Origin of the sequence: Neptunitalea chrysea, from assembly GCF_027924145.1 — a bacterium.
Taxonomy (GTDB): domain Bacteria; phylum Bacteroidota; class Bacteroidia; order Flavobacteriales; family Flavobacteriaceae; genus Neptunitalea; species Neptunitalea chrysea.
Map to the genome: position 1 here is coordinate 57,672 of NZ_BRVP01000001.1, position 57,671 is coordinate 115,342.

The 57,671-nt window shown below is 33.9% G+C and carries 48 protein-coding genes (2 of these 48 cut by a window edge); 33 read left to right on the forward strand and 15 right to left on the reverse strand.

Going from position 1 to position 57,671, the window contains the following annotated elements; translation table 11 throughout:
* The 8 genes from NBRC110019_RS00235 to remB all read left to right on the forward strand — a co-directional run.
* On the forward strand, positions 1-1,878 hold the 3' portion of the coding sequence (locus NBRC110019_RS00235; RefSeq protein WP_281751116.1) for an NADP-dependent malic enzyme. Its footprint begins 414 nt before the window's first position; the window shows 1,878 of its 2,292 coding nt (coding positions 415-2,292); the start codon falls outside the window, past its left edge; it ends in the stop codon at positions 1,876-1,878.
* A gap of 74 nt (positions 1,879-1,952) precedes the next feature.
* The gene (gene ruvA, locus NBRC110019_RS00240; protein WP_281751118.1) at positions 1,953-2,534 is read left to right on the forward strand and encodes a Holliday junction branch migration protein RuvA; all 582 of its coding nucleotides are present in this window, start codon (positions 1,953-1,955) and stop codon (positions 2,532-2,534) included.
* Positions 2,534-9,742, forward strand: coding sequence for a T9SS outer membrane translocon Sov/SprA (gene sov / locus NBRC110019_RS00245; RefSeq protein WP_281751120.1), 7,209 nt, complete (start codon positions 2,534-2,536; stop codon positions 9,740-9,742). Before ruvA ends, sov begins: the two co-directional genes overlap by 1 nt.
* A 72-nt stretch (positions 9,743-9,814) precedes the next feature.
* Entirely contained in the window at positions 9,815-10,195 is a 381-nt protein-coding gene (gene gcvH, locus NBRC110019_RS00250; RefSeq protein WP_281751122.1) for a glycine cleavage system protein GcvH, read from the forward strand.
* On the forward strand, positions 10,188-10,565 hold the full coding sequence (locus NBRC110019_RS00255; protein WP_281751124.1) for a VanZ family protein: 378 nt from the start codon (positions 10,188-10,190) through the stop codon (positions 10,563-10,565). Before gcvH ends, NBRC110019_RS00255 begins: the two co-directional genes overlap by 8 nt.
* A gap of 58 nt (positions 10,566-10,623) precedes the next feature.
* Complete coding sequence (locus NBRC110019_RS00260; protein ID WP_281751126.1) at positions 10,624-11,346, forward strand: energy transducer TonB; 723 nt, start codon at positions 10,624-10,626, stop codon at positions 11,344-11,346.
* Positions 11,347-11,685: 339 nt separating this feature from the next.
* The gene (locus tag NBRC110019_RS00265; protein ID WP_281751128.1) at positions 11,686-12,489 is read left to right on the forward strand and encodes an energy transducer TonB; all 804 of its coding nucleotides are present in this window, start codon (positions 11,686-11,688) and stop codon (positions 12,487-12,489) included.
* A gap of 164 nt (positions 12,490-12,653) precedes the next feature.
* A complete protein-coding gene (gene remB, locus NBRC110019_RS00270) occupies positions 12,654-14,774 on the forward strand; it encodes a gliding motility outer membrane protein RemB (protein WP_281751130.1) in 2,121 nt (706 codons plus the stop codon).
* Here the strand turns inward: remB and NBRC110019_RS00275 are convergent.
* The gene (locus NBRC110019_RS00275) at positions 14,771-15,898 is read right to left on the reverse strand and encodes a DUF2891 domain-containing protein (RefSeq protein ID WP_281751132.1); all 1,128 of its coding nucleotides are present in this window, start codon (positions 15,896-15,898) and stop codon (positions 14,771-14,773) included. The two genes, remB and NBRC110019_RS00275, sit on opposite strands and share 4 nt — an antisense overlap.
* A 198-nt stretch (positions 15,899-16,096) precedes the next feature.
* Here NBRC110019_RS00275 and cyoE point away from each other — a divergent pair, with 198 nt between their 5' ends.
* The 11 genes from cyoE (at position 16,097) to tsaB (ending at position 24,909) form a co-directional block, all read left to right on the forward strand.
* Positions 16,097-17,005: a heme o synthase gene (cyoE, locus tag NBRC110019_RS00280; RefSeq protein ID WP_281751133.1), complete on the forward strand. Its 909-nt coding sequence runs from the start codon at positions 16,097-16,099 to the stop codon at positions 17,003-17,005.
* A 3-nt stretch (positions 17,006-17,008) separates the two neighbouring features.
* On the forward strand, positions 17,009-17,587 hold the full coding sequence (locus NBRC110019_RS00285; protein ID WP_281751136.1) for a cytochrome c oxidase subunit 3: 579 nt from the start codon (positions 17,009-17,011) through the stop codon (positions 17,585-17,587).
* A gap of 54 nt (positions 17,588-17,641) precedes the next feature.
* Positions 17,642-18,625: a cytochrome c oxidase subunit 3 gene (locus NBRC110019_RS00290; RefSeq protein ID WP_281751138.1), complete on the forward strand. Its 984-nt coding sequence runs from the start codon at positions 17,642-17,644 to the stop codon at positions 18,623-18,625.
* 24 nt (positions 18,626-18,649) lie between these two features.
* Positions 18,650-19,033 carry a cytochrome C oxidase subunit IV family protein gene (locus NBRC110019_RS00295; protein WP_281751140.1) on the forward strand — a complete coding sequence of 128 codons (384 nt, stop codon included), beginning with the start codon at positions 18,650-18,652 and terminating at the stop codon, positions 19,031-19,033.
* A 76-nt stretch (positions 19,034-19,109) separates the two neighbouring features.
* Positions 19,110-19,787, forward strand: coding sequence for a hypothetical protein (locus tag NBRC110019_RS00300; protein ID WP_281751142.1), 678 nt, complete (start codon positions 19,110-19,112; stop codon positions 19,785-19,787).
* Positions 19,777-20,451 (forward strand): SCO family protein, encoded by a 675-nt coding sequence (locus NBRC110019_RS00305; RefSeq protein WP_281751144.1) that lies wholly within the window; start codon positions 19,777-19,779, stop codon positions 20,449-20,451. The genes NBRC110019_RS00300 and NBRC110019_RS00305 overlap by 11 nt, the downstream gene beginning before the upstream one ends.
* 3 nt (positions 20,452-20,454) lie before the next feature.
* Positions 20,455-21,000, forward strand: a complete 546-nt coding sequence (locus tag NBRC110019_RS00310) for a DUF420 domain-containing protein (RefSeq protein ID WP_281751146.1) — start codon at positions 20,455-20,457, stop codon at positions 20,998-21,000.
* Between the two features lie 10 nt (positions 21,001-21,010).
* The gene (locus NBRC110019_RS00315) at positions 21,011-21,214 is read left to right on the forward strand and encodes a CAMCR motif-containing small membrane protein (RefSeq protein WP_507763652.1); all 204 of its coding nucleotides are present in this window, start codon (positions 21,011-21,013) and stop codon (positions 21,212-21,214) included.
* A gap of 80 nt (positions 21,215-21,294) precedes the next feature.
* Entirely contained in the window at positions 21,295-22,629 is a 1,335-nt protein-coding gene (locus NBRC110019_RS00320) for a TolC family protein (protein ID WP_281751150.1), read from the forward strand.
* Positions 22,630-22,641: 12 nt separating this feature from the next.
* Positions 22,642-23,922, forward strand: a complete 1,281-nt coding sequence (locus NBRC110019_RS00325; protein WP_281751152.1) for an efflux RND transporter periplasmic adaptor subunit — start codon at positions 22,642-22,644, stop codon at positions 23,920-23,922.
* 312 nt (positions 23,923-24,234) lie between these two features.
* On the forward strand, positions 24,235-24,909 hold the full coding sequence (tsaB, locus tag NBRC110019_RS00330) for a tRNA (adenosine(37)-N6)-threonylcarbamoyltransferase complex dimerization subunit type 1 TsaB (RefSeq protein ID WP_281751154.1): 675 nt from the start codon (positions 24,235-24,237) through the stop codon (positions 24,907-24,909).
* A 3-nt stretch (positions 24,910-24,912) separates the two neighbouring features.
* On the opposite strand, the gene NBRC110019_RS00335 is transcribed toward tsaB, so the two are convergent.
* Entirely contained in the window at positions 24,913-26,943 is a 2,031-nt protein-coding gene (locus NBRC110019_RS00335) for a thioredoxin domain-containing protein (protein WP_281751156.1), read from the reverse strand.
* Between the two features lie 178 nt (positions 26,944-27,121).
* Between NBRC110019_RS00335 and NBRC110019_RS00340 the strand changes: the two genes are divergently transcribed.
* Complete coding sequence (locus NBRC110019_RS00340; RefSeq protein WP_281751159.1) at positions 27,122-29,368, forward strand: inorganic phosphate transporter; 2,247 nt, start codon at positions 27,122-27,124, stop codon at positions 29,366-29,368.
* A gap of 41 nt (positions 29,369-29,409) precedes the next feature.
* Here the strand turns inward: NBRC110019_RS00340 and NBRC110019_RS00345 are convergent, their stop codons facing one another.
* Positions 29,410-30,309 (reverse strand): NifU family protein, encoded by a 900-nt coding sequence (locus NBRC110019_RS00345; RefSeq protein WP_281751161.1) that lies wholly within the window; start codon positions 30,307-30,309, stop codon positions 29,410-29,412.
* 440 nt (positions 30,310-30,749) lie between these two features.
* Between NBRC110019_RS00345 and NBRC110019_RS00350 the strand changes: the two genes are divergently transcribed.
* The gene (locus tag NBRC110019_RS00350) at positions 30,750-31,745 is read left to right on the forward strand and encodes a PorP/SprF family type IX secretion system membrane protein (RefSeq protein ID WP_281751163.1); all 996 of its coding nucleotides are present in this window, start codon (positions 30,750-30,752) and stop codon (positions 31,743-31,745) included.
* A 67-nt stretch (positions 31,746-31,812) separates the two neighbouring features.
* On the opposite strand, the gene NBRC110019_RS00355 is transcribed toward NBRC110019_RS00350, so the two are convergent.
* Positions 31,813-32,817, reverse strand: a complete 1,005-nt coding sequence (locus tag NBRC110019_RS00355; protein WP_281751165.1) for an SIMPL domain-containing protein — start codon at positions 32,815-32,817, stop codon at positions 31,813-31,815.
* Positions 32,818-33,033: 216 nt separating this feature from the next.
* Between NBRC110019_RS00355 and NBRC110019_RS00360 the strand changes: the two genes are divergently transcribed.
* The 3 genes from NBRC110019_RS00360 to NBRC110019_RS00370 are packed head-to-tail and all read left to right on the forward strand — an operon-like array spanning position 33,034 to position 36,485.
* Positions 33,034-35,211: a histidine kinase gene (locus NBRC110019_RS00360; RefSeq protein WP_281751167.1), complete on the forward strand. Its 2,178-nt coding sequence runs from the start codon at positions 33,034-33,036 to the stop codon at positions 35,209-35,211.
* Positions 35,212-35,946 (forward strand): LytR/AlgR family response regulator transcription factor, encoded by a 735-nt coding sequence (locus NBRC110019_RS00365; RefSeq protein ID WP_281751169.1) that lies wholly within the window; start codon positions 35,212-35,214, stop codon positions 35,944-35,946. It abuts the gene before it with no gap.
* Positions 35,947-35,957: 11 nt separating this feature from the next.
* A complete protein-coding gene (locus NBRC110019_RS00370; protein ID WP_281751171.1) occupies positions 35,958-36,485 on the forward strand; it encodes a gamma carbonic anhydrase family protein in 528 nt (175 codons plus the stop codon).
* Here NBRC110019_RS00370 and murI read toward each other — a convergent pair.
* From murI to NBRC110019_RS00410, 8 genes are all read right to left on the reverse strand, one after another.
* Complete coding sequence (gene murI / locus NBRC110019_RS00375) at positions 36,482-37,267, reverse strand: glutamate racemase (RefSeq protein ID WP_281751173.1); 786 nt, start codon at positions 37,265-37,267, stop codon at positions 36,482-36,484. The genes NBRC110019_RS00370 and murI overlap by 4 nt on opposite strands.
* Positions 37,268-37,335: 68 nt before the next feature.
* A complete protein-coding gene (locus NBRC110019_RS00380; RefSeq protein ID WP_281751175.1) occupies positions 37,336-37,866 on the reverse strand; it encodes an OmpH/Skp family outer membrane protein in 531 nt (176 codons plus the stop codon).
* A gap of 29 nt (positions 37,867-37,895) precedes the next feature.
* On the reverse strand, positions 37,896-38,675 hold the full coding sequence (locus tag NBRC110019_RS00385) for an OmpH/Skp family outer membrane protein (RefSeq protein ID WP_281751177.1): 780 nt from the start codon (positions 38,673-38,675) through the stop codon (positions 37,896-37,898).
* Positions 38,676-38,748: 73 nt separating this feature from the next.
* Complete coding sequence (gene bamA, locus NBRC110019_RS00390) at positions 38,749-41,307, reverse strand: outer membrane protein assembly factor BamA (RefSeq protein ID WP_281751179.1); 2,559 nt, start codon at positions 41,305-41,307, stop codon at positions 38,749-38,751.
* Positions 41,297-42,058, reverse strand: a complete 762-nt coding sequence (gene uppS, locus NBRC110019_RS00395) for an undecaprenyl pyrophosphate synthase (protein ID WP_281751182.1) — start codon at positions 42,056-42,058, stop codon at positions 41,297-41,299. Before uppS ends, bamA begins: the two co-directional genes overlap by 11 nt.
* A 37-nt stretch (positions 42,059-42,095) precedes the next feature.
* On the reverse strand, positions 42,096-42,779 hold the full coding sequence (gene porG, locus NBRC110019_RS00400; protein ID WP_281751184.1) for a type IX secretion system protein PorG: 684 nt from the start codon (positions 42,777-42,779) through the stop codon (positions 42,096-42,098).
* 91 nt (positions 42,780-42,870) lie between these two features.
* Complete coding sequence (locus tag NBRC110019_RS00405; protein ID WP_281751186.1) at positions 42,871-43,761, reverse strand: NAD kinase; 891 nt, start codon at positions 43,759-43,761, stop codon at positions 42,871-42,873.
* A gap of 11 nt (positions 43,762-43,772) precedes the next feature.
* The gene (locus NBRC110019_RS00410) at positions 43,773-44,429 is read right to left on the reverse strand and encodes a CBS domain-containing protein (protein WP_281751188.1); all 657 of its coding nucleotides are present in this window, start codon (positions 44,427-44,429) and stop codon (positions 43,773-43,775) included.
* A 95-nt stretch (positions 44,430-44,524) separates the two neighbouring features.
* Here NBRC110019_RS00410 and NBRC110019_RS00415 point away from each other — a divergent pair, with 95 nt between their 5' ends.
* The 7 genes from NBRC110019_RS00415 to clpX all read left to right on the forward strand — a co-directional run bounded on the left by NBRC110019_RS00415 (position 44,525) and on the right by clpX (position 51,461).
* Positions 44,525-45,238, forward strand: coding sequence for a pyridoxine 5'-phosphate synthase (locus tag NBRC110019_RS00415; protein ID WP_281751190.1), 714 nt, complete (start codon positions 44,525-44,527; stop codon positions 45,236-45,238).
* Entirely contained in the window at positions 45,238-46,011 is a 774-nt protein-coding gene (locus tag NBRC110019_RS00420) for an alpha/beta fold hydrolase (protein WP_281751193.1), read from the forward strand. Before NBRC110019_RS00415 ends, NBRC110019_RS00420 begins: the two co-directional genes overlap by 1 nt.
* Before the next feature lie 115 nt (positions 46,012-46,126).
* Positions 46,127-47,611: an SGNH/GDSL hydrolase family protein gene (locus tag NBRC110019_RS00425; protein ID WP_281751195.1), complete on the forward strand. Its 1,485-nt coding sequence runs from the start codon at positions 46,127-46,129 to the stop codon at positions 47,609-47,611.
* Positions 47,612-47,703: 92 nt separating this feature from the next.
* Complete coding sequence (locus tag NBRC110019_RS00430; protein WP_281751197.1) at positions 47,704-48,054, forward strand: phage holin family protein; 351 nt, start codon at positions 47,704-47,706, stop codon at positions 48,052-48,054.
* Positions 48,055-48,142: 88 nt separating this feature from the next.
* Positions 48,143-49,462, forward strand: a complete 1,320-nt coding sequence (gene tig, locus NBRC110019_RS00435; protein WP_281751199.1) for a trigger factor — start codon at positions 48,143-48,145, stop codon at positions 49,460-49,462.
* Positions 49,463-49,541: 79 nt separating this feature from the next.
* A complete protein-coding gene (gene clpP / locus NBRC110019_RS00440) occupies positions 49,542-50,216 on the forward strand; it encodes an ATP-dependent Clp endopeptidase proteolytic subunit ClpP (RefSeq protein WP_281751201.1) in 675 nt (224 codons plus the stop codon).
* A 9-nt stretch (positions 50,217-50,225) separates the two neighbouring features.
* Positions 50,226-51,461 (forward strand): ATP-dependent Clp protease ATP-binding subunit ClpX, encoded by a 1,236-nt coding sequence (gene clpX / locus NBRC110019_RS00445; RefSeq protein ID WP_281751203.1) that lies wholly within the window; start codon positions 50,226-50,228, stop codon positions 51,459-51,461.
* Between the two features lie 259 nt (positions 51,462-51,720).
* On the opposite strand, the gene NBRC110019_RS00450 is transcribed toward clpX, so the two are convergent.
* Both NBRC110019_RS00450 and NBRC110019_RS00455 read right to left on the reverse strand, forming a co-directional pair.
* Positions 51,721-53,337: an OmpA family protein gene (locus tag NBRC110019_RS00450; protein WP_281751206.1), complete on the reverse strand. Its 1,617-nt coding sequence runs from the start codon at positions 53,335-53,337 to the stop codon at positions 51,721-51,723.
* Between the two features lie 175 nt (positions 53,338-53,512).
* Complete coding sequence (locus NBRC110019_RS00455) at positions 53,513-55,039, reverse strand: GH3 auxin-responsive promoter family protein (RefSeq protein WP_281751207.1); 1,527 nt, start codon at positions 55,037-55,039, stop codon at positions 53,513-53,515.
* A 130-nt stretch (positions 55,040-55,169) separates the two neighbouring features.
* On the opposite strand from NBRC110019_RS00455, the gene NBRC110019_RS00460 reads away from it, so the two are divergent.
* A complete protein-coding gene (locus NBRC110019_RS00460; protein ID WP_281751209.1) occupies positions 55,170-55,964 on the forward strand; it encodes a DUF2797 domain-containing protein in 795 nt (264 codons plus the stop codon).
* 58 nt (positions 55,965-56,022) lie between these two features.
* Positions 56,023-56,244 (forward strand): hypothetical protein, encoded by a 222-nt coding sequence (locus NBRC110019_RS00465; RefSeq protein WP_281751211.1) that lies wholly within the window; start codon positions 56,023-56,025, stop codon positions 56,242-56,244.
* 43 nt (positions 56,245-56,287) lie between these two features.
* Here the strand turns inward: NBRC110019_RS00465 and NBRC110019_RS00470 are convergent, their stop codons facing one another.
* Positions 56,288-57,671, reverse strand: partial view of an AsmA-like C-terminal region-containing protein gene (locus NBRC110019_RS00470; RefSeq protein ID WP_281751213.1) — the 3' portion only. 1,268 nt of this gene lie beyond the right edge of the window; only the last 1,384 of its 2,652 coding nucleotides appear in the window; the start codon falls outside the window, past its right edge; it ends in the stop codon at positions 56,288-56,290.

Genomic DNA, 57,671 nt, shown 5'->3' on the forward strand with positions numbered 1-57,671 from the left:
GATATAAAAGCTCCGGAAGCATTTGAAATAGAGCGACGATTAAAAGAGGAATTAGATATACCGGTAATGCACGATGACCAGCACGGAACTGCTATTATTTCTGCGGCTGCTTTATTGAATGCCCTTGAGATTGCCGGTAAGAAAATAGAAGAAGTAACCTTTGTGGTTAGTGGCGCTGGTGCTGCGGCTGTTTCTTGTACCCGCTTATATAAAGCATTTGGTGCTAAGGCAGACAATATTGTAATGTTAGATAGTAAGGGGGTTATACGTAAAGACCGCACGAATCTGACTACCGAGAAAATGGAATTTGCCAGTGATAGAAAAATTGATACACTTGAGGAAGCTATGAAAGGTGCCGATGTGTTTATAGGACTTTCAGTAGCCGATATTGTAACTCCTGAGATGTTGCGATCTATGAATGCAGACCCTATTGTATTTGCAATGGCAAATCCAAATCCAGAGATAAATTATGATTTAGCGGTAAAAACCAGAGACGATATTATTATGGCTACCGGTAGATCAGATCATCCTAATCAGGTAAACAATGTATTAGGATTCCCGTTTATTTTTAGAGGTGCTTTAGATGTAAAAGCAACTAAGATTAATGAAGAAATGAAAATGGCGGCCGTTAAAGCAATTGCTGCATTAGCGAAAGAACCAGTGCCTGAGCAAGTAAATAAGGCATATGGAGAAACTCATATTACGTTTAGTAAAGAGTATATTATACCTAAACCGTTTGACCCTAGGCTTATTGCTAAGATTCCACCAGCAGTAGCAAAAGCTGCTATAGATAGTGGTGTAGCAACAGACGAAATTACCAATTGGGAGAATTACGAAGAAGAGTTATTACAACGTTTAGGGAACGATCATAAGATTATAAGAATGCTGCACAATCGTGCAAAAACAAATCCGAAACGAATTGTATTTGCAGAAGCAGATCATTTAGATGTTCTAAAAGCAGCTCAAATTGTAAAGGAAGAGGGAATAGGAACCCCAATTTTACTTGGGGACAGGGCTCGTATAGAGGAGTTGATGAATACTCTGGAGTTTGAGCCTGGTATGGAGATAATAGATCCTAAGACCGATGAGCAGAAGGAGCTAAAAGAGCGTTATGCTCAAAAGTATTGGGCTTCTAGAAAACGTAAAGGAATTACTTTGTATGAGGCAAGAAGACGAATGAAAGAGCGTATCTACTTTGCTTCTATTATGGTAAATGAAGGAGATGCAGATGCAATGGTAGCCGGGTATTCTAGAAGTTATCCATCGGTAGTTACCCCCGTGTTAGAGTTAATAGGAAAGGCAGAAGGAGATGCTATTGTAGCTGCAGCCAACTTAATGCTTACCGATAGAGGACCTATGTTTTTATCAGATACTGCTATCAATCTTAATCCAACGGCTGAGCAATTAGCGCATATAGCAACTATGACGGCAAGGGTGGCTAAAATGTTTGGTGTAGATCCGGTAATGGCAATGTTATCATATTCTAATTTTGGATCATCTAGCCATGATACAGCTAAGAAAATGAATCATGCGGTGAGTTATTTACACGATAATTACCCTGATTTAATTATAGATGGAGAAGTACAATCAGATTTTGCCATGAACAAAGAAATGATGCAACGTAAATTTCCGTTCTCAAAATTGGCAGGTAAAAATGTGAATACGTTTATATTTCCTAACCTTGATGCGGCGAACATAACCTATAAGGTAATGAAGGAGTTAAATAAGTCGGAGTCTATTGGTCCTATGTTATTAGGGTTAAATAAACCAGTACATATTTTTCAGTTAGGAGCCAGTGTTAGCGAAATGGTAAATATGTCTGCGGTTGCTGTTGTAGATGCTCAAGAAAAGGAAAAAGTAGCCCGTGGGCGTAAATAATGTCCTAATAATGTAAAGTTCAAATGCTTTGTAAATAATTTTATTATTTTTGGGGCTTAGCATTTGAAGAAGGGATGATAACTCATATTAGCGGAAAATTAACAGAGAAAAATCCAACTTATGTGATAATAGATTGTCACGGGGTTGGATATTTTATAAATATTTCATTAAATACCTATTCGAGTATAGGTAGTGCCGAACAACTTAAATTGTATACACATTTACAAATTAAGGAAGATGCACACACTCTATACGGATTTACTACTTTAGCCGAACGAGAAGTATTTAGGTTGTTAATATCTGTTTCAGGAATTGGAACCGGTATTGCCAGAACAATGTTGTCTTCTTTAACAGCTAAAGAGGTAGCTACAGCAATTGCTACTGAAAATGTTACGGCAATACAATCTGTAAAAGGAATTGGAGCTAAAACAGCGCAACGGGTAATACTTGATTTAAAGGATAAAGTATTAAAAATTCACGAAATAGAAGATATTAACATATCTGAGGGCAATACCAATAAAGATGAGGCGTTATCTGCTTTAGAGGTTCTTGGTTTTGTGCGTAAACAAGCGGAAAAAGTTGTCCAAAAAATTGCAGCAGAAGATTCGGAACTAAGTGTTGAAGCTATAATTAAAGAAGCACTGAAACGACTATAATGACTAACAACCACACAGCTAACCACTTAAAACATTTAGTGTCGAACAGTTACTTTAGAATATTTGTTTTAGTAATCTTGTTGAGTGTATCGGTAAACTTACAGGCACAAGATAACGGAGATGGTAATCAATCTGCAGGACATGCAACAGGTGAAATAGAATTGCCTAACCCGGGTAGTATTGTTGGAAAATACACATACAATCCGGAATTAGATTTATATATTTATAATGAAACCGTAGGTGAATTCGATATTTCGTATCCAGTTGTTTTAACTCCTGATCAGTACAATGAATTAGTACTTCAGGAAAGTATGCGCGATTATTTTAAACAAAAAATAAGTGCGGTTTCAGGAAATACTAAAGAAGGAGAAGAAGCTCAAAAGAACTTACTACCTCCATGGTATATACAAAGTAGTTTTTTTGCAAGTATTTTTGGCGGTAATTCCATATCCGTGCAACCATCGGGTAGTGTAGGTATTAACATGGGGATTAGTTACCAAAAAACGGATAACCCTTCTATATCACCAAGAAACAGAAGTTCGTTGAGTTTTGATTTTGATCAGCAGATACAAGTTGGTTTACAGGGTAAAGTAGGTAAAAGCTTAACGGTTAATGCTAATTATAATACAGAAACTACACTTGATTTCCAGAATTTGATTAAGCTGGAGTACACTCCTAACGAAGATGCTATTATTAGAAGTATTGAAGTGGGTAATATAAGCATGCCACTTAGTAATCAATTAATCACAGGGGCGCAAAGTTTATTTGGTCTTAAAACTACGTTGCAATTTGGTGGTACTACCATTACGGGGGTATTCTCAGAACAAAAATCGGAAACCAAAACAGTTACTGCACAAGGTGGTGGTACGGTAAACGATTTTGAAATTATGGCGTTAGACTATGAGGCTAATAAACATTATTTCTTATCGCAATACTTTAGAGATGTGTATGATTACAATGCAGAGCTTTATCCGTTTATAAGAGGAAATATAGAAATTACAAATATTGAAGTTTGGGTAACAAACCGAGGACAATCTACTGATAATGTTAGAAACATTGTAGCAATTCAGGATTTAGGGGAGTACCAATCTGATGATCAAAATACGCGTTTTGAACGTCAGGGATATGCCTATTCAGGATTTTTTAATAACAACAGTGGTTACCCAAATGCATTACCACGTAACAATGCAAATGACTATGATCCTACCAAAATTGGTGGGACTTCTGTTTTAACAAATGCTGTAAGGGAGACCGCTACTGCGCAAAATGGTTTTGGGGCATTACAAGGGTATGTAACACAAGGGTTAGACTATAGTATTTTAGAAAGTGCTCAAAAACTTGTTAAGGGTACAGATTATACCTTCAATGCAGACTTAGGATACATTTCGTTAAACCAAACTTTGAGTAATGATGAGGTATTGGGAGTGGCATTTCAGTATACGTATCAAGGGCAGGTGTATCAGGTAGGTGAATTTGCCACTGATGGTATAGAGGCTACAACTTCTACAGCTAATGCAGACGGAACTACTACAGTGTATAATAATGCTTTGGTAGTTAAATTGTTAAAGAGTAATGTGACTAGAGTGAAAGATCCGATCTGGGATCTGATGATGAAAAACGTATATTATACAGGGGCATATCAAATAGCTCAGGATGATTTTAGAATGAGTATTTTATACACAGACCCTTCACCTGTTAATTATATTATGGCAGCGGATGATACTTCATGGCCAGATGGATTGGAGCAAAAATCGTTATTGAATGTTTTTGGTGTTGATAGGTTGAATGTATATGGTGATGTACAAACAGGGGGTGATGGTTATTTTGATTTTTATAATGGTGTTACAATAGATCAGACCAAAGGAAAAATTATTTTCACCAAAGCAGAACCTTTTGGTGAATACTTATACGAATTACTTGGTGGAGGTGATTATTACGATAATGATGATAATTACGAGGCTACAGTAAACCCTAACCAAGATAAATATGTCTTTAGGTCAATGTATAAGAAAACCAAAGCGAATGCTACCGAAGATGCAGAGAGGAATAAATTTAAATTAAAAGGGAGGTATTCTTCAGAAAGTAGTAGTGGAGACATTCAGTTAGGAGCTTATAATATTCCTATGGGGTCGGTTACTGTTACTGCAGATGGTAGAACACTAACAGAGGGTATTGATTATACTGTTAATTATAAAGCAGGTACCGTACAAATTCTAGACCCTACCTTAGAAGCGTCTAACGCAACTATTAACGCAACCGTAGAGAATAACTCGTTATTCGGACAACAAACAAGAAGATATTCAGGGTTTAATATTGAGCATAAGTTTAATGATGACTTTATTATTGGGGGTACCTTAATTAATATGTCTGAACGACCACTTACACAAAAAACAAATTATGGGCAGGAATCTGTAAATAATACCATTTACGGTTTAAATGCTACCTATTCTACGGAAGTTCCTTTACTTACTCGTTTGGTAAATAAATTACCAAATATTGATACCGATGTGCCATCGAGAGTGTCGGTGCGAGGTGAGTTTGCTTACTTAAAAGCAGGAACAAATAAGAATGCCGATTTTGAAGGGGAAACCACTGCGTATATAGATGATTTTGAGGGGGCACAAACCGCGATAGATATTAGTGGAGCCACTTCATGGACGCTTTCGAGTCCGCCAATTAGCTTAGGAGGAGAATTAAGCAATGACGATATAGGTGCAGGGTACAAAAGAGCAAAGATAAACTGGTATACGATTGACCCTATTTTCTATACAAATCAACGTCCTTCGGGAGTCTCAAATGACGATGTATCTTTAAATAGTACCAGACGTGTATATATAGAAGAAATTTTCCCTGAGCAAGATGTTTCTCAAGGACAGTCTACTGTACAATCTACTTTTGACCTTTCGTATTATCCACAAACCAAAGGACCTTATAACGATAACTCATTCTTTAGTACGGTATCGGCAGATGATAAATTTGGTGGTATTATCCGTTCTATTTCTACAACAAACTTTCAACAGTCAAATGTAGAGTATATTCAATTCTGGGTGTTAGATCCATATTATCAGGATGGTGTTTTGGCAGGAGAAGAAGGAGAATTAGTATTTAACTTAGGTCAGATTTCTGAAGATGTACTGAAAGATGGTAGAAAGCAATATGAAAACGGGTTAAATGACGGATTAGAAACTACGACCACTTGGGGTAAAGTACCGCAAACTTCGGCATTGGTATATGCTTTTGACGATGATGAGTCTTCTAGAACGGCACAAGATATTGGGTTAGATGGTTTGTCGGATTCTGAAGAGGTGTCTTATTATACAAATAATGCATCCTTATATCCTGATGATCCTGCGCAAGATAACTATGAGTATTACTTAACGGCTTCGGGAGGTATTTCTGAACGTTATTACAATTATAATGGTACTCAAGGGAACTCACCTATTAGTACAGGAGATAACCAGGGATCTACTACTTTACCAGATGTAGAAGATGTGAACCGTGACTTTACCATGAATACTGTAAACAGCTATTTTGAGTATAGTGTGCCTATTAAGCCTAATGTAACGGTAGATGATGCCTATGTTACCGATATTAGAGAGGTGGAGGTAGATGTGCCAAATAGTGATTCATACACTGTTAGATGGATACAATATAAAGTGCCTATTGATACTCCAACTAATACGATTGGAGGAATAGAAGATTTTACTTCTATATCTCATATACGTATGTATTTAACCGGATTTAATAATGAGGTGATTCTTCGTTTTGGTACATTAGATTTAATTAGAGGAGATTGGAGATCCTATAGTAATACACTGCAGACAGATGAAGATATTCCGGGTGACGACGGTACTACTGTTGAGGTAAGTACAGTTAATATTCAGGAGAATGAAACCAGAGATCCTATCCCTTATGTATTACCTCCTGGTGTACAAAGAGAACAGCTTAATAATAACAATACGGTAGTAAGACAAAATGAGCAATCATTATCGTTTTTGGTTTGCGATTTAGAGCCGTTAGATTCTCGTGGTGTCTATAAAAATGTAAATGTAGATTTTAGACAGTACAAAAACCTTAAGATGTTTTTACATGCTGAGGAAGCAAACAACAATCCGTTAGAGAATAATGATCTTGTTGCGTTTATTAGAATTGGTACCGACTTTACCGATAATTTCTATCAGATTGATGTGCCGTTACAGGTTACTGAGGCAGGTTCTTCTACAGCAGAATTAATTTGGCCAGATGAGAATAACTTAGAGGTAGTGCTTGAAACGCTTACTGATATGAAAGCTAAGGGAATATCTGACGGATCGTTAAGTGATTTGCTGTTCTATGATGAAGATTTAAATAGTGTAGCGGAAGGTGCTCCTTATGATACCGGAGAGTTTAGGTATGGTATTAAGGGTAACCCGTCATTGGGTAATATTAGAGTATTGATGGTAGGGCTTAAAAACCCTTCGGATACAAATACTGTTTGTGGGGAAGTTTGGTTTAACGAATTGCGTTTGTCTGAAATGGAAACCTCAGGAGGTTGGGCAGCAGTAGGGCAGTTAGATGCAAACGTGGCAGATTTTGCAACAGTTTCTGCAACCGGACAAATTGCAACTATTGGTTTTGGAGGTATTGAAGATACACCAACAGAAAGAAGTATGGAAGATACCAAAAGCTTCTCTTTAGTAACCAATGTTCAATTAGGGCAATTATTGCCAAAAAATTGGGGAATTCAAGTGCCGTTTAATTATAGTCACTCAGAAGAAATAATTACTCCTGAGTACGATGCATATTATCAAGATTTAAAATTACAAGACCGCATAGATGAAGCAGAAACTCAAGAAGAGAAAGATGCTATTCTAGAGCAGTCGCAAGAATTTACGAAGAAGGAGAGTATAAACTTTATTGGTGTAAGAAAAAATAGAGGAGCTGAGCAGAAACCTCATTTTTACGATATAGAAAATTTAACATTTAATCAGTCGTATACAGAGGTAAATCACAGAGATTATGAGATTCAGTTTTACAGAAATCAGATGGTACGTTCAGAAGCTATTTACTCGTATAGCTTTCAGCCATTAAATGTAGAGCCTTTTAAAAATGCAGATTCTTTATTTACAGGTAGTTATTGGCAATGGTTAAAAGATTTAAACATAAACTTATTACCTCAGAGTGTATCGGTTACTTCAAGTATTAACAGAACCTTTAATCAGCAACGATTTAGAGATGTATTGGCTACAGAAGGAAGTTTAGAGCCAACGTTAATACAACAACGTAATTTCTTATTTGATTGGCAGTTTAATGTGAGTCATCAGTTAACCCAGTCGTTGAATCTTAACTTTAGTGCTTCTAACAATAATATTGTGAAGAACTACTATATGAGAGATGAATTTGGGGATTACATGTATGATAGCGAAGGGAATAAAGTGGTAGATGCTTCACAAGATGTGTGGAGTAGTTATTGGGATACCGGTGAAGCTAATCATCATGCGTCTGCTTTAAAACTGAACTATACCGTACCGTTTGCTAAAATTCCTGCGTTGAAGTTTATGACGGGTAGTTATGAGTATACGGGAGATTTTGATTGGCAAAGAGGGTCTGATATTCTAGAGCAGGAATCGGGTGAAAGTATTAATGTGGTTCAGAATGCGAATACACATAAAATTAATGCCGGGTTTAATATGGATAGGTTGTATCGCTATTTAGGTATCGATAATCGAAAAAAGCGTAGAAACGCTAACCGAGGCACTATGAGAAATTCAATTTCAAGACCTGGAGCACCACCAATGCAAAACCCTGATCAGAACCAAGAGGAAGATAAGAGTAGTTTGCTTAAGGATGGATTGATAGATTTTGTAACCATGGTTAAGCGAATGAACTTTAGTTATTCTGAAAGCAATGGTACAGTGCTTCCGGGTTACACAAATAGTATTGGTTTTATAGGAACTACAAGACCTACCTTAGGATTTATTTTTGGTAGTCAGGCAGATGTGAGATACGAAGCTGCTAAGAACGGGTGGTTAACTACTTATAGCGAATATAGCGAGCAGTTTCAGCAGGTAAATAGTACTGTATTAAACTTTACTGCAGAGTTAGAGCCTGTGAATAATTTAAAAATAAACCTTTCGGCAGATCGTACTTATAGCGATAATTATGCTGAAACCTTTACGGTAGAAGATTTAAATTCAGATGGTACACTAGATTATAATATGCAGATAGAAAATCGCTATGGTAATTTTAGTATATCGAATAATATGATTGCAACGGCCTTTGAAAAAGGTGGGCAAGTAACTTCTAAAGCGTTTGATCAGTTTAAAGAAAATAGATTACTAGTAGCGCAGCGTTTAGCAAATGATTTTTACGGGGTGAATAACTATGATGTAGATGAGGATGGTTATCCTGTTGGATTCGGAAAAAGCAGTCAGAAAGTATTATTACCGGCATTCCTTGCGGCGTATAGTGGAGGTGATGCAAAAAAGATATCATTAAGAACCTTTAGAGATATTCCAATTCCGGGATGGACGGTTAAGTACACCGGATTTATGCAGTTTGAATGGTTTAAGAATCGTTTTAAGCGATTTTCAATTTCTCATGGATATAGATCAAGTTATACGTTAAATCAGTTTTCTACAGACTTAGATTACGAAAGACCAATTAGAGGGTTGTCGTATGATGATCAATCGGAAGAAGCGATAAATTCGGGTGGCGACTATAAGAGTAAGTTAACCTATTCTACTATTAACTTAGTAGATCAGTTTAATCCGTTAGTACGTGTAGATTTCGAAATGAAGAACTCTTTTAGTATGGCTGCAGAAGTTAGAAAGAACAGATCGTTATCGTTGAGTTTAGATAATAGTTTGTTAACCGATTTAAGTGGTAACGACTATGTAATAGGACTTGGTTACCGAGTAAAAGACTTAAGGCTAACATCAAAAATTGGAGGTAAGAAGGAGACATTTACCGGTGATTTAAATTTAAAAGCAGATGTAACTATAAGTGATAATATAACCGTTATTAGGTACTTGAATTTAGATACCAATGAGGTAACGGCAGGACAAACAATCTGGTCGCTTAAATTTACAGCAGGTTACGCTTTAACTGAAAATATTCAAGCTCAATTCTATTACGATCACTCGTTTTCTAAATTTGCCATTTCTACAGCCTATCCGCAAACTAGTATTCGTTCAGGGTTTAGTATAACATATAATTTTGGGAACTAAACTAATTAGTTTTTTTAATCGAAATAAAGAACTATTTTTGGCTTTTATTACTAAAAATTTAATTGGTTAAAAATGAATATACCTGGAGAATTAAAGTACACAAAAGATCATGAGTGGGTAAAGATTGAAGGTGATACCGCAACTATTGGAATTACTGATTTTGCTCAGAGTGAACTTGGAGATATCGTTTATGTTGAGGTTGAAACACTAGATGAAGCCTTAGATAAAGAAGGAGTTTTTGGTACTGTAGAAGCGGTTAAAACAGTTTCTGATTTATTCATGCCATTAACAGGTGAAGTGGTAGCATTTAATGAAGTATTGGAAGAGGAGCCTGAATTAGTAAACTCTGATCCTTATGGAAACGGTTGGATGATTAAAGTAACGTTTACAGAAACTTCTGAATTAGATGATTTGTTATCTGCAGAAGAATATAAAGAATTAATTGGTGGTTAAGAATAATAAATACCTGATAGTACTCATAGGTTGGTTAAGTGTAGTGGTATACCTTAGCTTATTTAACCTTAGTGATGCTCCAAAAATACGTATTGCTAATTTTGATAAATATGTGCATTTTGGGTTTCATTTTATAGGTACTGTATTGTGGTATTTGTTTTTGAAATTTGAATTTAAGAATAAGTACATCAAACATGTTCTTTTTTTAGCAATGTTGCTAGATTTTTTGTTTGGTGTTACCATAGAAATTCTACAAAAGTTTTTAACTGAAACCAGGCATGCAGATTTTTTAGATGTTCTAAGTAATCTTGCTGGCACGATTATTGCTGCTATAGTGGTGAAATTAATAATTAAGAAAACTGTGAAATAGGGGTTTTTTTAATTAAAATAAATATTTAAATTAGCGAACGTAAATTTTAACAAACATTATGGAACTTAAGAAAAATCCAAAAGCCGATCTTAACAGAAATATAGGTCTGTACTTTGCCATCGGGCTGGCGTTTGTTTCTGGGCTTATGTGGGCTGCTATTGAGTATAAAACCTATGACAAGGTAGATGATTTTAATTACTCAATGGACCTAAGTGATGAGCTTGTAGAGGAAGTGCCAATGACTATGCAATTAGCGCCACCACCACCGCCACCACCGCCACCACCAGTACAACCTGAAATCATTGATATTGTTGATGATGATGAAGAAATTGAAGAAGTTGAAATTCAATCTACAGAGGTAAGTAAAGATACTGAAGTAAGAGAGGTGGAAGAATTTGTTGAGGTAGAAGAAGAAGAAGGGCCAATGGTAGACGTTCCTTTTACAGTTATCGAAGATAAACCTATGTTCCCTGCTTGTAAGAAAAAGCCAAAAAGCAAGCAAGCACAGTGTTTTAAAGAAAAATTAGATGAGCACGTAAGAAAAACTTTTAATTATCCTGAAATAGCTCAGGAGATGGGAATTCAAGGTAGGGTTTATGTGAACTTTAGAATTAATAAAGATGGTACAATTACTGTTTTAGGTACACGTGGACCAGATAAAAACTTAGAAAAAGAAGCAAAAAGAATTATTGATGCTTTACCTAAGTTAATTCCTGGAAAGCAGAGAGGGCAACCAACTCCTGTAACGTTTGCTTATCCTATTGTATTTAGATTAAACTAATATAGTTTTATATAATATAGTAAAAGTCCGGTGTTAACCGGACTTTTTTTGTTTAGTACATTTCTTGTTTGCATGTGATAAGTAACATTAAAATAGTATCGTTATGAAAATCAAGATGTTTTGTTCTTGCTACGGCAATAGCAATAAACGTGTACCAAACATGTATTTTGCTAAGGTAGAGAAAATCATTTTTTTTCTTTAAAATTTCGCTTCGATTTAAGTCTTTTAACAGCTACTTCTATAAAATTTTTCAGGTTTTTTAATGGTGTACTATTGGTTAGATTTTTTTGGTACGCTTCTTGTTTTAAGTGATGTAAGTAACATTAAAATAGTATCATTATGAAAAACAAGATTACAAAAAGTTCTAGCCACGGCAATGGTAAGGAACATGTGCCTAGCAAGTATGATGTTAATGTAAGGCGAAATGGGGCGTTATATTTTCAAATAGGGTTAATTCTAAGTTTGGGTTTGGTGTACGGTATGTTCCAGATTTCTTTTCCTAAGAATAATGACCTAGCTCATATAGACCTTACTGATCCTTACATAATAAATGAACCTATAGTAGAAGAATTTACCATTGAGAAGGAACAACAAAAACAGGTAAAACAAGAGAAGCCTATGGAGCAAGTGGAGCAACCTAATTTTTTAGATGATTTTGATTTGAAAGATGATACGGATGAAATAGATGAAAAGGCAGGGGAAGTTCCGGCGGTAGATTTATCTAAAGATGCATTAACATTTGTGCCTGAGGTTGTAGGTAAGGAAGATAAAGGGGAGTTGAAAGAATTGTATGATATTGGTGTTGTACAACAGGTTCCAACTTTTCCTGGGTGTGAAGGGTTAGGTTCTAATGAAGAGAAAACAGCATGTCTTTCCGAAAAGATACGAGAACTAATTGCAAAGAATTTTGATTCGCAAGAAGCTGTTGATTTTGGGTTACAAGGAGTTCAAAAAATATATGTACAGTTTAATATTGGTAAAGATGGGTATGTTAGTGATATTAAAACAAGAGCCCCTTATGATTTTTTAGGAGATGAGGCTGAAAGGGTAGTGAAAAAAATACCGCAAATGGAGCCTGGTAAGGTGCAAGGTGAAAATGTAGTAGTTCGTTATATGGTTCCAATAATATTTAAAGTACAGTAAGCTAATTAGGTGTAAGTCTATCTACTGTCTAATCTCGATTATAGAGTAAACAGTTGGTGTAGTTGTACTAGAAAAGAATCCGCTTTGGCGGATTTTTTAATTTTGTGAGGTAGCACTTTTTTAAAAAACCTTATCTTTCACCCGTAAAAATAGAAGTGCCTCATATGAATAAGTTCAGAGTTTTATTTTTTCTGTTAATAGTTAGTTTAACGGGTTTCGCGCAGCAAAAGTATGTTACCACAGAAGATGGGTATCCGCTGTTTGAAGGATGTGATACTGTTGTAGGGAAAGAGGAGTGTTTTAAGTCTACCTTGCTTTCTAAAATAGAAGGATTATTTAAAGTGCCTGATGATGTAATAGTGCAAGATAGCTTAGAATTTGATATGCTTTTTGAGGTAACTGAATCTGGAGAGTTTAAGGTGTTGTTTGTAGATGTAGAACAACCTTCTGTTAAGACCGAAATGGAACGCGTTTTTAAAGAGCTTCCTAAGGTGCAGCCTGTGATGTATTCGGGTAGGCCTACGTTTTCGCAATATACGGTAACTATTAAGTATCCGTTTGCGAAAGCTGTAACCCCACCTTCGGCTAATAATGACTCTATTGCTACTTCTAAATCGGGTAAAGATCTTACCGATGCTTTTGCGAATCCGTTCGGGAAGAGTCAGTATGATAGTATTTCTGTAAAAAGACCGTATGAGAATAAAGAGTTTGATAGCAAACTAAATATACCGTTTCATCATCAGTACTACGCAATTTTCGATCCGTCAATGAATGCGGTTGGTACCAATGCGCATACAGCATCTAAACCGTTTGTGTATAATGAGGTAGCTTCGTATTATGATTTAGAAAAGTATACCAATTCATTGCTTCAGGAAAGAAATACGTGGTTTGGTAGAAAGTTTTGGAACGAGCATTTTACTACTATTGTAGGAGAAGATTATTGGTTTTCTTTTGATATTGTGGCCGATTTAAGAGTGGGTAGAGATACGTATAGTAGCACTAATACGTATAACAACACAAGAGCGGTTAGGTTTCAGGGTGGTTTGGGTAAAAACTTAAATTTTAACACGGTGTTTTATGAGAGTCAGGGGAGGTTTGCTTCTTATTTTAACGAGTATGCCGAGAGTATGGCACCTGATGGTGGAAATCCTGCTATTATACCAGGTAGAGGTATTGCTAAAGAATTTGGAGAAGATAGTTATGATTATCCGGTGGCGGAAGCTTACTTATCGTACTCACCAACTAAATTTTTAAATATTCAGTTCGGGCAAGGTAAAAACTTTATTGGTGATGGTTACAGGTCGTTGTTAACTAGTGATGCTGCTAGTCCGTACCCTTTTTTAAAATTAAATACTACGTTTTGGAAGTTTAAATATACCAATACCTGGATGTGGTTAAAAGATGTAAGACCTGAGGCTACAGAAGATGGTGCATACCTTACCAAATACATGGCAACACACTATTTAAGCTGGAATGTAAGTAAGCGTTTAAATTTAGGGTTCTTTGAGTCGGTAATTTGGAAAGATGATAATCATAGAGGTTTTGATGTGAGTTATTTAAACCCATTGATATTTTACAGAGCGATGGAGTTTTATGCAGGGTCTCGTTCTGGGAATGCTTTGATAGGGCTTACAGGGAAGTATAAAATAAATGACCGTATAAACGTATATAGTCAGTTTATACTAGATGAGTTGTCTGTGGGGAATATTACTGGGGGAGAAAAAAGTTGGGCTAACAAATTTGGCTATCAAATAGGAGCTAAGTATTACAATGCTTTTGGGGCAAAAGATTTAACACTTCAATTAGAGTATAACCAAGTAAGGCCTTACACATATTCGCATGATGAAGTATATTATAACTATGGACACAATAATCAGTCTATGGCACATTTGTGGGGAGCAAACTTTAAAGAGTTAATTGCTATTGCAAACTATAGATATGATAGATGGTTTGGGTACGCAAAAGTGACTTATGGTGAAAAAGGATTAGATTTTAATTCGGATACCGATAATTATAGTTATGGGGGTAATATTTACCGTACTTATAATGACAGAGTGGGTGATATTGGTATAAATATGTTACAGGGTAATAAGACGAGTATATTTATTACCGAATTACAAGCTGGTTATGTTATTAATCCGGTAACCAATCTACGTTTGTATGGAAATGTATTGGTACGAAACTTTGATCCGAGTGCAACAACCGAAACTGCATTTAAGCAAAATACAGTTTGGTTTTCACTAGGATTTAGAACTGATTTATTTAACTGGTATAACGATTTTTAATGATCCTTAGTTAGCAAAGCGTATAAAGCGAAGGTACCTAACCAGTGGCTACCTTCGTAACTATCACCGCTTAAGTTTTCCAAAGCTTTTTGAATATGTTTATCGGCAATGGTGTTTAGGTGGGTGTAGTCGTTGCCAAGGGTGTTGGCTATTCCGAATAAGCACCAAGCTCTACTATAGTTTAGTCCGTCTAAGTGAATAAGGTGTCCGTCGGTTCTGTCGCTTACAATCCCAGTTGGTAGGGTAAAATTTTTATCCTTTAGTTGAGGAAGAAATGCGTCTAGCCATACTCTAAATGCGTCTTTATCTAGAATTTTTCTCATCAGGTTTGCTTCTTCTAAACATGGGCTAAGGAAATCGCTTCCGCCCGGTTCCCATGAAATAGGACAATCTACATCATTTTTAAAAAAACGTATAGCAGTTTCTTCTATAACCTTTAAGAGGGTGTCGTTATCAGCTATTTTGGCGTAGTCGTATGCTAAGCTAAGCCCAAATGCGGTGTTGGTATGCGTGCCTACTCTTGTTGGGTATTGTTGTTTAGGAAGAAAATTAATATACCGGTCTGCAATGCATTTAGTTAATGGTTTAAGTGTGTTCTGTAAAATGGCAACCTCATTAATTTTAGAACGTTTAAGTGCTCCGGAAAGTTCTAACAACCATGCCCAGCCGTAGGTTCGTTCATAAGCATATTCACCTTCTCTATTAAAATATTCTAGTTCACCTTGAATTTTTTCAGGCGTAATATGATCTTTTAGAATACGAATTAACGTATCTCTGTTTTTAATGTTAGGATATTTGTTAAGAACACTTACAATGGACCAGTGCCCATGAACAGAAGAATGCCAGTCGAAACAACCATAAAAAGCTGGGTGTAATTGTGAAGGAGTGCCCAGTTGATTTTCAGACTGTAATAGTTGTCCGGTTTTGTTAGGGTATTCCGTGTTAATGCACGCTATAGGAAGTTGTGATATAGTGTACGCAAGGTTTTCGGTAAGGTGAACTTCAGGAGTTAAGGTTTTTGTGGTTATGTCTGATTTTACTTCTTTAGTAATCTCTTTACTATGTGGAGTGTTATTGCAGGAAATAAGTAATAATAGAGAAATAGTAATTAAAATGTATTTCATGTTTGGAATAATTATGACTGTATTCAAATGTAAATATTTTTAGTAGAAGCCGCTGTTTTTTCTTCCAATCTTCCTCTTGTATGATATTTATCATTGTTTAGAATTGTTAAACATTAGGTTTGTATAGAAAAAAAGCACTATTTAGATTGCGGAATAGGAGTTTGGCGGTTATCTTTGCCCGCAATTACAAATTTATTGATGAAGTCTGTATTGAGTACAATATCTAAAACCAGTTCTTTTTCTGTCGCAATTGATGATTTTAAACAATTAACCAAAGTTGGCTTAGCTGCTAGTGTGGTTTTTTCATCTGTTGCTGGATATTTGCTAGGAGCCGAAGAAATTTCATATTACACTTTATTACTTCTTGCGTTAGGAGGGTACTTTATGGTAGGAGCTTCTAATGCGTATAACCAAATTATAGAAAAAGATTTAGATGCTTTAATGAAGCGAACACAGAACCGTCCGTTGCCATCGGGTAGAATGTCGGTTCGTGTAGCATTGCTTATTGCTATATCTTTTACGGTTATGGGTATTCTTACCTTATATTATGTAAACCCAAAGACAGCCATGTTTGGTGCGTTGTCTATATTTTTATATACCAGTATCTATACACCTTTAAAAACAAAAACACCGTTAGCTGTTTTTGTAGGAGCTTTTCCGGGAGCAATTCCATTTATGTTAGGTTGGGTAGCTGCTACCAATGATTTTGGTATAGAGCCAGGGACGTTGTTTATGATTCAGTTCTTTTGGCAGTTTCCACATTTTTGGGCTATTGGTTGGGTGTTGCATGATGATTATAAAAAAGGTGGGTTCAACTTATTGCCTACCGGAGAAAGAGATAAAGGTACTGCGCTACAAATTATAATGTATATATTTTGGATGATGTTGGTTGCTGTATTGCCTGTTACAGGTATTACTGGTAAGTTACATTTGTCTGTAGTATCGGCTGTATTGGTGACTTTAGCAGGAGTAGGAATGCTTATTTTTGCTATAAAATTATACCATAACAGAGATAATAAGTCGGCTAGAAATTTAATGTTGGCAAGTGTTATGTATATTACACTTATTCAGATTATTTTTGTGGCAGATAAATTTATTACCACTTAATTGATGGATTTAACACAAGGAACCGGACAGGAAAAGTTAGTAAGAGCCAAAAAGATGATTCTTTTATTTGCAATCATTAGTTTGTCTATGATGTTTGCAGGGCTTTTAAGTGCTTATATCGTAAGTAGTAAAAGAAAAGATTGGTTGCACGATTTTGATTTTCCTACCTCGTTTTTAATTAGCACTGCTATTATTTTAATTAGTAGTATAACCATGCATGTAGCATGGGTAGGCTTAAAGAAAAGCCAAAGTGCTATTACAAGTGCTATGCTATTGGTTACATTTGCCTTAGGAATAGCCTTTATATATTTTCAATTTTTAGGTTTTAAAGAGCTTATAGGACAAAATTTGTACTTAACGGGGCCTGCTAGTAATGTAAGAACATCGTATATATATGTGATAGCAGTGTTGCATATTTTACACATTGTAGCAGGGTTAGTTGTACTGTTGGTGCTTATTTATAATCATTTTAAACAGAAATATAATCACGGGCAAACCCTTGGATTTGAACAGGGTGTTACATTTTGGCACTTTTTAGATATTTTATGGATTGTTTTAGTTTCATTTTTATATTTCTTTTAAAAGGAAAAAAATGTAAATTTGAGAAATTTTTAACACAGATATACTTTAATTAATATGGAAGCTACTGTTACACATGCAGATACAGAGGGCACAGTATGGGGCGGTGGAAATAAACCACTAAATGCTACCTACGGGAAAATGATGATTTGGTTTTTCATCGTTTCTGATGCATTAACTTTCTCGGGCTTTTTAGTTGCCTACGGTTTCTCGAGATTTAAATTTATGGATACATGGCCTATAGCCGATGAGGTGTTTACGCACGTACCATTTATGCACGGGAATCCGCAACCTATGATTTATGTTGCTTTTATGACGTTTGTATTAATTATATCGTCAGTAACTATGGTGTTGGCAGTAGATGCAGGGCATAAATTAAAACAAAACCGTGTTGCATGGTATATGTTTGCTACTATTATTGGTGGTCTTGTCTTTGTTGGTTCTCAGGCATGGGAATGGGGTACTTTTATTAAAGGTGAGTACGGAGCTATTGAAACTAAAGGAGGTAGCATTTTACAGTTTGTAAATGTATCTGAAGCTAACAAACAAGTAGCTTTAGGTGATTTTGCTTTGCATACAGAAACTGAAAGAGTACAAGATAAAGCTAATGAAGGTATTTGGTTTGAGAGCGAAGGCGCTTTACCAACTTATACCGTTTCTGGTGTTGTAGAAGGATTTAAAGAACATGAGAATTTAAGAGTTAGAACACAACTTTTAGATGAGCATGGACACAAAACAATATTAAGTAGAGAAGAATCTCTTAAAAAATTAGAAAACGCTACTTATGTTGTAGAAGGTGCTAATCTTCACAGAAATGAGTATGGAAGCAAGTTATTTGCAGATTTCTTTTTCTTTATTACTGGTTTCCACGGTTTCCACGTATTTTCTGGAGTAGTATTAAACATTATTATATTTACAAATGTGATTGTTGGTACTTATGAAAAAAGAAAGAGTTATGAGATGGTTGAGAAGGTTGGTTTATACTGGCACTTTGTAGACTTAGTATGGGTATTTGTATTTACTTTCTTTTACCTTGTTTAATCACCAAATTAAGAAAAGCGTATTATGGCACACGATTCACATAAATTAGCAATATTTAGAGGAACACTTAAGTTTAAGTCGAACCAACAAAAGATTTTTGGAGTACTTATTTTTCTTTCTTTTATAACTGTAATAGAGGTTGTATTAGGGATTTTAAAACCAGAATCTTTACTAAAAGTAGTTGCAGGTATGAAGTTGCTTAACTGGATATTTATAATCCTTACTTTGGTTAAGGCGTATTATATTGCTTGGGACTTTATGCACCTTAGAGATGAAAAAACAAGTTTTAAAATGTCATTGGTTTTACCATTATTAATTTTAATACCGTATTTAGCGTTTATTTTACTTCATGAAGGTAGCTACATTTTCGATGTGTATCACACTGGATATATAAAATGGGATTTTTAAAAAAAGTTAAGATATAATTTAAAGGCGGTTTTTTAACCGCCTTTTTCTATTTTTGTACCGCTCTATAATAAGAAGAATGAAAAAGAAGGTAATCTTAGGGATTTTGTTTTTTTTGCCGGTAATGTTTTTGCTAATAATGCTCTCTTCTAAACATTACTATACACCACTAGATGTTGTAAAAACCGATATTCAGGAATTAGGTGATTTTAAACCTGCCACAGATACCATGCAAGTGGTTTTAAAGGGACATATTTCATTGGTAATGTTATTTGATGAAGATCCGATACAACATGTTACGGAGATTTCAAATGTAAATGAGAAGGCTTATAAGTGGGCTAAGGGTTATAAAGGATTTCAGTTGATATTTGTGGTTCCGGAAGAGTATAAGGAATCGGAGCCAATCATTAGGGAAAAGATAGGAGAGTACGTAGATTTAAAATACTGGACTTTTGTATTCGGATCTAATGATGATATACATAAATACTATCAGAATTTAAAACAAGGTTTTGATAACGATACTACTTTTGGGTTAAATACTCATTTTTATATTATAGATAAGGAATTGGGGCTGCGTGGGCGCAAAGATGATGAAAAGGGTATGCCGTTGTATGGTTATGATGCGACTAATATTTCTGAATTACATAAGAAAGTAGTATCCGATCTTAGAATCTTATTTCAGGAGTATAGAGATAAACGAAGTGGTAAGTTTAATTCTGATCAGCGAAGATTAAAAGAATTAAGTGATGAAGAATAAAAATTATGTAATTGGTTTAACTGCGGTAATTGTCATTTTTGGGATATTTACAATTCGTATGGTCTCTAAGAAAATAGGTAACAACTCGGTTGTTGATGATGATAGGCATAGGGTGGCGGCAGAAGAATATGTAGAGATGAAACGTATGGGTAAGGTACCCAATTTTTCGTTTACAGATCAAAACGGAAAAACCATAACCAATGAAGATTATAAGGGGAAGGTATATGTGATAGAATTCTTTTTTACTACTTGTCCATCTATTTGTCCTATTATGAATAGAAATATGGTTAGGGTGCAAGATGAGTTTGTGACAAAAGATAATTTTGGTATTGCATCTTTTACAATAGATCCGGAGCATGATACTCCCGAAGTGTTACTGGAGTATGCTAAGAAGCATAAGGTAACAAATCCTGATTGGCATTTTCTAACGGGTGATAGAAATGAGATTTATACCTTGGCGAATAAGGGGTTAATGATATATGCGGGAGAAGGGAGTGCTGCTAATGGAGGTTTTGAACATTCAGGACAATTTTTAATTGTAGATAAAGAAGGGTATGTAATATGCAGAGTAGTTAACGGAAACCCTGTTTATGGCTACGATGGTACCAACAATAAAGAGGTAGAGAATTTAATAACAGATATAGGTATAGAATTAAGAAAGTAATACATGGAAGCGCAAACTACAATAGAAAAAAAATATAACAAATTGATTATAGCTTTATCTATAATCATTCCGGTAGCAGTAGCTATTTTGTTTACTATTAAGTTATCAGATTTTGGGTTAGATGTTCAGCCTTTTTATTTTTTACCTCCAATTTACGCTTGTATTAATGGGGTAACTGCTATTTTATTAGTAGCAGCTTTATGGGCTGTAAAGAATAAAAAAATTAAGCTTCATGAAAATATAATGAAGGTGTGTATTGGACTATCACTGTTGTTTTTAGTAATGTATGTAGCCTATCATATGAGTTCTGATAGCACTAGTTACGGTGGAGAAGGTGTAGGTAAAGTAGTTTATTTTGTTATTTTAATAACACACATTTTATTATCTATTGCTATTATACCTTTGGTGTTAATAACGTATGTAAGAGCATTAGCAGAACGTTTTGATAAACATCGTAAAATTGCTAAAATTACGTTTCCTATTTGGTTATATGTTGCTGTAACAGGAGTTGTGGTTTATGTAATGATTGCTCCGTATTATGGGTCGTAATAAAGGTAAAATGGCATGGGGTGTTGCAGGGGTATTATTATTGTTGCCAATAGTAACCCAGGCACAATGTGCTATGTGTAGAGCTGTTTTAGAAAACAGTGATGATACTTCGGCAGCAGAAGGTGTTAATAATGGGATTGTGTTTTTAATGGCGATGCCTTATTTATTAGTCGGTTTTATTGGCTTTATGATCTACAAAAAATTTAGAAAATAACTTTTTATTGTAACAAATAGTATAGGAGGTAGTCTAATGCTAATGAATTTAGTTTTAAACAAACTTTAGTATTACTATTTATGTATTATTCTATTCCAATAAAAAAGATTCTTGTTCTATCGGCTTTTTTTATAGCGTCGGTGAGTTGGAGTCAAGAAAAGAAATGGACACTTATGGAGTGTGTGAATTATGCTTTAGAAAATAATATCTCTGTAAAGCAATCTACACTCGATCTTAGGTTAACCGATAGCGACTTGCTAGCGGCAAAAGGTAATTTTATTCCTAATTTAAGTTTTAGCGGAACGTATACGTATAACCCTAGTGTGGGACTTAACCAGACTACCAATACGTATGATACAGGATTTTCTACTTTTAACGGAGGAGGAACATCTTCTATAAATTTATCTTCGGGTCTTACGAACTGGAGAACACTGCAACGTGCCAAATTAAACAAAATAGCTACTCAATATTCGCTCGATGGAATGAAAGATGATATTGTTTTAATGGTGGCCAATGCCTATGTTGAAATACTATCTAACAAAGAGCAGTTAAAAGTTCTAGAAGTACAAAGTGCACTAACCAAAGAGAACTTAGAACGTACGCAAGAATTGATTAATGCAGGATCGTTACCTGCGGGAGATATTTACGATCTTCAGGCAACGCAAGCCTCGCAAGAGCAACAAATTATTGTAGCCCAAAATACCTTACTAATCTCTAAAATAGGTTTGGCGCAAACCTTACTTATTAAAGATTATGCAGACTTTGATATTGTAGATGAAGAGTTTGAAGTACCGTTAGATATAGCCATTTTAGATAAGTCTCCTAAAGAGATATCAGATAAGGCTAAAGAAGTGCTTAATACTATTAAAGTGGCACAATCTAATTTAGAATTGGCAAAGATTGACCAAAAGTTGGCTAAAGGTGCTTACTATCCTACATTATCTGGTTTTTTTAGTTATAATACACGTTGGTCTAGTTTAAGCAATATCGACTTTATGAATCAGTTAGCTTCATACGATGGTATTGGTCTTGGTATGCAACTTAGTATACCTGTATTAAACGGATTTAGTACCAGAGCTAATGTGCAGCGCAGCAAAATAAATACATTGCGAGCAGAAAATGCTTTAGAGCAATCAAAACTAGATCTTGAAAAAAATGTGTATCAGGCCTATATGGATGCATCTAATGCTAAGAAGCTTTATGAAGCTTCACTAAAAACATTAGAGGCTCGTAGACAAGCTTTTAATTTTACTGAAGAGCGCTATAATGTTGGGCTGTTAAACTCTTATGATTACAACCAGTCTAAAACTGATTACGAAAGCGCACAGTCAGATGTGGTACGAAACAAATACGATTATATTTTTAAACTAAAAGTCTTAGAATTTTATTTTGGCATTCCCGTAACGGCCAATTAAACCTTTTTAATTATGAGTAAGAAAACATTTTTTATAATACTGGTAGTTGTATTGTTATTATTAGCCGGATTAATTGGAGCTAAGAAAGCTGGGATGCTAGGATCCAATGAAAATTTTACAGACGTTACCATTCAGAAACTAGAAAAACTTGATATTGTTGAAAAGGTTTCTGCAACAGGAAAAATACAACCGGAAGTTGAAGTTAAGATATCTTCAGAGGTATCGGGTGAGATTATTGATTTGCCTATAGTAGAAGGACAACAAGTGAAGAAGGGTGATTTGTTAGTACGAATTAATCCAGATATTTATGAGTCTAGTTTAAATAGAACAGAAGCCGCATTGCAAAATACAAGAGCTAATTTACAACAGGCAGAGGCTAGTTTGTTAGAGGCGAAGCAAAATTATGATAGAAATAAAATTCTTTTTGATAAAGGGGTTATTTCTAAAGCAGAGTGGGATAAGGTAGTATCTACGTATTCGGTGGCTAAGGCTACTAAGGAGTCTGCTTTTTATAATGTAGAAAGTTCGGCGGCATCGGTATCAGAAGCGCAGGACAATTTAAAGAGAACTACCATATATGCTCCGGTATCAGGAACCATATCTAAATTAGATGTAGAAGTAGGAGAGCGTGTTTTAGGAACACAACAAATGACTGGTACCGAAATTTTAAGGGTAGCTAATCTTAGCAATATGGAGGTTGAAGTAGATGTGAATGAAAATGATATTGTTAAAGTAGTAGTGGGAGATAGTGCTATAGTAGAAGTTGATGCCTACCCTAAAAAGGAATTTAAAGGAATTGTAACAGAAATAGCAAATACGTCTAACGAGACTACAAGTTCTGATCAGGTGACAAACTTTAAAGTGAAGGTTAGAATTTTAGAAATTTCGTATAAAGATTTATTAGAAGGAAAGCCTGAGCATTACTCTCCGTTTAGACCAGGTATGACGGCAACAGTTGATGTTATAACCACTACTAAAAAAGGGATTGCTGGAGTGCCTATTAGTGCTGTGGTTATGAAAACGGATACCACGAATACTAAAAAGGATATTTTGGCTATAGATGATAAGGAAGAGAATACAGCTACAGAACGTTTTGAATGTGTTTTTGTGAAAGAAGGCGATGAGGCGAAATTGAGGGTTGTGAAAACCGGAATTCAGGATGAGTCGAATATCGAGATTGTATCTGGATTAAAAGAGGGAGACGAGATAATTACCGGACCGTATGGAGTGGTATCATCAACTTTAAGCCCTGGGGATAAAGTAAACGATAAGAAGGCAGATAAAAAGGAATAATTAGAAAATAAAAAATATTCGTATAGTTAAAAAAATCCTCATTGTTGAGGATTTTTTTTATAGGGTCTATGTTCTTTATTTGTAATGTAATTAAAGTTAAGGGGGAAATTAATTGTAATTACAAATTTAGTTAAGGGGAAAAAGCTAACAATTGTTATTGAAAAAGAAAGAATTAGCACATTTGTTTTGTGTAACCCAAGTTTGTTAGCGGAGATGTTGGTTCTGTATGTGTTGGGACAGAATCAATTTAAAGAGAAGTGCGGTTTTTAGCACTTCTCTTTTTTTATATTTGCACTTTAAATGTTTTTAGAAATGGGCTATATTCTTAGTGTTGAAACTTCGGGTACCAATTGTTCGGTAGTGTTAAGTAATAGAAATGAAGTAACTTTTATAAAGGAAGAGAATACTGGTAGCTTTTCGCATGCAGAAAAATTACATGTATTTATAAAAGAAGTAATGGAGTTAGGGAATGTAGCGCCAGAAGATATAGATGCTATTGCTGTAAGTAAAGGACCTGGTTCATACACAGGTTTACGTATTGGGGTGTCTACAGTAAAAGGACTTTGTTTTGCGTGGGATAAGCCCATGTTGTCGGTGTCTACGTTAGAAGCGTTAGCTTATCAAGCGGTGGCTGCAGAGGTAATGTATATAATACCTTTGATAGATGCCAGACGTATGGAGGTGTATTCTGCTGTTTTTACCAATGCAATGGAACCAGTAAGAGTAGTTGAGGCTGAAGTAATAGATGAAACCTCATTTTTAACCTATCTGGAAAAAGGGAAAGTACTTTTTCTAGGTGACGGGGCTCAAAAATGTAAATCAGTTATCTCTCATGCAAATGCTGTGTTTGTAGATAACAAATTTCCTTCTGCAAAAGAGGTTGGTCAGTTGGCTTTTCAAAAATATCAAAAGAATGATTTTGAAAATATAGCTTACTTTGAACCTTTTTACTTAAAAGATTTTGTAACCGGTAAAAAAGCGAACTAAGTCTTATTTACTAATCTTTTCTAATGCTTCTTCAATAGATTCAACGGGTAAATTACAAGAGTTATTGGTGCAAACATAAATAAGCGTTTTACCTTCTTTATATCGGTTTTTAAAAATAGGAAGTGTACTATTGGTTTTACTGATGGCGAATATCACATTAGGTAAATAGATTTTTTTTAATTCCATTAAAGTTTCTTGAGCTTCTTTACCAATAATTACAATTTCATGTGCTGGGCAACATTGCTTTAACAGCACTTTCATCCAATTAGCATATGATCTTGGGTACGAAACAGCATCGCTACTCATTGCTGCTCTCATTTTGATGGCTATGGTTCTATAGTGTTCTTTGGAAGTGTATACGTATAATTTCTCAAGATTATCTGCCATAACACTAGTAGAAGCAGGTATTACGTTGTCAGATTTTTCAATAGTTCGTTGAACTACCACAGGTATTTCGTTAGATGAAAAGAAAAATAGTCCTGAAGCGGTATCATAATATTCATCCATACAAATGTTAGTGTACTTTTCACTTTGTTCTAAACATGATAATTCTCCCGTTGCTTCAAAGAGTTGTAGCAACCCTTGGATAGTTAAACTATAATCTTCTAAGTAACCAAGGATAGGTTTTGTTTCCTTTAATGAGCGAATGAGTTGTTCTTTTTCATTGGTTAGATTTGTTATAATAAAAGTGGCAACTGTTTTAGCTTTTTCCAGATATTGTAAGTTTTCTGTACCGTAATAAGCTTCAACTAATGCAGTAATCATTAAGGCATTCCACCCGGTGAGTATTTTGGTGTCAATAGCAGGAGCATTTCTTTTCAATCGTTCCTTGTATAGTATTGTTCTACATTTTTTTAGAATAGTGGTAGTTTCAGCAGCGCTTAATTTAAATGCCTGTGCAACAGATTTAATAGACTCTGTTTTGTAGAGTACGTAATTGTTGTTTTCCCAATATCCGGTTTTGTTAATATTATAAGCTTTTTTAAAAACAGCATAGTGCTCTTTAAGTAGTTGTTTTAATTCGGGCTTCGTCCAAACATAATAAGCACCTTCTTCTTTTATGTTTTCAGTATTTAAACTATCGGCATCTAGTGATGCATAGAAAGCAGTATTGTTATAATTTAACTCGGTAAAGGTAAATTCAATAGTTTCAATGCAGGTAGCAATAAAATCGGGGTTTTTAAAATAGTTATAGGCTTGGGCGTATAATGAAATTAATTGGGCATTATCATAAAGCATTTTTTCAAAATGGGGTACATGCCATTGTTCATCTACACTATATCTTGAAAATCCGCCTCCTAAACAATCGTAAATTCCACCGTTACTAATATGTGTTAAGGTGTTTTCAATAAACGTTTTTACGAATGTGTCATTAGTGTGGTAGGCATAAGAAAGTAAAAACGTGTAATGCACTGGCATTATAAACTTGGGTGCCCCATTATTACCACCATAGGTAGTATCCCAACTCTGTTTCCATTTGTAAACTGCATTTTTAATAGCGTCTATAGAGAGATGTGATTTTGTAGAGGTCTCGGTAAGGTTAAAAAGAGCAAGTCCTTTTTCTAGTTTATCTGCATACTCTATCACTTTTTGAGGTTGCGTAACGTAAATCTCGGAAAGCTGATGAAGTGTTTGAATCCACTCATTTTTTCTAACATAGGTAGCTCCCCAAAAAGGTCTGCCGTCTGGTAAGGCAATAATATTTAAAGGCCATCCCCCTGTGTTTTGCATAAGTTGCAGCGCATTCATATAAAGGTGGTCAATATCAGGATGTTCTTCTCGGTCAATTTTAATGTTTATGAATTTACTATTCATAACCTTAGCTACTTCACTATCTTCAAAGCATTCTTCTTCCATTACATGGCACCAATGGCAGGCTGCGTATCCAATACTTATTAATAGGGGCTTATGCTCTTTTTTAGCAAGTTTTAAAATAGATGGATCCCATGCATGCCATTTAACCGGATTATATGCATGCTGTAATAGGTATGGGCTATTTTCGTGTATTAACTTATTTGGATTTTTTAGTTTCATAAACGGTCTTTTTAACTGACTATAGTAAGGTAATTAATTTTTAAATAACCTTACTTGATGATGAAATAATTATTTTTGCCAAATCATATTAAAAAGTAGTTAAAGGCGGTATTTGGTAACATTATCTTAACATTTAATTATTCATATTACCACACTTTTGCTACATAATAAATTTATAATGGATCAAGTGTACATATTTCTGCTGGTGACCTTAGCTGTACTGGCAATTATTGACTTAGTTGTAGGTGTTAGTAATGATGCTGTAAACTTTTTAAATTCTGCTATTGGATCTAAAGCAGTATCTATGAAAACCATTATGATAGTGGCTAGTGCAGGGATTGCATTTGGTGCTATTTTCTCAAGTGGTATGATGGAGGTGGCAAGAAAAGGAATTTTCAATCCAGATCAGTTTTACTTTGAAGAGATTATGATTGTGTTTGTGGCGGTAATGATAACAGATATTTTGCTGTTAGATTTATTTAACTCTTTGGGGATGCCTACCTCTACAACAGTCTCTATTGTATTTGAATTATTAGGTTCTGCCGTTGCTATTGCGTCTATTAAAGTATTAAACGATGGACAAGGCTTTGCGGAAATCATGAATTATATTAATACTACAAAGGCCTACGAAATTATTCGGGGTATTTTTGTTTCGGTTCTCATAGCGTTCTCCGTGGGGGCTATAGTTCAGTATGTATCACGTTTAATATTTACATTTGATTACGAAAAAAATCTGAAATTTACCGGAGGTCTATTTGGAGGGGTAGCTATAACATCTATCTCTTACTTTATATTATTTAAAGGTTTAAAAGGGGTAGCCTTTATTTCTGCTGATACACTTGCTTGGATTAATGACAATACTTTGATGTTAATAGGTATTAGTTTTATAATTTGGACATTAGCTTCATATCTATTACAAAATGTGCTTAAAGTTAATATTTTAGTAGTTGTTATTGTTGTAGGAACCTTTGCGTTAGCAATGGCTTTTGCAGGGAATGATCTTGTAAACTTTATTGGGGTGCCATTAGCGGCTTTAAGCTCTTACGAAATTGCTTTTGATAAAGGATTTCCTGCCGACTTAACCATGGGTGCTCTTGCATCAAAAGTACCAGCCAATACCTATCTGTTATTTTTAGCAGGAGTTATTATGGTAATTACTTTGTGGTTTTCTAAAAAAGCACGTGCAGTAGTTGAAACAGGAGTTAACCTAGCAAGACAGAATGATGGTGCGGAGCGATTTGAGCCTAATTCCTTGTCGAGGTTAGTAGTACGCGCCTCTGTTAATATTTCTACAGGAATAAGGTATGTTGTACCTAAGTCTATTAGTAGAAAATTAGATGAGCGTTTTAGAGAAACTAAAAAAACATCGAAAGATGAAGATGCTCCTGCATTTGACTTGGTTAGGGCAGCAGTAAATTTAGTAGTTGCTAGTATATTAATTTCTATAGGTACTTTGTTAAAATTACCGTTATCTACAACCTACGTTACTTTTATGGTGGCTATGGGGTCGTCGTTAGCAGATCGTGCATGGGGTAGAGAGAGTGCAGTATATCGTGTTGCTGGTGTATTTAATGTAATAGGAGGTTGGTTCGTAACGGCTTTAGTGGCGTTTGTTGCTGCAGCAATTTTCGCAACTATTATATTTTACGGAAAAATATTTGCTGTTGTTGGGTTACTTATTATAGCTGGCTTATTGCTTTTCCGTAGTTATATGCTACACAAAAAAGTAGAGCAAGAGAAAGAAGCAAACCGTAAGTTTGATAGAGCTGATTTAATAACTATTAATGAGATTATTAATGAGAGTTCTGATAATATCTCTAGGGTTATAGGGAAAGTTAATAATTTGTATAAGAATGTTATAGATAACTTAGGCTTGCAAGAGCTTAGTAATTTAAAAAAGAATAAGAAGAGTTTAAATAAGCTAGAGGAAGAGGTAGATGCGTTAAAAAGTGATGTATTCTATTTTATAAAGTCGTTAGATGATACTTCTGTAGAGGCTAGTAAGTTTTACATCCTTATTCTTGATTATTTACAAGATATGGTACAGTCTATAGGGTTTATAACTAAAAATAGTTATTCACACGTAAACAATAACCATAAGAATCTTAAATTTAATCAGATTAGAGATCTTAAGAGTATTGATAAAGAGCTACAAGTGTTATTTGATGAAATATCTAGTAGTTTCGATAAAGAGATTTTTGATGATGTATCTACTATTATTCTTAAGCACAAGCAGCTTCAAGATCATGTTGCTGTACTAATTCAAAAGCAAATTGATAGAATTAGAACAACAGAAACGTCTCCAAAGAATACTAAACTATACTTTAGTCTCCTGTTAGAAACCAAGGATTTAATTGGAGCTGTAATTAGTTTATTAGAAATGTTCCAAGAATTTCACAATGACTATAAAGAAATTGTGAAATAACACTTAAAGAACATAAAAAGAAATATAAAAGAGGCTCTTAACTAACCGTTTAGAGCCTCTACTTTTATATCAGGATTGTTTAACATTTCGCGTAGCATGGTTTCAATACCATTTTTCAACGTAAAAGTAGAAGACGGGCATCCGCTGCAAGCACCTTGTAAAACAACAGAAACACGTTGTGATTCCTCATCAAAACCTTGAAAAGAGATATTACCACCATCACTGGCAACTGCTGGTTTTACATATTCTTCTAAAATATTGATAATTTGTTGAGAGGTAGTGTCAAGTTTTTCAAACTCATCATTACTAACCTCATTAGTTTCTTGCTTTTGAGCAGTTGCTCCTTCAGAAATAATTTCTTTGTCATCAGTAATGTAGTTTCTTATGAACTCTCGTATTTCCATGGTTACTTCACTCCATTCTGCCACGTCATATTTAGTGATAGAGATGTAGTTTTCATCCATAAAAACTTCCTTTACAAACGGAAAGTGGAAAAGCGATTTAGCTAAAGGAGCATGAGCAGTCTCGTCTATATTTTTAAATTCCCATATGGTAGTAACTAATTTTTTGTTGGCAACAAATTTCATTACTGCTGGGTTAGGGGTGCTCTCAGCATATACTGTTACAGGTACTTTCTTAGATGTTTCGTCAACTATTAATACCGGTTTACCTTCGTTTAGATAGTTTTCTATCTGGGTTCCTACTTCTTCTGCAACTTGTTCCCAGGTTACAATGTTATAGCGTTCTACAGCAATAAAATTTCCTGAAATATAAACGGTTTTTATAAAAGGTAAATAAAATAGCTGCTGCGCTAAAGGTGAATTACCTGCCTCGTCTATATTTTTAAATTCATAAGAGTTCTTTGTAAGAAACTCATTTGCTGTAAATTTAACAATTGTAGGATTGTTAGTGTGTTGTATGCTAATTTTGAATTTGGACATCAATTAAATATTTTTCACAAAAATAGGTAAAACAAAATATTTTTAATTTTCTTGGACTTTATTATTTCATGTATTAATAATTTTTAAGATAATTTAATATTTCATTATGAAAATTAAATAGTATTTCTGTAATTTGCTGCTTTGAAATAAATTTTTAGAATAAAGCTGTTAAATTATGGCATTTTAATTAACAGTTTCATAAAAAAGATTTATTATTGTTTTCGATAAGGCGAAAGAATCTAACCATGACTAAATGTTAATTTTATAATTTCTTAAAACTGAATATTCATCTTGAAGTAAATGGTGGATATTTTTTTGTTTATATAATATTTTAACATTTTTTAAGTTATTATGGTAGCTACTTTACGAAAGTCTTATCTTAGCTGTGCAAAACATCTAACAAACTTGTATAGGTATACATAAATATGACAAATAAAACCATGAATTTAAAGAAATACTTCTTATTGCTTTTTTTAACGTTTTCAGGTTATTTATATTCTCAAGAAGGGTTACCTGTTTATTTAGATTATCTTACAGATAACTATTATTTAGTGCACCCTGCAATGGCTGGTGCTGGTTCTGGTACTAAAGTAAGAATGACGGCCAGACAACAATGGTTTGGAGTTGATCAGGCACCTGCCTTACAAACTATAGGGATTAACTCTAGAATGGGAGACCGTTCTGCGTTAGGAGCTATGGTGATTAATGATAGAAATGGATACCATTCTCAAACAGGTGTTAAATTAACATATGCTCACCATATTAGCTTAGATAGTAGAAGAAGATATTTAAATCAACTTTCATTTGGTTTAAGCGCGGTAGTTTTTCAGGGTCGCTTAGATGAATCTGAATTTTTTAATTACAATGGAGTTGTAGATAATAATATTCTTGGAACAGATCAAACAAGTACAGAGCCTAATGTTGATATAGGGATGGCTTATGCATTTGGTGATTTCTATGCTCAATTTTCTGTTTTAAATGTTCTAAAGGAAAAAAGAAATTTGTATAGTCAATCAGAATCTGGTAATAAAAGAAGAGTAGTTTTATCTACAGGGTATACGTTTGGTGAATCGGAATGGAGTTTCCAACCATCTGTACTTTTCCAATATGTTAACTTTACCAAAGAAAGTACTGTTGATTTAAACTTCTTAGCTTATAAGAAAATGGAATTTGGTAGATTTTGGGGTGGTCTTTCATATAGAAGTAGTTTAGATGGTGCTGATTATGTTTTAGGACAAGCAACCAGCGAACAAAAATTACAGTTGATTTCTCCTGTATTAGGGGTTACCTATAACAATTTTATGTTTGGGTATACGTATTCTTACCAAATGGGAGATATTAAGTTTCAGAATGGAGGATATCACCAAATTACTTTAGGACTTACTTTTGGAGAAGAAAAAGAAGCTTACCACTGTAACTGTCCATTTAATCAATAATACGAATAATTTTATTAGTTAGTATTTAGTCATATGAAAAGAGGGGATAATTTATCCCCTCTTTTTTTTATAATGTTGTTTTAAGTTTCTGAATATCAGTTTTACCGCTGGGGTTTATTATAATATATTCTTTTTCTGGTGCAGGTATGGGTTCGGGTTTTGGAATATATCTTAGCTGGTTATGTACCACTACCTGTATAACCGGTTCTATGATAGTTGGGTTATATACAATATCAAAACTTTCACTTGTTAACGGTTGATAAAAGTAGGAAGTTTGTTGTTTAGCTTTTGTAACGCCTTGCTTTTTTGTGATGGCCTCTATAGAAACACTGTTAAATGCTTGAAAGCTTTTATAAAAGTCTTTTGGTGTATAGCAATATTTAGCTTCGACATATTGTGGTGTGTAATTACTTAAATCGAATCCTAGTTGTTCGTAAAAGGTTTTCTTTTGTTTAATAGTAGCTAATACTTTTTCTTCAATTTCTTTATATATAGATTCCAGATCTTTAATAAAGTAATCTACCTTTATAAGGTTATAAACTTCGTTTTGAGCACATGCTTTTAAGATGTCTTCAAATAAAATTATATCATCAAATCCTATATGTAGGTTTTCCTGTAATTCAAACCCTGTGGGTACTTCTACGTAGCGTTTACTAAATAGTTTTTTCTCTATGGTAGTTTCGTATTCAGGGTTAAAAGATATAACATCTGTTACTATATCTTCTTTATGAATCCCTTTAGCTAAGAGTATATTTCTAATGTTGTTTATACGTTCACTTGCTAATGTATTGGTTTGATTTGTGGTTTCACCTACTTGTGTAATATTAAATACAGCTACATATTTGGCTGCCTTTACATTGTAGAGTGTACGTATGTTTATATCTATCGTATTTGTAGGTGGGGTGGCTTTAAAAAGAGTTTTGTCTTGCGTTTGAAGATTTAAGCTGGATGTTTGTGTAACATTTTGTCGTGATATTAGAAAAGATCCTTCCGGGTTATAATTACCTTTTACCTGTGCATGTATATGCAATACTCCGAGGATTAATAAGACTGATGTGACTCTTTTTTTCATATGTATTATTGTTTTATTTAGGGTAAGCTAGTCTAAACTTTTATGCTAAAAAAGTTTGAATGCGTGTGGTGAAGGGTTAACTTAGGGAAATGGTATTTTGATTGAGTAAACACTCCTTTTTAGGTTGTTTTACAACTGTTTATGTAAGTTATTGTATGAATAGCGTTTTCGTATATCATAAATTCAATGTATGTTTATCGTAGTTTAAGGAATAAAATGAAGTATGTTATCTTACTAATATTACTAGGGTCTTTTACCTTTTGTTTTGGTCAACAGTATAATGAGGCAAAAACCAGTGCAAATTACTTTACCTTAAAAGGTACTGTTAAGGACTATGATAGTAAAAAACCTATAAAGGGAATTGAGGTCTATATATCGGGTGCGTCTACAACAGAGCTTACTGATTATTCAGGGGAATTTCAGATTAGAGCACGTATAGGAGATGAGTTGGTAGTAACTGGTATGGATATATTACCGGTCTATTACACATTAAAATCGGAAGAGGATGTAGATGTTCTTGTAAAGGACTTTTATATGCCTGAGGATACTGATGAAATAGTAGAATTGCATAAAAAGTTATTAGATACAGCAAAGAGCTATCAGGAAACATCTATTGAGAAGAGTTTAGAGGCTATAGAAAAATCGTTACGAATACTTAGGAACTATCGGTTTGAAACCCAAAGAGAAGCTTCTTTTGAATTATTAGGTGATATTTATGTGTATTGGAAACAGTATGACTTGGCTGTGGAAAATTATAAGAATGCTGTTTCTGAAAAAACTAGTGATGCATTAAGTTTAAAATTAGGCAAAGCGTATTTTTTAAATAAGCAGTATAAAAAGAGTAAAGTGTTATTAAAAACTTTAACGGCTTCAAAACATTTAAATTCAAAACAAAAAATAGAAGTATTTAATACGCTTGCAGATGTATTAGATGTGCTTAAAGAAGAGGATCAATCAATTACTTATAGAAAGAAAGCTTTAGACTTAGCAGTAGCGCGTAGAGATGCTAAGGCTATTGATATTAGTGCTCAGTTAGGTTCTGCGTATGCTAAAATAGGAGATCAAACCAATGCTATAGGGTATTTTAATAACTCTGTACTTTTAGCGCAAAACAAATCTGATGGAGGAGAGTTAATTAAAGCTTTGGAGAATACGGCTGATTTTTATGGTGAAAATGAAATGTATGATAAAGAGATATCTATTCGGAAAAAGAATTTAGAGAAGTTAGAGGAATTAGATAATACAGATGATGCTGTTATGACCGATTCTTTGTCTATTCAAAAAAGTAATTATAAAATTGGTAGAGCTTATGTTTCTAAAGATGAGTTTAAAAAGGCGATACCATATTTAGAAAAGAGTATTTCTGAAGCAGATAAAAAGAAAGATATTGTGGTGCAAAAAGATGCTACCAGAAAACTATCTGAGGTTTACCGTAGCGTAGGTGATTTTGAGAAAGCTTTAGAGACGTATCAGAATTATGTACACCTGGTAGATACTTTATATATTAAAAAGGAGCAACAGATATCTCAGGCTACCCGTTTGCGTAGAGATATAGCCTCTAAGCAAGAACGTATTACAAGTTTAGAAAAGGAACGCGATTTGCAACGCGGTAAAATGGATTTGGCTATTCAAAATCAGCGATTAACTATTGAAAGTAATAAACGGCAACAGTGGACAATTTATTTATTAATTGCTGGTTTGTGTTTAATGGGGTTTACGGCTTATTTGTTTTTTAGAAGTAATAAGCAGCAAAAATTAAATAATAATTTGTTGGCGTTAAAGTCATTACGGTCGCAAATGAATCCACATTTTATATTTAATGCATTGAACTCTGTTAATCATTACATAGCAACCAATGATGAGCGTAATGCGAATAGATTTTTAAGTCAGTTTTCATCTTTAATGCGTAGTGTATTAGAGAATTCTGAGGAGGATGTAATACCTTTTTCTAAGGAGGTTGAGTTGCTTAAACTGTATATTAAGCTAGAGCACTCAAGATTTACCGATAAATTTGATTTTGAATTTAACATGGACGATGCTATAGCTTCAGATGAGTTTGTAATACCTCCTATGTTATTGCAGCCTTATATAGAAAATGCTATTTGGCATGGGCTGCGTTATAGAGAAACTAAAGGATTGCTAAAGGTATATGTAGAAAAGAATACTTTTGAAAGTATTAAGGTTATAATAGAGGATAATGGTATAGGAAGAAAACAATCGATGGCTTTAAAGACGGAGCATCAAAAAAGGAAAAAGTCTAAGGCGATGGAAAATATTAACAAACGAATAGAGATTTTAAATTCTATGTACAAAGATAGGTTTGAGGTAGCTATAGAAGATTTGGAACAGCCTGAAACCGGTACCCGTGTGATTGTTATTTTAAAAAAGGATTAAATGGAACTATTGAAAGCAATTATAATAGAAGACGAGGCGGTTAGTAGAGATATTTTAAGAAACTATGCTGCTAAGTATTGTAAAAGTATCGCTATAGTTGCAGAAGCAGCTAATATTAATGATGGAATACAGTTGTTAGAAAAGCATCAGCCAGATTTATTATTTCTAGATGTAGAGATGCCTTATGGTAATGCCTTTGATTTATTAGATAAGATGCCAGATAGGTCTTTCGAAGTTATTTTTGTTACGGCTTATAATCATTATGCTATGGACGCGCTTAATCAGCATGCATCATATTATTTAATGAAACCTATTGATATTGATGAGTTGATAAAGGCTGTAGATTATGTTGTTGATATAAAGAATAAAGAGCTTGAACTTTATAATAAGGTGTTAGCGCCTAATGTTAAAAATGTGCCAGGTAAAATTACAATTCCAGTACAGGATGGTTTTGAGGTTATTGATGTTGCGGAAGTATATTATTGTAAGGCAGATGATAATTATACCGAAGTACATTTTAAAGATAAAATGATATTGGTAAGTAAAACTTTAAAATATTTTGAAGATCTTTTGGCTGTTCATTCATTTGCTCGGGTACATAAGTCGTATTTAGTAAGTGTGTGCAAGATTAAGAAATATAAAAAAGGAAAAGGAGGAAGCGTGGTATTAGATAATCAAAGGGAGATTATGGTTTCTGCTTCCAGAAAATCTGAATTATTATCATATTTTAATTAAAAATTTATTAGATGATTATACTAGAGGTTAACGGTAATTATCCAGAAATAGGAGAAGATTGTTTTATAGCACCTAACGCTACTATGGTAGGGGAGGTGTCTATGGGAAAACAATGTAGCATATGGTTTAATGCAGTATTACGTGGCGATGTTCATTTTATTAAAATGGGAGATAAAGTAAATGTACAGGATGGTGCCGTTATTCATGCTACATATCAGAAGTCGCCTACCACTATAGGTAATAATGTTTCTATTGGTCATAATGCTTTGGTGCACGGCTGTACAATTCATGATAATGTACTTATAGGAATGGGGAGTATTGTTATGGATGATTGTGTTATAGAGAGTAATTCAATAATTGCTGCAGGAGCAGTGGTTACAAAAAATACACATGTAGAGGCGGGGAGTATATATGCCGGTGTACCTGCTAAGAAAGTTAAAGATATTAGCCAGGAATTAATTAGTGGTGAAATAGACAGAATAGCTAATAACTACGTAAAATATTCTGGGTGGTTTAAAAAAGAAGAAGCTGAGGATTAAAAGTCTGCAAATTCAATTTTTATATGAGAATTAGGTGCAACAAATGTTTCCATGAGCTGTGCGTTTAAATTACTATGTAAGCGATGATGAATATTAGTGGTATTGGTGTTGAATAGAGCCAATTCCGATATTATTTTTTTTGTTTGCTTGGCAATCGCTTTTCCGGAGTCTATTATAGTAACGTTATCTGGTAGTAGTTGTTGTAGTTGCGGAATAAGATAGGGGTAGTGTGTACAACCTAATACGAGATAATCTATGTTGGCATCTATCATGGGTTGTATATACTTATTAAGTAGTAAGGTCATCTCTTCTGAATGTAGCTTGCCTTGTTCTATAAGATCAACAATTCCTTCACCAATTTGTTCGGTAACATTAATATTTGAGGCATAAATAGAAGAGGTTGTACTAAAAAGGTGACTGCTCAAAGTGCCTTTGGTAGCAAGTATTCCAACCGACTGGTTTTTTGTTTGCAAGGCAGCAGGTTTTATTGCAGGTTCTATTCCAATGAATGGAATGTTATAGTTAGCTCTTAAATAGTCTATAGCGTTTGTGGTAGCAGTGTTACAAGCTACTACAATGAGTTTACATCCTTGTTTAATTAAATACTCTGTATTCTTAATAGAAAGCGCTAAGATGTCTTCTTTTGACTTTTCTCCGTAAGGAGCATTTTTGCTATCGGCAAGATAGATAGTGTTTTCATAGGGTAGCAAATTAACAACTTCTTTCCAGATAGTTAGTCCACCAATACCGGAGTCAAAAAGACCAATAGGAGAATTGCTCATGGTACAAAAATAAAAAACTGCCACTTATAAAGGGGCAGTTTTACTATAGTATATTTTATAATATCTAATTAGATTCCTAATTCTTTTTTAACATCAGGAAGTAAATCTTTACCATTAGCAACAATAAGACCTCCACCTTGGGTAGCATCTAAAACATAGTCGATACCTTGATCTGCTGCTACTTTTTTAATAGCGTCTTGTACTTTTTTATAGATAGGAGCTAATTTTTCCTGTTGTTTTGTTTGAAGAATTTTCATGTAGTTCTTACTAGCTTCTTCAATATTAGCATTCATAACTTGTAATTCTTGAGCCTCTTTTTCAAACTCTGCTCTTCTTGCTTCAATTTCTGCGTTTGTTAAGGTTTTAGTTTTGTCTTCTAAAGCCTTTGCTTTTGCTTGTAATTCTTTTTTAGAAGCTTGGATATCTTCTGAGTAAGTAGCTTCTAATGATTGTAGTTCACTGTTAGCTTGTTGCATTTCAGGCATTTCCTGTATTAATTGCTGAGTGTTTATATGGGCAATCTTATTTTGCGCATTGGCAGTCATAAAAAAGCCGATAAATAAAACTACGGTTACTGCTAATTTTTTAATACTCTTCATTTCTAAGTTTTTTAAATTTTTAAATTTGTTTATTCTTCTTCGTCGCTCTGCGTATTTTCGTTGTCTTTATTTTGCTTTGCTTTAAGAGCTTCTTCTTTTGCTTTTATACGTGCTTCTCGTTGTTCTAAAAGTTTTTGTCTTTTAGCTTCATATGCCGCTTGACGTTCAGCTTTCTTTTGTTCTTGTAATTTTCGTTTTTCTTCTAATTTTTTTTCTCTTTCTAAAAGTGCTGGATTTGTTTGTTTATCAAATTCGTCAAGCGCTTTTTCTCTAGCTTGTATTTTTTCTGCTCTGTTAATAGACATAAGAACAATATCACTTATATCGTATTTTTTGTCGGCATATAACATCATTAAGTCGGATGACTTATCAAATACAAAATCAAATTTTCTACCCTTTCCAACTTCTTGTACCGAATTGAAAACCTGATCCTGAATAGGCTGAACTAAGGTTTTCTTCTGCGTGATTAAATCACCGTCGGGTCCAAAACGTTGTTGTTGGTAATCTAAAAGTTCACCTTCTAATATAGATATATCTTCTTCTCGTTCTTCAATTAATTCTTTTGTTAGCAATACACTTTCTGCATTTAACTCAGCACGTCTACTGTTTATTTCGCTCTGCATTTTCTCCATTTCTTTTTTCCACTTCAGCACCTTATCATTAAGTTGTTTGTTAGCGGTTTGATATTCTTGTACATTTTGTAAAATGTAGTTCATATCAACATAACCAATCCTAATAGATTTTTGTGCTGAAACAGTAGAGTTAATGCTTAAAAAGATTACAATTATTGCTAAAAACTTGATTTTCATAATATGATTTTTAGTGCTAAAAGCTAATAAATTTTCGTTTGTAATCCTAGTAAATAAAAAACCATGCCAAAAATTAAAATTGTTGTCCAATAACGAAATGAGTTTCCCAACCATTTGGCTGATTTGTGCCATCGATAGAGTCGAAACCATGTCCAAAATCAATCCCTAATAAACCAAAGGCAGGCATAAATATACGTAGACCAAATCCGGCAGATCTTTTTAATTGGAACGGATTAAACTCTCTAAAGCTATCAAAAGCAGCACCACCTTCTATAAATGTTAATGCATAAATAGATGCTTGCGGTTTAAGTGTGATAGGGTAACGTAATTCAAGCGAGAATTTGTTATAAATTACAGAACCATCTGATGAAGATAAACTTTGATTAGGATACCCTCTAAGCTGTACATTTTCTCTACCATCTAAGGTATAGTTAGCCATACCATCACCCCCCACAAAGAATCTTTCGAAAGGTACTAAACCACGCGAGCTGTTATAACTACCTAAGAAACCAAATTCTGATCCTGTTTTTAAAACAAATTTTGCAGGTAATGATGTATACCAGTTTCCTGAGAATTTAATTTTATAAAATTCTAACCACTCAAAACGTTTTTGGTCAATTTCGCCTATTCTGTCAATATCGTCACCACTTGCTTCTAATTCGTCTCTTTCTTCTCTTAACGCTTTGTAGTCTACACCATCAAATAAAGAGTATGGAAGTGTGAATTTGGCAGAAAGGCTAAAGTCTGAACCTGTTTTAGGGAATATAGGGCTAGGACCAGATGATTTTCTAGATAGACCTACAGTATACGCTAACGAATTTGAATGTCCGTTAGGGAAGGTAAATAGTGATGTAGAATAATTTTTAAGGTTATAATGTTGTAAACTTAAAGCTTGTGAAAAATAGAAATAATCATCAGGAGCTTTTAAACGTTTCGCTATTCCTATAGAAACTCCGGTAATTAGGAATCTTCTACTTTTATCTACATTACCTGTGTAATATCCTGTACTAGAGTAACTACTTGCGTATTGTTTTGTGTGGTTCAAGGAAACAGATAATTGTTTAGGTTCTGTACCACCTAACCATGGTTCTGCAAATGAAAAACTATACGTTTGATAGAACCTACTAGCTTGTAAGCGTAATGCTAATGATTGACCATCACCCATTGGTAATGGACGATATGCTTTTTTATTAAAAATGTTTCTAATAGAGAAGTTATTGAACGATAGTCCTAAGGTTCCAATGAAACCACCTCCACCGTAACCACCTTGTAACTGTACCTGGCTAGATCCTTTTTCTACCACATGATATTCAACATCAACAGTACCAGCAGCTGCGTTTGCATTTTTTATTTGCGGATCTACTGATTCAGGATCAAAGAAACCTAATTGGCTAATTTCACGTACACTACGTACAACATTAGACTTTTGGTATAGTTCTCCTGGTTTTGTTCTTAATTCACGATAGATAACATGGTCATTGGTACGGTCGTTACCTACTACAGTAATGTGGCTAAAGTATGCTGGCTTACCTTCTATAATACGTATTTCAAAATCGATCGTGTCATTTTTAGCAGAAACCTCAACCGGACTTATATTAGAGAATAAGTAACCACTGTTTTGGTATAAGTTTGTAATATCATCTGCGTCGGGATCGGTATTATCCTGAATACGTTTTTTAAGTAATACGCCATTATAAGTGTCTCCTTTTTTAAGACCTAAAACCTTTTTAAGTGTTGCATCTGAGTACACGTTGTTCCCTACAAACTCAATGTCACCGAAGTAATACTTATCACCCTCTTGTACTTTAATAGCAATAGAGAGCGTATTGTCATCATTACTGATAACAGAATCTGAAAGTATACGCGCATCACGGTAACCATTTTCTTTATACTTATCTAACAAAGAACTTAAATCTTCCTCAAAATTTTCAGGTATATATTTAGATTTTTTCCAAAATCTGTATATAGCTTTTTGTTTGGTATTTTTCATAGCCTTTCTTAATTTCTTATCAGAAAGCTTTTCATTACCAACAATGTCTATTGATTTAATTTTTAAACGAGCACCTTTATCAATGTTTATAAGCATTTTAACAGCGTTCGCTTCGGTACTATCTACTCTGGTAGTAACGGTTACTTTTGCGTTACTGTAACCGTCATCTTTATATTTATTAATGAGGAAGTTACGCGTGTTAACTATAAAACTTTCGGTAACTTTCTTACCTTTTTTTAATTCGGTATCCGTAATAATGTCTTCTTTCTTACGGTCTTTTATACCAACAATTTTAAAATCGGACAAAGCAGGAAGTTCCTGAAGGTCAAAAGTTAGGTATAAGTTGTCACCTTCTGTAGCAGCATATACATCTACATTACTAAAAAGATCATAGCCTATAAGCTTTTTAATAATATCGCTAATCTCATCACTAGGGAAAGACATTTTTTGTCCTACTCTAAGTCCTGTTGCGGTAATTACTGTTTGCTTATTAAAGGTTTTTAGGCCTGTTACTTCTATTTCAGCAAGAGTATATTGTTTTCCTTTTTCTATAATTTCATCTTCAGTTACCTGAGCAATTGAATGTGAACTAAAAAATAAAGTACATAATACAAATAAAATCTTAATAAGTTTAGGTTGCATTATGCAAGGGGCTGCATATCTGTTCGCTAGTTTTTCCAAATCTTCGTTCTCTTTTCTGGTAATTTATTATTGCTTCAAACAAATCGTTTTCTCTAAAATCGGGCCAAAGTGTATCTGTAAAATATAATTCGGCGTACGCAATCTGCCATAGTAAAAAATTACTAATCCTGCACTCACCACTGGTTCTTATAAGTAAGTCCACATCGTGCAAATTGTGTGTGTAAAGATGCTTATTAATGAGTAAATCATCAATGCTTTCCAAAGAAATTATATTATTTTTAACTTTCGACGCGATATCAACCACGGCATTTTTAATTTCTTCTCTTGCACCATAACTTAATGCTAACGTCAAAATAAGTCCATCATTGTCTTTAGTTTTGTTAATAACTTCTAAAAGTTCTTTCTTGGCATTATTCGGTAAATCGTCTATTCTACCTATAACATTGAGTTGTATATTGTTTTCGAGAAAAGTAGTTGTTTCCTTTTTAAGGGAAGAAACTAATATTTTCATCAAAGCGGTTACCTCTAATTTAGGTCTATTCCAATTTTCAGTAGAAAAAGCGAATAGGGTAAGATTTTTAATTCCTAGCTTAGCACAAAGCGTAACTGTTTTTCTAACAGATTTAGTCCCTTCTTCATGACCAAATACGCGTATTTTACCTTTCCCTTTAGCCCATCTTCCGTTACCATCCATAATGATGGCAATGTGCTTAGGTAGGTTATTTGTATCTATTTGGTCTTTTAAATTCATTTGTGACTGTATAAAAAGAATGCGTGCAATTTAGTGTTTAGAAAGGACAACGGCAATTTTTATAATTGTTTCCTAGCGTAAAGGTAGCAGTTAAGCCATAAAAGAAATACCAGTCTTTGCTATTGGTGTTTCCAAAACCTTCTCCTGAAGGTCCACTTCCATCAATATTATCTGAAAAAGTATATCTAGTTCCCGTTTCTAAACCTAGTATGAAACCATTTGATATGTTGCTTTTAAGACCCAGTGTAAAAGGGATAGCAAGGTCACCTTTTCTAATGTTACTTTTTGCCATTCTAGAATCGCTTGTATAGAAATTTTTATCCATAAAAAAATAAGCAAGCCCTGTTGCTACATATGGTGTAACATGTGTTTCGGTGTCATTTGGATCAAATTCTAAGAAATTAAATTCAAAATTAGCATTTATTTCAAGTATGTTGTTTTCAAACATATATCCTCTTCTGTAACGCGATGGGTATCCCGAATCTAAGTCATCTCCATAGAGCTTGGTAGAAATAATAGAACCTCTTAAAGCATATCTAGGATGTGGGCTGTACTTGTAAAGTACTCCTATTGCCGGGTTCTTTGGGTTGAAATAGCTTTGTTCTCCTACGTCTCCCATGAATCCACTAACGCCTACAAAAGCTCCTAATTCATGACTTTGAGCATTCGATAAAAAGATCGAAGCAAAACAAAATGATAATGTAATAAATAATCCCCTCATAATTTTAAAGTTTGCAAATATAAATAAACTTGATTTAAATTAAGTGTTTAGTTGTTTAACAATTTAACGGTTAATTAACGTCCATATTATATTAATTTCTTTTGTCTTCTCCCCATAAAAGTTTTTTTCTTATAGTTTTTAAAAAACTTTCAGAATACAATTCAACTAATTTAATTTTAAATGAACTTTTCTTAATCTTTAGTATTGTATCATGATCTAATGTAATTAATCTAGAATCTAACGAAGCAAGAAAGGCTGGTTCACGTCCTGAAACTTCGAGTTGTATTTCCATATCATCTGGTATAACCAAAGGTCTAGCATTTAAATTATGCGGAGCAATTGGTGTTAATACAAGATTTTTGGCGTGTGGCATAATAACCGGACCTCCACAACTTAAGGAATAACCCGTTGATCCTGTTGGGGTTGATATAATTAATCCATCAGCCCAATAAGAGGTTAGGTATTCATTGTTTAAATACGTTGAAATAGTAATCATAGAGGTGGTGTTTTTTCTGCTGATTGTAATTTCGTTCAATGCAAAATTAAGTCCGTCCTCTGTGGCTAAAATTTCGTCGTTATTTGTGGTCAGTTCCAGTAAGGTTCTGTTTTCTACTTTAAATTCTTTATTTAAAATATAGTCTATTGTGTCTTTAATTTCGTACTCCTGTACGGTAGCTAAAAAGCCTAGTCTACCTGTGTTAATACCAAATATAGGAATACCTAAATCTCTAATGTAGGTGATAGCTCTTAAAATGGTGCCATCACCACCAATAGTGATAAACAAATCAAAAGAATTGTCTAATTCACTGTAAGAGCTAAATGTTTTGTATTTTTTCTCTATAGAAATCTCTTCCTCAAGTAACTGTAGGTAATCTTCTTTAACTAGGAAATCTACGCCTCTAGCATCTAATATTTCAAGAAGCTCCTTGATATATGTTCCCGAGTTATCATGGTAGTATTGTCCGTAGATTCCGATTTTCATTAACTTGGGGGTTAAATGTTCAGATATTTATTTAAATATTCTGATCGTTCTTTCAGTTCTTTTAAGTAGGTGTCTTCTTCGCTTCCTAAAATCACTTCGTAATTATATCTTCTAAAGGTTTGTAATATTTCGTTAAGTCCTCCAGACGTTATTTTTAAGGTAACTTGTGTAATGTTGTCTTTAAGATCAGAAATAAAAATACCTAATATTTTTCCGTTATTACTCTCAATAATTTGAGCTATTTCACTAAACGAATAATCTCTTCTATTTTTTTCAACTACAATTGTACTTCCTGGTTCACTTAGGAAAGGAGTTTCATTAAAGAATGATAATATGTCGTTTAATTCATAAATGCCAATGTACAAATCATCTTCATCTAGCACAGGCATAATGTTTGTTTCATTAAGCACAAATGCTTCTAAAACATCTAGCCAGCTTGTACTCTTTTTTACATGAAATGCATTGTAGAGGTAATTGTAGGCTTCAATATTTTCAGAATTGTCAAAGCTTTTGCAATCATCTTCTGATATATTACCTACTAAAACATTGTTATGGATTATAGGTAAATGCGTAAACGTTGTGCTGTTAAAAATAGCTTGAACGTTTTTTATGCTTTCATCAGGGCTAATGACTTGAAAATCAATGTTTATGTATGACGTGATTTCCATATTTATTTAAATAAAGCCGAAAAATAGTAATTTTAGACTATAATTTAGCATTATGTTGTTTGTATTTTTGCAGACAGCGAAAAAAAAATAAAATTATGACGAAATTAAGTGTTAATATTAATAAGATAGCAACGCTTCGAAATTCTAGAGGAGGAGATATGCCTAATGTGTTAAAAGTTGCTAAGGATGTTCAGAAGTTCGGTGCTCATGGAGTTACCGTACATCCAAGACCCGATGAAAGGCATATTAGATATCAGGACGCAAGAGAGTTGAAAGAGGTGGTTTATACAGAGTATAATATAGAAGGAAATCCTATAAAAAGCTTTATGGATTTGGTTCTGGAAATTAGGCCTACTCAGGTAACATTGGTGCCAGACGGGGAAACTGCTATTACTTCTAATGCTGGTTGGGATACGATTAAAAACAAGGATTTTTTAACCGATGTAATAACTGAATTTAAAAACAATGGAATACGTACTTCTGTTTTTGTAGATCCTGTAGAAGAAATGGTGGAAGGTGCTGTTGCTACCGGTACCGATAGAATTGAGTTATATACCGAGGCTTACGCAGTTGCATACGGTAAAGGAGATGTAAAAGGAATAGAGCCTTTTGTAAAAGCGGCTGTTAGAGCGAATGCATTGGGTTTAGGTATTAATGCGGGGCACGATTTAAGTCTTGATAATATTAAGTTTTTTAAAGAAAATATACCAGGGTTATTAGAGGTGTCTATAGGTCATGCATTAATAGCCGAATCGCTGTATTTAGGGATCGAGAATGTGGTTAACTTGTATTTAAATAAGTTGCAATAATGGGGAAACTGTATTCTAAAATTATTGGTGAAGGACAACCATTATTAATATTACATGGTTTTTTAGGAATGTCTGATAACTGGAAAACGATGGCTGGAGGATATGCGGAAGCGGGTTTTCAGGTGCATATTATAGATCAGCGTAATCATGGGAGAAGCTTTCGTGATGATGAGTTTAATTATGATGTGCTTGTTGCAGATCTTTATGCGTACATTCAAGATTATAAGTTGGAAAAGGTAATGCTTTTAGGACACTCTATGGGGGGTAAAACAGTTATGTTGTTTGCTGTTACGTATCCAGAGATTGTTGTTAAGTTGCTAGTTGCAGATATTGCTCCAAAGTTTTATCCGCCCCATCATGAAACAATTTTAAATAGTCTTTCTTCGTTAAATTTTGATGTGATAAAAACTAGAAAGCAAGCCGATGAAGAGTTGTCTAAATATATTTTTGATTGGGGAACCCGACAATTCTTATTGAAAAATTTATATTGGGTAGAGAAAGAGCGTCTCGGGTTTAGGTTTAATCTAGAGGTGCTAAGAACGAAAGGAGAAGAAATAGGAGAGGCGTTACCAAGTTTTACATCTTATGATGGATCCGTGTTGTTTTTAAGAGGTGACAAATCCGAATATGTAATGCCTACCGATGAAAACCTTATCAAAACACACTTTCCGGAAGCTGTTATTGAAACAGTTTCCAATTCAGGACACTGGTTACATGCAGAAAATCCGAAGGAGTTTTACAAAAAATCTGTAGCTTTTTTAAGTAGTGAGTAATGTTAAAACCTATTTTTTAAGCCACTTTAATTATAAATACTATAATTTTTAATATAAAAAATTGATAAATTCATATTTTGTATTATTTTTGATATAATCAAATAATTATACAAGAATGAAATACAGTTTTACTTACGGCATTTTACTATCGTTGTTATTGGTTGTTGGGTGTAGTTCCGATGATGTTGTTGTTGAGCCAACAGAAGAAGATGTGTCTTACACTAGTGGATCTGCTGATTTTACCACATTTGTAGCATTAGGAAATTCTTTAACAGCAGGCTATTGTGATGGGGCATTGTCACTTCAGAGTCAAGAGTCTTCTTTGCCTAATATTTTATCTCAACAATTTGCACTTGCGGGTGGAGGTGATTTTACCCAGCCATTAGTGAGTGATAATTTAGGAGGTGTGACCATGTCTGGAGTTCAGATTTTTGATAATAGATTAATTTTGTCTTTTGCAAATTATGATCCCGCTCCGGTAAATGTTTCAGGAACACCTACTACAGATATTACAAATGTCTTGTCAGGATCTTATAATAATATGGGAGTGCCGGGTGCTAAAATATTTCATTTAACGGCAGCAGGCTATGGTAGTTTAGATGGATTATTGTCAGGTACAGCAAATCCTTTTTTTGTTAGATTTGCTTCTTCTACAGATGCATCTGTTATAAGCGATGCGATGGTGCAAAACCCTACTTTCTTTTCTTTGTGGATAGGTAATAATGATGTACTAAGCTATGCGAGAGGTGGAGGTGTTGGTGAAGATCAGACAGGAAATTATGATCCTACTATGTATGGGTCTGAAGATATCACAGATCCTACAGTATTTGGGTCTGTGTATAATGATCTTTTAGCAGCCCTTACTGCTAATGGAGCAAAAGGAGTAGTTGCTAATATTCCAGATATAACAACAATTCCTTATTTTACTACAGTACCTTACAATCCAATACCGTTGGATGCTGCTACCGCTGCTACTATTAATGATGCATTTGCAGCCTATAACGGAGGGCTGCAATTGGCTTATAGTTATGGGATGATTACTGCTGATGAAATGAATAAGCGTATGATTGTTTTTGCAGCTGGAGAAAATAATGCGATGTTAATGGAAGATGAGTATTTAACTGATTTGTCTGCGTTAGGAATGCCTAATTATAGATTGACTACCCAAAATGATTTAATTGTGTTAACAGCACAGGGTATAATTGGTACTACGGTTAATAATGATGATACCATGATTAACGGAGTTTCTGTTCCTTTAGGAGATAAATGGGTGCTTACGCCTGAAGAGCAATTGGTGGCAGCAACAGCACAAACATCGTATAATTTGAGTATTGAAACTTTGGCTTCTAGTTATGGTTTAGCATTCGTAGATGTAGAAGGAGTGATGTATGATTTGGCCAATGGAGGTATTACTGTTAATGGTTCTACATTAACCAGCACCTATGCTACGGGTGGTGCATTTTCATTAGATGGGGTGCATCCGTCTTCAAGAGGGTATGCATATTTGTCTAATGTGTTTATAGCTGCTATAAATAGTACTTATGGTTCTAATTTGCCAGAGGTAGATTTGTTAGATTATACAGCGTTATATTTAGAATAGTTTTGAGTTTTTGTATTAAATAATTCCCAAAAAAGGGGTTGCTTTTTGGTTCAAAGCAGCTCCTTTTTTATTTTTATAATAAAAAGGACGTAATGAAACTTATAATCAAAATTTTATTGTCTGCGATAGTAGTCATGTTTTTAGCTTATTTATTACCGGGAGTTCGTGTACATAATTATTTGTCAGCAGTAATTGTAGCTCTTGTTATTGGGGTGTTAAATACTATTGTAAAGCCAATTTTAATAGTGCTAACGTTACCTATAACTATTTTAACATTGGGTTTTTTTCTGCTAGTGATTAACGCGTTTATTATTCTTTTTGCAGGTAAGTTGGTAGACGGGTTTGGAGTAGATGGTTTTTGGTGGGCTTTAATTTTTAGCTTATTGCTATCTGTTTTGCAATCAATGTTGAATTCTGCATTAAACGAAGAAATAGAAGAATAAATTAACAATATGAAATACAGGTGCTTAAAAACTTGGTTGAGTTGCTAAAATGTATTAATTTTGCAACCCAATTTTTATAGTATATAAAATGAATATAACAAAAGAGCAAGTAGATGATTTAAATGCAATTGTAACCGTTGCATTATCTAAAGAAGATTATAGTGATAAGGTAGATAGTACGCTAGATAATTACCGTAAAACAGCAGATATACCTGGTTTTAGAAAAGGCCATGTACCAATGGGTATGGTAAAAAAACAATATGGTAAAGCTGTTTTAGTAGACGAAGTAAATAAACTATTACAAGAGGCTCTAAATAACTTTTTAACTGAAGAGAAACTAGATGTTCTTGGTAATCCGTTACCAAAACCTCAAGATGAGTTGGATTGGGATGCGGAAGAGCTTTTATTTCAGTTTGAGTTAGGTCTTGCTCCTACTTTTGATATAGAATTTGGTAAAGATGCTGTAACGCACTATAAAGTTGTTGCAGACGATAAAATGCTTGATGAGCAAATAGAGCGTATTCAAAAGCAGTTTGGTAAACTTGTTGGTCAAAAAGAGGTTATTAAAGATGCAGAAATTACGGCTACTTTTGTAAACGAAGAAAAAGAAATTAATAACAAAGCAACATTTACTTTTGATAAAATTAAAAGTGAAGAAGCTGCTGAAAAGTTATTAGGAACTAAAATAGGTGAGACTGTTGCTTTATCTACTAACGGATTATTTGCAGATGATCATGACTTAATGGAGGTTTTAAAAGTTTCTCATGATGATGCTCATGGTTTAGATATTGAAGTTACAGCTACCATTGAAGAGGTAAATACAAGAGAACTTGCTGAGTTAAATCAGGAGTTATTTGATAAGTTATTTGGTGAAGGAGTTGTTACTACTTTAGAGGAAGTAAAAGCTAAAATCAAAGAAGATGCAGAAAAGCAGTTTGTTCAGCAGTCTGATCAAAAGTTGTTAAATGATGTAACTGAAGGGTTAATTGGAAATACTTCTTTTGATTTACCAGCTGAGTTTTTAATTAAGTGGTTACAAGCTTCTGGTGAACAACCATTAACAGAAGAGCAGGCTAAAGAAGAGTATGAAAAGGCAGAAAAAGGGTTACGTTATCAATTAATTGAAGGTAAAATTATTAAGGATAACGATTTACAAGTAACTTTTGATGAGCTTAAAGATTTTGCTAAAGACTATATCAAAATTCAAATGGCTCAGTTTGGTCAATTAGATCCTGCCGATGAAGAGGTAGAAAATGTAGCAATGCGTATCATGTCTAATCAGGAAGAGGTTAAAAGACTTTCTGAGCAGTTAATGAGTCAAAAAATGATAACATTCTTTAAGGATAATGGTAATTTAACAGAAAAGGAAGTATCTTATGAAGACTTCGTTAAAGAGGCTTATTCGTAGTTTTGTTAAAAAATAAATACCTATCTTTAGGCGTTAATCTTTATAGAAGAGATTAACGCCTTTTTTTTAATAATAAGTTATGAATTTTAAGAAAGAATTTAAAAAATATGCGACCCAGCATCATGGTATTAATAATATGTACTATGATAAGATTGTTAGTAAAATGAATCCTGTAGGGATGACTCCTTACATTATGGAAGAACGCCAATTAAATGTGACTCAAATGGATGTTTTTTCTAGATTAATGATGGATAGAATTATTTTTCTAGGAACCGGAATTGATGATCAGATTGCTAATATAGTGCAAGCACAGTTATTGTTCTTAACTAGTTTAGACGCTTCTAAGGATATTCAAATTTATGTTAACTCACCTGGTGGAGGTGTGTATGCAGGTCTAGGTATTTACGATACAATGCAGTTTATACAGCCTGATGTGGCTACTATTTGTACTGGAATGGCAGCTTCTATGGGTGCGGTATTATTGTGTGCCGGAGCAGATGGTAAGCGTTCTGCTTTACCTCATTCACGTGTTATGATTCACCAACCTTTAGGTGGGGCACAGGGTCAGGCAAGTGATATAGAAATAACAGCTAGAGAGATTTTAAAATTAAAAGAGGAGTTATACCAAATTATAGCAAGTCATTCAGGTCAATCATTTGAAAAAGTAAGTGATGATAGTGATAGAGATTATTGGATGAAAGCTGATGAGGCTAAGGCTTATGGTATGATTGATGAGGTGTTAATTAGAAAATAAATTTACTGAATGGCTAGAGAAGAGTTAGAATGTTCCTTTTGTGGTAGAAAGAAGCCGGAAACAAGTTTGTTGATTGCCGGATTGGATGCGCATATCTGTGATAGATGTATAGAACAGGCACATGGGATTGTTTTGGAAGAATCTAAGCAGTCTAGAAGCAAAGATTTGTCTACTGAACTGGAGCTTAAAAAGCCTTTAGAAATTAAAGATTTTTTAGATCAGTTTGTGATTGGTCAAAATGCAACCAAGAAGGTAATGTCTGTGGCGGTATACAATCATTATAAGCGACTTTTACAATCATCTACTGAAGATGATGTTGAGATTCAGAAGAGTAACATTATAATGGTGGGGCAAACTGGTACAGGAAAAACATTAATAGCTAAAAGTGTAGCTAAGATGTTGAATGTGCCGTTAGCTATTGTTGATGCTACAGTGCTTACAGAGGCTGGTTATGTTGGGGAAGATGTAGAAAGTATTTTAACCCGATTACTGCAGGCGGCAGATTATGATCTTGAAAAGGCAGAAAGAGGTATTGTGTTTATTGATGAGATAGATAAAATAGCTCGTAAAAGTGATAACCCGTCAATAACTAGAGATGTTTCTGGTGAGGGTGTGCAACAGGCTTTGTTAAAGTTGTTAGAAGGTACTGTTGTAAATGTTCCGCCTAAGGGAGGAAGAAAGCATCCTGATCAAAAGTTTATAGAAGTTAATACAGAGAATATCTTGTTTATAGCTGGTGGTGCTTTTGATGGTATAGAGCGTATTATAACAAGAAGACTTAATATGCAAGCGGTAGGGTATAGCTCTACCAATAGCGTAGAGACTATTGATAAGGATAATTTATTGCAATATGTTATTCCTAAAGATTTAAAAGATTTTGGTCTTATCCCTGAAATTATTGGTAGGTTGCCTGTTTTAACGTATATGAATCCGTTAGATAAGAAAACATTAAGATCTATATTAACAGAGCCTAAGAATGCTATTGTTAAGCAGTATGAAAAGCTTTTTGCTATGGATAATATAGAACTTAGTATCTCTGATGAGGCATTAGATTATATTGTAGAAAAGGCTATTGAATATAAGCTTGGAGCAAGAGGTTTAAGATCGTTGTGTGAAGCTATATTAACTGATGCAATGTTTCAGTTGCCAAGTGATAAAGATGTAAGTGCTTTTCATGTTTCTAAGCAATATGCGGAAAGCATGTTAAATAAAGCTATTATAAGTACATTAAAGGCTGCAAGTTAGTTAGTCTGTATACTACATATAAAAAAAGCCGTAAACAATATTGTTTACGGCTTTTTTTATTGGTAATACTTTCAGTTTTAGATTATATATTATTTTGGAGGTTTGTTGTGAGTGCTCACTGATAGTATAGCTTTTAAGGCATCCTTTTTATGGTATGCGCTTTAGTTCTTTTTTTAATTAAAGAGAGGGGTGATAAATAGAAAAAGGAGTTAACATTGTTAACTCCTTTCTTATTAATTATCGCTAAATAATTATCGAATTACTGTTCAATATCAACCTTTTGAGTCTTTACTATAATTCTAGCTCTTCTGTTTTGTGTTAATTGCTCTTGAGTACACTCTTCACAGCTAAGTGTTGGGTGGTGCTCACCATAGAAGTTTAAAGAGACTATTTCTGGGTTGATGTTCGTGTTTGCAAGTAAATATTCTTTAACTGCAAAGGCTCTTTTTTCAGATAACTTTAAGTTGTATTCATCAGAGCTTCTCTTATCGGCATATGCATTGATGATTACCTTGCTAGCTCCTGTTTTGTTTATAGTAGCAACAATATCTTTTAAAGCATCTGTATTAATGTCTGATTTGTCTGTTTCGAATAAAACAATTCTATCTAAGATTGTTTGTTCGGTTATAATTGTTCTTTCTTTAGCAAGAGTAATTTGTTCGTTATACACTAAGTCTGCTTTTTCACCTTCTAAAGATTCAAAGCCTTTCATGTTTTCAATATACCCTTGTTTTTCGATATGTAAAGAATAAGAGCTATAAGGTAAAATTTCAACTTTTAATTCACCTTTATCATTAGTAGCAGCGTTTTTGAAAACTCTGTTGTACTCGTCTTTAATTATAATATTAGTGTTAGCAATTGGTACATTGTTTTCGTCAACAATTTGAATGTCTAAGAATTGCTTAACTTTTTCTCTTTCGAATTTATAAATATCATATCCACCTTTACCACCTTCTCTATCAGAAGTAAAGTATCCTTTATTATCAGCAGTGATTAAGAAACCAAAATCGTCAGAAATACTGTTGATTGATGATCCCATGTTTGCAGGGAAGTGGAATTTTTGGTTAACATATAAACTCTCAAAAATATCATATCCACCTAATCCATAGTGCCCTTCAGATGAAAAGTAAAGAGCATTATCTAGCATGTAAGGATATTTCTCATTTTTTGTAGTGTTGATTTCGTTGCCTAAGTTTCTTGGGGTACTTGTTGTACCGTCAGCAGCAACGTCTACTACATACAAATCATAACCACCTAAAGTACCTGGCATGTTAGATGCAAAATATAATTTAGAACCGTCAGGAGAAATATAAGGCGTATCAAAATCAAATCCTTCCATGTTAAAAGAAAGCATTTCTAAGTCAATCCATTGCTCATATTTGTCGTGTAATCTTGCTCTAAATATTTTTAAAGGCTCTTTGTCTCCCTCTTTTACACTTCTTGTAAAGTATACTGTTTTTTCATCATCTGTGAAACTAGCGTAAGTTTCGTTTGAATTTTCAGTATTAATAACATTCGAAAAAAATGTAGAATGAACAATTTCACCATTCTTTGCTATTTTACCACAAAACAACTCTTTGTAAGCTTCGTTAGAAGCAGGGTCTATTTGTGATTTGAAAATGCCTATTTTCTTAGAAGAAGAATAGATCATTTTATCTTTATAAATGTGATTCGTTAAGTCGGTAAATTGACTGTTAACTTTTAAGTTATCAACAGTATATTTAAACCCACTAGGATCTAATTTATTAATTCTTCTTTCTCGAACTGGTTGACGATCTACAGTAGTTGCAGATTCTACTAATGCTACATCATCTTGCGCGTTTACGCTCAAAAGTGCAGAAAAAAGTATGGCTGCTGTGATTTGTAAAGTTCTCATTTTTAATCTTGATTTTAGTAATATTATTTTAGCGATACTCAAATATACTACTGCTACAGGGCTGAAAGCAAAAATGTAAAACCTTATTTGTTAAGATGTTAATTATCGTCGATTAAGTGTATTGTTTTGTGTTTTTTTAACTAAAGCTAGATTTAGTTTTTTTTTATATTCTTAGTTATAAGACAGTTATCTTATTGAGTTCTAGAAGCTCTTCAAGGTAAGTTCTAGAGTTAGAAAGTCTTGGTATTTTGTGTTGTCCGCCTAGCTTATTATGTTTCTTTAACCAGTTGTAAAATAGCTTTGGTTGTGCGGTGTGAATTTTTGGTTGGTTAAGAGTAATGTTTTTATAGCGTTTTGCTTCGTAATCAGAATTTAACTCCATGAGTCTTTTATCTAAATGATCAGTAAATTCTTTAATGTTTTCAGGAATTGTTCTAAACTCAATTATCCATTCATGAGCTCCTTTATTTTTTCCTTCCATAAATACGGGGGCAACAGTATAATCTATAATTTCACACTGTAATTTTTTACATACTGATTTTAAAGCTTCTTCTGTGTTTTCAATAATAAGTTCTTCACCAAATGTGTTTATATAATGTTTGGTTCTACCTGTTATTTTAATGCGGTATGGACTAAGTGATGTAAATCGAACGGTATCACCTATTATATATCTCCATAGTCCAGCGTTAGTAGTAATTACTATGGCATAATTGGTGTTTAGCGTTACTTGTTCTAAAGGGATGGTTATTTGGTTTGGTGTGCCAAAGGTATTCATTGGGATAAATTCGTAGAAAATCCCATAGTCTAACATTAATAAAAGTTCTTTACTATTATTGGTGTCTTGTATCGCAAAAAAACCTTCTGAAGCGTTGTAGGTTTCGTAATATCTGAAATCACCTTTTGGGATCAATTTATGGTACTGATCCGCATAGGGTGTAAAACTAATTCCACCATGAAAGTACACTTCAAGGTTTTCCCATATTTCGAGTAGATGCTGCTTGCCTGTTTTTTCTAAAACGTTATTTAAAAGTACTAGCATCCAGGATGGTACTCCGGCTAAACTGGTAACGTTTTCTATTATGCACTCTTCTATAATAGCTTCTATCTTATGCTCCCATTCGCTCATTAAAGATGTTTTGTTAGAAGGCGTACTACTAAACTCGGCCCAAAGCGGCATGTTTTCTATGAGTATAGCAGAGAGATCTCCAAAATAAGTACCGTTGTCTTCATAAATGTTTTTGCTTCCGCCTAAGCGTAAGTTTTTGCCTAAAAATAACTCGGAGTCTTCATTGTTATTAAGATAAATACAAAGTAAGTCTTTACTCGATTTGTAATGACAATCTTGTAAGGATTCTTCACTTACTGGTATAAACTTACTTTTTGCGTTTGTAGTACCGCTAGACTTTGCAAACCATTTAATTTCGTTGGGCCAAAAAATATTATGCTCTTTTCTTCTGCATCTTTCTATATAAGGTTCAAACTCCTCATAGGTTGTAAGCGGAACATTGTTTTTAAAAATATCGTAGTTGTTCATTCCTTCAAAACCATAGTTGCTACCGTAATGCGTGTCCTTGGCAGTATCTAATAACTGATGTAGAAGTTCATTTTGAACCTCATGTGGGTACTTTATAAAAAGTTCTATTTGATTTATTCTTTGTTTTAAAAACCAAGAAGCAACAGAATTGAATATAGGAATCGGCATTTTTTTAGCTACTTTTACATTAACTAATAGTGCTATTTTCAATTATTCTGAAAATAGAAATTAGTTCTCTAAAATAAATATAAAATAGTTAGCCAAAATATATTGATTAATAAAATATAAAAGATTTAACATGTTTGAAGGTGTTCTTATAAAAATGATAACAGAATTAGCAAATCCGATACAATATTATTTGAAACTTCCGAATGATTATATCAACATGAATCAGTTGTTAGAGAGGAGGATAGCGATTAAGTTTGTAAAGCATGAATGCCTTAATTGTCATTTAGATAAGCCTATTTATCGTCAAGGTTTTTGTAAGTCGTGTTTTTATGAAGTGCCTCAGGCGGCTGATTGGGTAATTAGACCTGAGTTGAGTAAGGCTCATTTAGGTATAGAAGATAGGGATTTATCCTATGAAAAGAAGGCACAACTGCAACCGCATATTGTGTATTTGGCAAATAGTAGTGATGTAAAAGTTGGGGTAACCCGAAAGAATCAGGTGCCTACAAGATGGATTGATCAAGGGGCGCATGAAGCTATTGAGTTGGTAGAAGTGCCTAATAGATATCTTGCAGGGATTACTGAGGTTGCGCTAAAAGAGCATGTGGCCGATAAAACGAATTGGCGTACCATGCTTAAAAATGAAATTAAGGATGAAGATTTAAAAGAGTGGAAGAACCGTTTAAAACAATATATTCCTGAAGAGGTAATGCCCTACTATCTTGAAAATAGTACCGAGTTAAATTTAAATTTTCCGGTGTTGACGTATCCGAGTAAATTAAAAAGTTTGAACTTAACTAAGACTCCTGAGTTTGAAGGGGTGCTTAAAGGAATTAAAGGACAGTATTTAATTTTTGAAGATAATACGGTTTTTAATGTAAGAGGTAATGAAGGATTGGTGGTTACTATTAGTGTAATCCGTTAATTGTTAGTTAAATGAAGAGGTGATTTCAGAGGCTTTCTGTATCTTTTAAAGAAAAGTTATGAAAGTACCAATTGCATTTTACTTATTTGTAACCACTTTGCTGCTTGTAACTGTAGTAGCAATGGTTGGTTTTGAGGTTCCGTTGAGGTGGATATTTGGTGTAACCGTTGTTGGTCAGGTAATATTAGTACTAATGGTTTACAGAGTACTAAGGGATGACTACGTCACAAATAAAACCTTTAACGATTTGTATGAAGACAGACCCATAGAACGATATTAAAAAAGGCAGCTCATGAGCTGCCTTTTTAGTTTGTTATTTTTTATTACTTCTTCTTTTTAAATAAATTATTGATTTTATCTTTTACCACATTTTTAACTTCTTCTTTTGTGGTTTTGGTAGGTGTTGTTTCAGTAGTATCTGTTTCAGATTTATTACCACTAATTAAATTACTAATAACAGTTTGTGCTTTTTCTGTACCGGTGTTAATTAGTTTATCTTTTTGTTTTGCTATTAATTGAGTGGTAAGGTCGGTTACTGCTTGTTTAACATCTGTGTTAATTTTAGGACTTGTAAAGGTTCCTGTAATATTAGCGGTAACCGGAACAATGGTATTGTCCATACTACTATCGTTTAATTTGCTTAATAATTTAGAGACATCGCTTCCTAAATATTTAGCAGGTACATTAAACGTAGCATTGTAATTCATGGTTTGGTCAAAGCCGTGAGTTCCCGAAATATCAATCGAGATATCTTTATAGTTTACTTGAAATGGCTCTACGTTAACTTTACCATTTTCAAATTTAAGAATGGCTTTTAAGTCTTTTACGTTAAGGTTAGATAAATCTATAAAATTAACACTGCTATTTAAAGCACTAAGTGCATTAGATTCTTTAATGTTAATACCGTTTCCTAAAAGTTCTGCAATAGCATTACCCGATAAAGTAGTTAAGTCAGGAGACAGCGATTCGTCTAAGTTACCTTTTAAGCTTAATGATGAGTTTAACGTTCCTTCAACTGCTTTTGCAACTGGCGCTAAAGCTTTAAACAATTCTAGTTCTTCAAAAGCTTCGGCAATGGTGAACGATTTTATGCCTAAATCCATGTCAAAAGTAGAGGTGTCTCCTTTAGTAGAGGCATTACCGTTTAAGGTTACCGTACCACCAAGTACATTGGTAGAAACATCTTTTAAAGTGGCGGTTTCGTCTTTTATTACTAAACTACCTTTTGCGTTGGTTAAGTTTAACTGATCGTATTGTACTTTGTTTGCTTTAACAGTAACAGTGGCGTCAAGAAAATCAGGAATTTTTATTTGTGCTTCTTCTGTAGGTGTAGGAGTGGTGTTTTCTTCTTCAACAACAGTGTTTTCCTCTTCAGCTTCTACAACCATAAAATCGTTAAGGTTGAAGTTGTTTGAGGTGATATCGAAATTACCTTTTAGTAATTCGTTATTGAGCATATATCCTAAAAAGTTACTTATAGAACCAGCAGCTTTAATATCTGTAGAGCCCGATTTCATATCAAAGTCATCTAAAGATACTTTTGTGTTGTTAAAAGTTAAAGCAGTGTTGTTTATAGTTAACGGATTTGCCATAGCATCTGAGCTATATGAGAATCCGCTTAAAGAAACACTACCACTATTGGTGGTGTTTTGGTACTGACCATTTTCTATAGAATTCATATCGAATGCAGTAGCCATTTTAGCTTTT

What these genes read in the sequence shown, in the direction of transcription:
- NBRC110019_RS00420 (WP_281751193.1), top strand. Translation starts at nt 45,238, where the DNA reads ATGGGGAAACTGTATTCTAAAATTATTGGTGAAGGACAACCATTATTA.
- NBRC110019_RS00380 (WP_281751175.1), bottom strand. Translation starts at nt 37,866, where the DNA reads ATGAAGAGTATTAAAAAATTAGCAGTAACCGTAGTTTTATTTATCGGC.
- NBRC110019_RS00465 (WP_281751211.1), top strand. Translation starts at nt 56,023, where the DNA reads ATGAAAGTACCAATTGCATTTTACTTATTTGTAACCACTTTGCTGCTT.
- NBRC110019_RS00275 (WP_281751132.1), bottom strand. Translation starts at nt 15,898, where the DNA reads ATGAAATACATTTTAATTACTATTTCTCTATTATTACTTATTTCCTGC.
- NBRC110019_RS00455 (WP_281751207.1), bottom strand. Translation starts at nt 55,039, where the DNA reads ATGCCGATTCCTATATTCAATTCTGTTGCTTCTTGGTTTTTAAAACAA.
- bamA (WP_281751179.1), bottom strand. Translation starts at nt 41,307, where the DNA reads ATGCAACCTAAACTTATTAAGATTTTATTTGTATTATGTACTTTATTT.
- NBRC110019_RS00300 (WP_281751142.1), top strand. Translation starts at nt 19,110, where the DNA reads ATGAAAAAGAAGGTAATCTTAGGGATTTTGTTTTTTTTGCCGGTAATG.
- NBRC110019_RS00410 (WP_281751188.1), bottom strand. Translation starts at nt 44,429, where the DNA reads ATGGAAATCACGTCATACATAAACATTGATTTTCAAGTCATTAGCCCT.
- clpP (WP_281751201.1), top strand. Translation starts at nt 49,542, where the DNA reads ATGAATTTTAAGAAAGAATTTAAAAAATATGCGACCCAGCATCATGGT.
- tsaB (WP_281751154.1), top strand. Translation starts at nt 24,235, where the DNA reads ATGGGCTATATTCTTAGTGTTGAAACTTCGGGTACCAATTGTTCGGTA.
- NBRC110019_RS00310 (WP_281751146.1), top strand. Translation starts at nt 20,455, where the DNA reads ATGGAAGCGCAAACTACAATAGAAAAAAAATATAACAAATTGATTATA.
- NBRC110019_RS00385 (WP_281751177.1), bottom strand. Translation starts at nt 38,675, where the DNA reads ATGAAAATCAAGTTTTTAGCAATAATTGTAATCTTTTTAAGCATTAAC.
- NBRC110019_RS00315 (WP_507763652.1), top strand. Translation starts at nt 21,011, where the DNA reads ATGGCATGGGGTGTTGCAGGGGTATTATTATTGTTGCCAATAGTAACC.
- NBRC110019_RS00405 (WP_281751186.1), bottom strand. Translation starts at nt 43,761, where the DNA reads ATGAAAATCGGAATCTACGGACAATACTACCATGATAACTCGGGAACA.
- NBRC110019_RS00265 (WP_281751128.1), top strand. Translation starts at nt 11,686, where the DNA reads ATGAAAAACAAGATTACAAAAAGTTCTAGCCACGGCAATGGTAAGGAA.
- NBRC110019_RS00285 (WP_281751136.1), top strand. Translation starts at nt 17,009, where the DNA reads ATGGATTTAACACAAGGAACCGGACAGGAAAAGTTAGTAAGAGCCAAA.
- sov (WP_281751120.1), top strand. Translation starts at nt 2,534, where the DNA reads ATGACTAACAACCACACAGCTAACCACTTAAAACATTTAGTGTCGAAC.
- ruvA (WP_281751118.1), top strand. Translation starts at nt 1,953, where the DNA reads ATGATAACTCATATTAGCGGAAAATTAACAGAGAAAAATCCAACTTAT.
- NBRC110019_RS00360 (WP_281751167.1), top strand. Translation starts at nt 33,034, where the DNA reads ATGAAGTATGTTATCTTACTAATATTACTAGGGTCTTTTACCTTTTGT.
- NBRC110019_RS00305 (WP_281751144.1), top strand. Translation starts at nt 19,777, where the DNA reads ATGAAGAATAAAAATTATGTAATTGGTTTAACTGCGGTAATTGTCATT.
- NBRC110019_RS00430 (WP_281751197.1), top strand. Translation starts at nt 47,704, where the DNA reads ATGAAACTTATAATCAAAATTTTATTGTCTGCGATAGTAGTCATGTTT.
- NBRC110019_RS00365 (WP_281751169.1), top strand. Translation starts at nt 35,212, where the DNA reads ATGGAACTATTGAAAGCAATTATAATAGAAGACGAGGCGGTTAGTAGA.
- tig (WP_281751199.1), top strand. Translation starts at nt 48,143, where the DNA reads ATGAATATAACAAAAGAGCAAGTAGATGATTTAAATGCAATTGTAACC.
- NBRC110019_RS00355 (WP_281751165.1), bottom strand. Translation starts at nt 32,817, where the DNA reads ATGAAAAAAAGAGTCACATCAGTCTTATTAATCCTCGGAGTATTGCAT.
- remB (WP_281751130.1), top strand. Translation starts at nt 12,654, where the DNA reads ATGAATAAGTTCAGAGTTTTATTTTTTCTGTTAATAGTTAGTTTAACG.
- NBRC110019_RS00450 (WP_281751206.1), bottom strand. Translation starts at nt 53,337, where the DNA reads ATGAGAACTTTACAAATCACAGCAGCCATACTTTTTTCTGCACTTTTG.
- NBRC110019_RS00340 (WP_281751159.1), top strand. Translation starts at nt 27,122, where the DNA reads ATGGATCAAGTGTACATATTTCTGCTGGTGACCTTAGCTGTACTGGCA.
- NBRC110019_RS00350 (WP_281751163.1), top strand. Translation starts at nt 30,750, where the DNA reads ATGAATTTAAAGAAATACTTCTTATTGCTTTTTTTAACGTTTTCAGGT.
- NBRC110019_RS00370 (WP_281751171.1), top strand. Translation starts at nt 35,958, where the DNA reads ATGATTATACTAGAGGTTAACGGTAATTATCCAGAAATAGGAGAAGAT.
- porG (WP_281751184.1), bottom strand. Translation starts at nt 42,779, where the DNA reads ATGAGGGGATTATTTATTACATTATCATTTTGTTTTGCTTCGATCTTT.
- NBRC110019_RS00460 (WP_281751209.1), top strand. Translation starts at nt 55,170, where the DNA reads ATGTTTGAAGGTGTTCTTATAAAAATGATAACAGAATTAGCAAATCCG.
- NBRC110019_RS00425 (WP_281751195.1), top strand. Translation starts at nt 46,127, where the DNA reads ATGAAATACAGTTTTACTTACGGCATTTTACTATCGTTGTTATTGGTT.
- NBRC110019_RS00345 (WP_281751161.1), bottom strand. Translation starts at nt 30,309, where the DNA reads ATGTCCAAATTCAAAATTAGCATACAACACACTAACAATCCTACAATT.
- NBRC110019_RS00335 (WP_281751156.1), bottom strand. Translation starts at nt 26,943, where the DNA reads ATGAAACTAAAAAATCCAAATAAGTTAATACACGAAAATAGCCCATAC.
- gcvH (WP_281751122.1), top strand. Translation starts at nt 9,815, where the DNA reads ATGAATATACCTGGAGAATTAAAGTACACAAAAGATCATGAGTGGGTA.
- NBRC110019_RS00325 (WP_281751152.1), top strand. Translation starts at nt 22,642, where the DNA reads ATGAGTAAGAAAACATTTTTTATAATACTGGTAGTTGTATTGTTATTA.
- clpX (WP_281751203.1), top strand. Translation starts at nt 50,226, where the DNA reads ATGGCTAGAGAAGAGTTAGAATGTTCCTTTTGTGGTAGAAAGAAGCCG.
- NBRC110019_RS00415 (WP_281751190.1), top strand. Translation starts at nt 44,525, where the DNA reads ATGACGAAATTAAGTGTTAATATTAATAAGATAGCAACGCTTCGAAAT.
- cyoE (WP_281751133.1), top strand. Translation starts at nt 16,097, where the DNA reads ATGAAGTCTGTATTGAGTACAATATCTAAAACCAGTTCTTTTTCTGTC.
- uppS (WP_281751182.1), bottom strand. Translation starts at nt 42,058, where the DNA reads ATGAATTTAAAAGACCAAATAGATACAAATAACCTACCTAAGCACATT.
- NBRC110019_RS00290 (WP_281751138.1), top strand. Translation starts at nt 17,642, where the DNA reads ATGGAAGCTACTGTTACACATGCAGATACAGAGGGCACAGTATGGGGC.
- murI (WP_281751173.1), bottom strand. Translation starts at nt 37,267, where the DNA reads ATGAGCAATTCTCCTATTGGTCTTTTTGACTCCGGTATTGGTGGACTA.
- NBRC110019_RS00295 (WP_281751140.1), top strand. Translation starts at nt 18,650, where the DNA reads ATGGCACACGATTCACATAAATTAGCAATATTTAGAGGAACACTTAAG.
- NBRC110019_RS00260 (WP_281751126.1), top strand. Translation starts at nt 10,624, where the DNA reads ATGGAACTTAAGAAAAATCCAAAAGCCGATCTTAACAGAAATATAGGT.
- NBRC110019_RS00320 (WP_281751150.1), top strand. Translation starts at nt 21,295, where the DNA reads ATGTATTATTCTATTCCAATAAAAAAGATTCTTGTTCTATCGGCTTTT.